We start from the raw sequence: 47,495 nt of genomic DNA, 5'->3' as shown, positions 1-47,495 counted from the left end.
ATCGGTTGAACCTTTCCCGGTCAGTAGCGGCCCGGGCGGTACCAGCAAGGGCTGTCGTGTAGTGCCGAGCCATGCTCGGCAGGGGCTTCACCGGCAATCCATGACGTTTGTAGGAGCGGCGTAAGCCGCGAAGCTGACTATCTGTCAGATCGCGGTAACTGCTGTCCGCATTGGATGCGCTGCTGGTGGTTCGCCTTCGGTAACGTCGGAAACATCTGTAGCTTCGCGGCTAACGCCGCTCCCACAGGGCTTGGCCCCGCGCCGCCGCTATCGCGCCACTGATCGCTGCCCGCGCCTGCGGGCTGTTGCGCCAGCAGCTGCTGCCCAGCATCGCCGATGCCTGGCTGACGATATCGCCGGGGTCGGCCTGGGCCAGCTGCGGCAGCGAATGAAAGCCCAACTGCTCCAGCCGTGCCACCACGGTGGCACCTACGCCTTTCACCGCCAACAACACCGCCCGCTCGTCTTCAGGGAACTGCTGCAGGCCCGTCATCGGGATCAGTGACTGCGTTCGATGGCGTAGCGAGCCAGGCCGCGCAGGGCGGCAACCGCTTCGGTTTCCGGCAGCCCGTCCAGGGCCTGCTCGGCGGCGTTGGCGTATTCCACGGCGCGCTTGCGGCTGTATTCCAGGCCGCCAGTGGCGTGGATGGCTGCCAATACTTCCGGCATCGCGCTGGCGTCACCGTCCTGCACGATCTCGCGCAGACGCTGGCGCACCGTTTCATCCGAATGCGCCATCGCGTGGATCAGCGGCAGGGTGGCCTTGCCTTCGGCCAGGTCATCGCCCAGGTTCTTGCCCAACTCATCGGCATTGGCCGAGTAATCCAGCACATCGTCGGCGATCTGGAAGGCATAGCCCAGGTGCATGCCGTAGTCGTAGAGCTTCTGCTGCACGATCTCGTCGGCACCGGTAGCCAGTGCGCCCAGGCGGGTGCCGGCGGCGAACAGCACTGCGGTCTTGCGCTCGATCACGCGCAGGTAGGCGGCTTCGTCGGTGTCCGGGTTATGTACGTGCAGCAGCTGCAGCACCTCGCCCTCGGCGATGCGGTTGGTGGTGTCGGCCAGAATCTGCATCACCGCCATGCGCTCCAGCTCGACCATCAGCTGGAAGCTGCGCGAGTACAGGAAGTCACCGACCAGCACGCTGGGGGCGTTGCCCCACAAGGCGTTGGCGGTGCTGCGGCCACGGCGCAGGTCGGATTCGTCGACCACATCGTCGTGCAGCAGGGTGGAGGTGTGGATGAACTCGATGATCGCCGCCAGCTGGTGGTGTTCCGGGCCGGCGCCACCGACCGCATGGCCGGCCAGCATCACCAGCATCGGCCGCAGGCGCTTGCCGCCCGCCGAGACGATGTGATCGGCGATCTGGTTGATCAGCACCACGTCCGAGGACAGACGGCGGCGGATCAGGGCATCAACGGCAGCCATGTCCGCTGCGGCAAGGGTCTGGATGGCAGGCAGGCCCAGCGCGGGGCGGATATGTTCAGCGATGCTCATAGGAAGACTTCAGGGGGTACCCGGGGATTATAGGCGGAGTCGGCGTAGGCGGCCCGTCGGGGCCGAAAACCGAGCAGAACCGGGCCTTTGCGCAGTGAATACGTATGCAAGCAACACCGTCGGCAAAGCGCCGACGCTAAGCTGGCTGGCATACATTTCGCGGCCCTGAAACAGGGCGCTGAAGCCCGTAGGGGGGCGCTCGATGTCGAAAACTCCATGGTGGCGCGGTGCCGTCATCTACCAGATTTACCCACGCAGCTACCTGGACACCAATGGCGACGGCGTCGGCGACCTGCCGGGCATCATCGAGCGCCTGGACTACGTGGCCTCGTTGGGCGTGGATGCGATCTGGGTGTCGCCGTTCTTCAAGTCGCCGATGGCCGACTTTGGTTACGACATTGCCGATTACCGCGATGTGGACCCGATGTTCGGCAACCTGGCCGACTTCGACCGTTTGCTGGCCAAGGCGCATGCGCTGGGCCTGAAGGTGATGATCGACCAGGTGTTCAGCCATACCTCGGTGGAGCACGCCTGGTTCAAGGAAAGCCGCGAGAGCCGCGACAATCCCAAGGCCGATTGGTATGTGTGGGCCGATGCGCGTGCTGACGGCAGCCCGCCGAACAATTGGCTGTCGATCTTCGGTGGCGTGGCATGGCAGTGGGAGCCACGGCGTCGACAGTATTTCCTGCATAACTTCCTGGCTTCGCAGCCGGACCTGGATTTCCATAATCCAGCGGTGCAGCAGGCAACGCTGGACTATGTGAAGTTCTGGCTTGATCGTGGCGTGGATGGCTTCCGTCTGGATTCGATCAACTTCTGCTTCCACGACGCACAGCTGCGCGACAACCCGCCCAAGCCGGAAAGCGAGCGTATTGGCCGCGGTTTCAGCCCGGATAATCCGTACGCCTTCCAGTACCACTATTACAACAACACCCGGCCCGAGAACATCGGCTTCCTCGAGCGCCTGCGTGGCTTGCTGGACCAGTACCCGGAAGCGGTGACGCTGGGCGAAATCTCCTCGGAGGATTCGCTGGCCACTACCGCCGAGTACACCGCGCCGGGTCGCCTGCACATGGGCTATAGCTTCGAGCTGCTGGTGGACGATTACAGTGCGGCTTACATCCGTGGCACGGTCGAGCGGTTGGAAGCGGCAATGGGCGAGGCCTGGCCGTGCTGGGCGGTGTCCAATCACGATGTGCAGCGTGCGGTGACCCGTTGGGGCGGGCATCCTGCCAAGCCGTCGCTGGCCAAGATGCTGGCCGCGCTGGTGTGCTCGCTGCGCGGTTCGGTGTGTATCTACCAGGGCGAAGAGTTGGGCCTGGGCGAGGCGGATGTTCCGTTCGAAGCGCTGCAGGATCCTTACGGCATCACCTTCTGGCCGAACTTCAAGGGCCGCGATGGATGTCGGACGCCGATGCCGTGGACCGATGGAGCGTTGGCTGGGTTCACCACAGGCAAACCCTGGTTGCCGATTCCGGCTGAGCATCGGGCGCTTTCGGTGCAGGCGCAGGAAGTGGATGGCGATTCGGTGTTGCATTCGTTCCGCAGCTTCATGAGCTGGCGCAAGGTGCACCCGGCTTTGGTCGGAGGGTCGATTCGTTTCCTTGATAGCGCCGAGCCTGTGTTGCTGTTTGAACGTCAGGCCGGGGATGAAACCTTGTTGTTGGCGTTCAATCTGTCAGGCGAGACGGTTCGGCATGGTTTGCCGACGGGTGAATGGCTGGCGTTGGACGTGCCGGGCCCGGTGGCTGGTGCTGTCGACGCTGGTGAGCTGGTATTGCCTGGGCACGCGGTGTACTGCGCGCGTCGCAGCTGAGTTTTTGTTGTTCTCTCTTTTGTGCAGGCGGAGATAGCATCTCCGCCTTTTTTTTTGATTTTGCTTTTGATTTTGATTTTGCTTTGGGTTGGGGCTTTGGCGTTGGGCTTGGGTTTGGGGTTTGGGGTTTGGGGTTTGGGGTTTGGCTTTGACTTTGACTTTGACTTTGACTTTGATTTGGACTTGGACTTGGATTAAGCCCCTCTCCCGTTTACGGGAGAGGGGTTGGGGTGAGGGCGCTTTTAAAGCAAGCCAAAGCCAAAGCCAAAGCTCCCCCCATCCGCCCTCCGGGCACCTTCCCCCGCAAGCGGGAGAAGGGAAGTGCCAAACAGCCAGAGCCAAATCCAAAGCCGAAGCCAAAGCCAGAGCCAAAGCCAGAGTCAAAGCCAGAGCCAGAGCCAGAGCCAAAGCCAGAGCCAAAGCCAGAGCCAAAGCCAGAGCCAAAGCCAAAGCCAAAGCCAAAGCCAAAGCCATTACCGCCTGCTTAGAAATGAGGGCATAACTTCCAACGCCCCAGCCCCAGCCCCCCAAGCGGCAATCACAAAAAACTTCAGCATTCTCTTAGCAGCAAGCCACGCACAACGCTGCCCTGACAAAACAAAAAAGCCCGCTGCCAAAGCAGCGGGCCTTCAATTTGCGCCTGACCAGAACCAATCAGAACTTGTAGTTCACACCCACCTGGTAGGTGCGGCCCCATTCCACGGTTTCCAGCGGACGATCCTTGCTGCCGGCATAGGTTTCGTACTTGGAGTTGGTCAGGTTGCTGGCCTGCAGGAACAGGCTCAGGCCGCTGAGCGCGTTGCCGTCGGCGAAGCTGTAGCCCACCTGCGCGTCCAGTACGTTCTCGCCCTTCACATAACGCAGGGTGCGGGCGCCGTTGAAGTTGCCGATCTCACCGATGAAGTCCGAACGCTTGCGCTGGTTCAAACGCACTTCAAAGCCGCTGTTCTCGTAGTAAGCGGTGAAGTTGTAAACGCGCTTGGACAGGCCCGGCAGCATGATCGGTTCGCTGCCAACGCTGGAGGTGGTGCCCGGATCCGGTTTGATCATGATGTCGCTGTCGTTGAAGCTCGCGCTGGCCACCACGCCGAAGCCGCGCAGGGCGTCGGAGAACAGATCCAACGGCAACGAGGCGGTCAGTTCAGCGCCGCGCAGGCTGCCACCGGTGCCGTTGAACGGTGCGGTGTAGTAGCCGGTCATCTGTGCCGGTGCCTGCAGCTGGGCTGCATTGGTGTCGACCTTCATCCACTCCGCCACCTGGTCGGTGAAATCGTAGCCGTCACGCTTCTCGGTGTAGATGTAGCTCTTCAGGTCCTTGTAGAACACCGCAGCAGCCACGTAAGCCTTGTTGCCGAAGTACTTTTCCCAGGACAGGTCGATGGCGTTCGCAACCCACGGGCGCAGATGCGGGTTACCGCCGCTGGCGCCGGGCTTGCCCAGCGTGGTGTCCATGCCGAATTCCATCGAGGCGCGAAGCTCATCCACGCGCGGGCGCGCTACCTGGCGGGCCAGGGCGAAACGCAAGGTGTTCTCCGCCGGCAGCTCGAACGCCAGGTTCAGGCTGGGCAGGAAGTCCAGGTACTTCTCGCCTTCATCGATCGGCACAACTTCATTGCCCACGCCCTGTGAGCTGTCCCAGTAATTGGAACGCGAGGATTGGTCGGCGTACTGGGCCTGGATGCCGACGTTGCCGCGTACTGGGATCGAGCCGATCTGGGTGCTGATGTTGGCGCGCAGGAAGGTGGTGGTGATCTTCTCATCCACCGTCCATTGCTTCGGAATCAGGTAGCTTTCGGTGGTAGTCGGGTTGAACAGCATGTAGCGGCCAACCGCTGCCGGTACGTTCCAGGCGGGGATGTAGCCCGCGCCGGCAAAGCCCAGGTTGACCGGCTTGTACTGCAGGTCAGCGCCGATGCTGGTGATGCCCTGGGCACCGAGGTTGATGTTGCCTTCGGCCTGGGTCTTGTTCTTGCTGCGGTCGGCGTAGTTGACGCCAATGTCGAAGTCGGAGAACCAAGTGAAGCCTTCCGGTACCGGGAAGGTGGCAGCCAGCTTGAAGCCCTTCAGCTCGTCGTCAACATGCGGGGTCTTGCCGTAACCCGAACCATAGATGGTGTTGGTCAGGTAGAGCTTGCTGTAGTCCGAATAATCGAGGCCAGGCGTGAACTGCGGGAAGCTGCCGCCCGCGAAATTCAGCTTGACCGAATCCAGCATCGGCGCCGGCAGCAGCTGCAGGTTGTTTTCCAGGTTCAGCTCGTCACGCTCGGCCTTGGACCAGCTGACGTCGGCCACCACGCGCACTTCGCCGAAGGTGAATTCGTTGTTCCAGCCAACCGCCTTGATGGTGTCTTCGCGGTTGTTGTACATGCCGCGTACCAGCGGATAGACGTTGTGCGCCACGCCGCTGACGAAGCTACCATTGCCGTTGACCACCACGTCGGTGACGTTCAGGCGGTCATAGCCACCGTTGTAATCGCCAAGATGGATTTCCATCTGGTTGGCGGTGTCGTATTCCTTGGCCTTGGTGTAGAAGGTGTCCAGCGTGCTGGTCCAGCTGTTGTTGGGCCGGAACTGCAGGGTAGCCATCACGCCATCGCGCTTGGAATGCCCGGTGCGGCGCAGGGCCTTGATGCCGTCGGAGTAATAGGTGCCTTCAGCCACGCCGGGGCGCCAGTTGTCACCGATTGCCTGCCACGGCTCATACAGGCCGACCTGGTTTTCCTGCTTGGACATCTCCGAGTGGGAGATGCCAATGGCCAGGCCGATGGTGTTGTCGGCGAACTTGTCGACATAGCTGAAATTGAGGCGATTGCCATAAGGGTCTTCGCCGGCGGCTTCGCCCAGCGAGTTCTTCTGGTAGCGGCCGCTGACGGCGATGACGCGCTCGTTGTAGCTGAGCGGGCGCACGGTCTGCAGGTCCAGTGTGCCGGACAAGCCCTGGCCAACCAGGCCGGCGTCCGGGGTCTTGTAAACGGTGACGCCGCTGATCAGTTCGGACGGGTACTGGTCGAACTCCACCGAGCGGTTGTCGCCGGTGCTGACCATCTCGCGGCCGTTGAGCAGGGTGGTGGCGAAGTCGGGCGACAGGCCGCGCACGCTGATCACCTGGGCGCGGCCAGCGACGCGCTGTGCAGCCAGGCCGGGCAGGCGGGCGATGGATTCGGCGATGCTGACGTCGGGCAACTTGCCGATGTCTTCGGCCGAGATGGCTTCCACGATCGAGGTCGAGTCGCGCTTGACCGAAATCGCGCTCTCGATGCCGCGACGGATGCCGGTAACGGTGACGGTATCCAGGTCGGTGGCCTGGGCCTTTGCTTTTGCAGTGGCTTCGTCGTCCACGCTCTGTGCGTGTGCGGCGGTTGCGCTCAGCGTGATGGCCGAAGCCAGTGCCACGCTCAGCAGGTTGCGCTTGGTGTTCAACATACTCCCCTCTCCCAGGTGATGTCGGTTGGTTGTTTTTTGCTCCCACGCATGTTGCGGGGGATGCGTCGCGGTTGTTTTTTTCGCTGCTTGCGACTGTCTCGCATGGTAATCAGCAGGCAAGCCCGTGGCGCTGGGCTGCATACGTATTCAATGGCGTGCAGGAGCGGCAGATAGGTCTGAAAACGCTTTCTGCGGTGGTTTTGGATGTCTGTACGGGGAGGGGCTGCGCGCACCTGCGCCGCTGCCCTCAAGCCATCATCTCCACTCGCGCGGGTAATGACGGCAGGGAAGCAAGGCCTGAAACGCCTTGCTTCCGCGCGACAGGGGCTTAATTCAGCGGTACAAACCGCACTGCAGCCCCGCCACCGGCGCCCAGCTGCAATTTGATCCGGTCGCCATTGCCCACTTCGCGCGTCTCGCGGACGAAGGCAAACGGTGCGGTTTGCCAGTTGGCGCCGTCGCCGTCGCGGTAGATTTCCGCGCGGTAGCGCTTGCCCGGGCCGAGGAAGCTCAGCGCCACCTCCAGCGCCTGCGGTGTCTCGCTGCCGACGCTGCCGACGAACCATTCCTCGCTACCGCGCGCTTTACGCGCAAACGTCACGTACTGGCCGATCTCGCCATTCAGCACATGGCTTTCTTCCCAGTCCACCGCCACATCCTTGATGAACTGGAAGGCGTCCGGGTGCTGCGCGTAATGTTCAGGCAGGTCGGCCACCATCTGCACCGGGCTGTACAGCACCACGTACAAGGCCAGCTGCTTGGCCAGGGTGCTGCGCAGAGCCAGCCCGTTGCGGCCCTTCAGGCTGACGATGCCGGGGGTGTAATCCATCGGCCCACCCAGCATGCGGGTGAACACAAGCGTGGCTTCATGGCCCGGCGGGTTGGGTGGGTTGCCCCAGGCGTTGAATTCCATGCCGCGCGCGCCTTCGCGCGATACCCAGTTGGGGTAGGTGCGGCGCAGGCCGGTGTCCTTGATCGGCTCGTGCGAGTTGATGGCGATGTGCTTGGCGGCGGCCTGCTGCAGCACGCGCAGGTTGTGGTTGCTCATCCACTGGCCTTCGTGCCATTCGCGGGTGATCGGGCCATCGGCCTGATCCTGGCGGTGGATGTCGCCGGCGTCACAGACATAGCCGGTCTTGATCACGTCCACGCCGTTGCGCGCGTACAGATCCAGCGCTGCCGGCAGCTGACGTTCGTAGTGGCTCACCGCGCACGCGGTTTCGTGGTGGCCGATCAGGTGCACGCCCTTGCCGGCGGCATAGCTGGCAAGTCCGGGCAGGTCGAAATCCGGGGTGGCGCGGGTGAAGTCGAAGGCCTCGCCGTTGGCGAACCAGTCACCGTCCCAGCCAACGTTCCAGCCTTCCACCAGCACGCCACGGAAACCATTGGCGGCGGCGAAGTCGATGTAGCGGCGGGTGTTTTCTGTGGTGGCGCCATGCTTGGGGCCGGTGGCCCAGGTTTCGGTTTCCAGGTGCAGCGACCACCACACGCCGGCATATTTGGCCGGCTTGAACCAGCTCACATCGCCAATCGCATTGGGCTCGTTGAGGTTGAGGATCAGGCTGGATTCGGCCAGATCACCGGCCTTTTCGCCGATGGTGATGGTGCGCCACGGGGTGTTGAAGGGCAGGGCGCGCACCACCGGTGCACCGCTGCTGGACGGGGTCAGCGTGGCGTGCAGGATGTCGCCGTCACCGCGGGCCAGGTTCATGCCGGCATAGTCGACCAGCGCGGCTTCATGGATGGAGATATGCAGGCCGTTGTCGCTGCGCAGGGTCAGCGGGGTCTGGGCGGTGCCAACTTCCTTCAGCGGCGTCTGGTGGTACAGGTATTCCTCGCGGTTCCATTCGAAGGCGGGGATCCACCACGCGGTAGCGGGGCGCGCCAGCGCGAATTCGGTCAGTTCGGCGTGGATCTGCGCCTGCTTCATGCCTGCCTGCTGCGGGAACTCGTAGCGGAAGCCGATGCCATCGTCGTAGACGCGGAACACCACATCAAAGCGGCGCTCGTAGTTGCGGCCCGCGCCCGGCTTCTCGGTGAAGCTGGCGCGCAGTTCGTTGTAATGGTTGCGGGTGAGGCGGCGCTCGCCCCAGGGCTGCTCCCAGGTTTCATCGAAGCTGCGCTGCGACTGCCCGGTCAGCGCGACATTGCGCTCCAGCCGGCCATCGCCCAGCAACATGCCCAGCCGCGACGGCGCAATCACCGCCTCGCCATTGCGCTCCACCCGGTACGAGGGGCGGCCTTCGTGCTGCGATTCGACGATCACCACCAGGTGTTTGTCGGGCGAGGTGACGCGCGCCAGATCGGCGGCGTGGGCCGGCAGGCAGCTGATCAACAGCAGCGCGAAGGCGGCTTTCAGCGACAGGCGGGCAGGGATGGGGCGTGTATCGGCCATGCGGGTCTCAACTCCGGGTTCTGGTCGGCGCGCCGGCCCTGCGGGGTGGCACGTGGCGCCACTATTCCCCGGCGCAGGCCGCCGTGGGCGTTATGCCGCATTGAATACGTATGCAACGGCGGTGCAGATCACAGGTGCGCCCTCTACCATGGCCGCAGCGCATCCGCGCCCAACCATCGCATCCGTGATTCCCGGAGGGGGGAAGCGCTTGATGAATAGCAAACCGCAGCTGTCGTTCTGGCAGATCTGGAACATGTGTTTCGGCTTCCTGGGTATCCAGTTCGGCTTCGCGCTGCAGAACGCCAATGCCAGCCGCATTTTTGAAACGCTGGGCGCGCCGATGGACGCGGTGCCGGGGCTGTGGATCGCCGCACCGCTAACCGGGTTGCTGGTGCAGCCGGTGATCGGCTACCTGTCCGACCGCACCTGGACGCGCTGGGGCCGGCGCAGGCCTTACTTCATGATCGGCGCGGTGCTGACCACGCTGGCGCTGCTGGTCATGCCGAATTCGCCGACGCTGTGGATCGCCGCCGGCACGCTCTGGGTGCTGGACGCATCGATCAACATCTCAATGGAACCGTTCCGCGCTTTCGTCGGTGATCAGCTTTCGCCCAGGCAGCGCCCGGCCGGGTTTTCGATGCAGAGCTTCTTCATCGGTGTAGGCGCGGTGGTGGCCAGCTTTCTGCCTTTCATCCTGGCCTACTTCGGTGTGGCCAACACCGCCGGCCCGGGTGAAGTGCCGGATACCGTGCGCTATGCGTTCTATTTCGGTGCCGTGGTGTTGCTGCTGGCGATGAGCTGGACGGTGTTCAGCACGCGCGAGTATTCACCGGCCGAGCTGGCCGGCTTTGACGACGCCGAGCCATCGCCGCTGCATGCCGCACAGCGTGTCGGTGGCCCGCCGCAGTGGCGCCAGATCGGTCTCTGGCTGGGCCTTGGCGTGGTACTGGCGGCCTTGATCGCGTGGCGGCAAGGCGACCGCATGCTCTATGTGCTGGCTGGCCTGTGTGCCAGCTACGGTCTGTTGCTGGCAGTGGCGCGGGTGCTGCCCGGCACGCATATGCTGGCCACCATCGTCGATGACCTGCGCAGCATGCCCGGCACGATGCGGCGCCTGGCCTGGGTGCAGTTCTTCTCGTGGTTCGCGCTGTTTGCGATGTGGATCTATACCACCGCAGCGGTAGCCGGCACCCATTTCGGCTCTACTGATACGCAGACCGCGGCCTACAACGAAGGCGCAAACTGGGTTGGTGTGCTGTTTGGTGCCTACAACGGTTTCGCCGCGGTGGCCGCGCTGATCATTCCACTGATGGTGCGCGCCATCGGCCTGCGCTGGAGCCATCTGATCAATCTGTGGCTGGGCGGGCTGGGGCTGATCTCGCTGATGCTGATCAAGGACCCTCAGTGGTTGCTGCTGTCGATGGTGGGCGTGGGTTTTGCCTGGGCATCGATCCTGTCCTTGCCCTATGCCCTGCTGTCGGACAGCGTGCCGGCGGCCAAGATGGGCGTGTACATGGGCATCTTCAATTTCTTCATCGTGATACCGCAGTTGGTCGCAGCCAGCGCGCTGGGCTTTGCCCTGCGCAACTGGTTGGGCGGTGACCCCATCCACGTGCTGGTGCTGGGTGGTTGCAGCCTGTTCGTGGCCGGGTTGTGTGTATTGCGGGTTCCGTCGCAACAGGAGGTGGTGTGATGCGTAGTCGTTTGGCAGCAGCGGTTGGTCTGGCCTTGGTGGCGGGTACGGCATTTGCCGGTAACCGGCCGGATTACATCGGCACCACCGAGCCGTTTGCCCGTGATGCGGTGTACTTCGTGGTCACTGACCGCTTCGTCAACGGCGACACCAGCAACGATCACCGCGACCAGGGTGGCGAGCACCCAACTTTCGATATTCCGGTGCCTTGCCCGGACAAGGTCGACGGCAACATCGGCTACCTAGGCGGCGACTTCAAGGGCGTGCTGGACAACGCCGACTACATCCGCAATCTCGGCTTTGGCGCGGTGTGGATCACGCCCATCATCGACAACCCCGACCAGGCCTTCACCGGCAGCAAGCCGATCAGCTGCACCAGTACGCTGACCGATCGTGGCAAGACCGGTTACCACGGTTACTGGGGCATCAACTTCTACAAGCTGGACGAGCACCTGCCCAGCGCCGACCTGGATTTCGCCGGGCTGACCAAGGGCTTGCACGACGCCAAGCTGAAGGTGGTGCTGGATATCGTCGGCAACCACGGCTCACCGGCCTGGACCATGCCCAAGCGCCAGCTGCAGTTCGGGCAGATTTTCGACAAGGACGGCAAGCTGATCGCCGACCACCAGAACCTGGCGCCGGACAAGCTCGACCCGAAGCACAACCCGCTGCACGCGTTCTACAACAACATCGGCCCGGTCGATGGCAGCAAGGGTTCGATCTTTGACGGCAACCTGGCCGAGCTCTCGGATTTCAACGAGCACAACCCGGCGGTGATGGATTACCTGGTTGGCGCCTACCTGCAGTGGACGGCGCAGGGCGTGGATGCTCTGCGCATCGATACCATCGGTTGGTTGCCGCATCCGTGGTGGCATGAATTCGTGCAGCGCATCCGCGCCGAGCACCCGGGCATGTTCATGTTCGGCGAAGCCTTCGACTACGACGCGGCCAAGATTGCCGAACACACCTGGCCGTCGAACGCGAACGTCAGCGTGCTCGATTTCCCGCTGCGCGGTGCCATGTCCTCGGTATTCGGCAAAGAGCAGAAGGGTTTTGAAGCACTGGCCGAGCCGCTGCATCTGAGTGGCGGCCCGTATGCGAATCCCTACGCGTTGATGAGCTTCTACGACAACCACGACATGGCGCGTCTGGATGCCAGCGACGCCGGCTTCATCGACGCGCACAACTGGTTGTTCACTGCACGCGGTATTCCGGTGCTTTATTACGGCTCGGAAACCGGCTTCATGCGCGGCCGTGCCGAGCATGCGGGCAACCGTGCGTACTTCGGTCAGCAGCGTGTGGATGCTGCAGGGCAGAGCCCGATCTTCGCGCCCCTGCAGCGCATCGCCAAGCTGCGCGAAGCGACGCCTGCGTTGCAGCGCGGCCTGCAGGTCAACGAGCGCTTGCTGGGCGATGAAGCGGTGTTCTACCGCGTGCTGCAGCAGGGCGATACCGCACAGACGGTATTGGTGCTGTTGAACAAGAGCGATGCGGCACGCACGTTCGAGGTGAGCCGTTACCTGCAGGCCGGGCAGTGGCGCGATGTGCTGGATGGCGGCAACGTAAAGGTGAAGAACGCACTGAAGGCCGAGGTGCCGGCGCATGGCGTCAAGGTGTTCGTGCTGGATGCGCAGGTGAATCAGAGCGAGCTGCAGGCGCAGCTGGATGCGGCGATGGCGGACCAGATCGCGCGGGATAAGCGATTGGCGCAGTAAAGCCTGCTTAAGCCCCTCTCCCGCGTGCGGGAGAGGGGGTGGGGTGAGGGCAGCTTCAGCTTCGCGCCAAAAGCCACCCCTCCCCAACCCTCCCCTTTGCTACGCAAAAGGGAGGGAGCCAAGCCCCCTCCCTTTGCCGCAGGCAAGGGGAGGGTTGGGGAGGGGTAGAGCTCTTGCTTCTGCTCGTGCCTCTGCATCAGCCTCTGCCTCTGCCCCAGCCCCAGCCCCAGCCCCAGCCTCCAGCTCCCGCCTTTGCGACTCCACCAGCCCCACCCGCTACAATCCGCCCCCAGGCATTCCCGGCGGCACCCCATGAACCAGCTCCCCCCGCAGACCCCCATCGAAATCCTGTTGCAGACCGCAATGGACGGCAAGCTGCCGATCCGCGCCTTCATGCAGGCCTTCGTGGCGTCCGAGGTGGTGCTGCTGACCGGCAGCCTGGTCACGCCCGACGGCAGCGGCTTTGATCCACTGCTGTTCGACAAACAGGGCGTGCTGCACGTGGCGGTGTTCACCGATATGGCGCGGGTTGGCTTTCATCAGCAACAGGCCCCGCACAACATCCGCATGCTGATGCTGGAGGTGCTGCGGCGCGTGCCGGGCGGCTACGGCGTGGTGATCAATCCCGGCACGCCGCTGGGCTTTGAAATCGCACCATCGGGCGTGGGCGAAATTCTCAAGGATTTCACCTGATAGAGCCGCTGCCCCAGCTACGCGAGCAAACGTAGCCCGGGTAAGCGCAGCGCACCCGGGGCTTGTGCCTGATCGCGCAAGTGGTTGCCGGCTTCAATTTGATCGTCCTGCTTTTCCCGGGTGTGCTTTGCTTGCCCGGGCAACAAGGCGTGCCGCATTCCCGCTTGGCTCAGCCCCGTCGCGAAGATTCGCGCACCACCAGCTTCACCGGAATGGTGAGCCCGTCCACAGCTTCACCGGCAATCAGCCCCAGCAGCTTGTCGACCAGCAGCTGGCCGGCCTGCTTGGTGTCCTGCTGCACCGTGGTCAGCGCCGGTGATACCGAGGCTGCCAGCGGAATATCATCAAAACCGGTCACCGCGATGTCCTGTGGCACCTGCAGGCCGCGTTCGCGCAGGGCGCGCAGGGCACCGATGGCGATCAGGTCGCTGGCCGCGCAGATCGCATCAAACGCCATGCCTTGGTCCAGCAGCGCCAGACAGGCGGCATGGCCGGATTCCTCGGTGGTGATGGCGTCGTGCTGCAGGCCGGCATCCGCTGCCAGTCCCCGGTCCCGCAGTGCCTGCGCGTGGCCGCGATAGCGCTCTTCGAACTCCGGGTAATGGCTTGAGGCATGGCCAAGGAAGGCGATGCGCCGGCAGCCCTGCTCAAGCAGATGCGCGGTGATGTCGTAGCCACCCTGGAAGTTGTCGCTGCCTACCGACACCCCCGGTTGGCCGGGCAGGGCGGCGCCCCAGCGCACGAAGTGGGTGCCTTGCTCGACCAGCCGCTGCAGACGCTCCACCGACTCGTGGTAATCGCCATAACCCAGCAGGATGATGCCGTCGGCCTTGTTGCTGTCCTCGAAATCGGCGTGCCAGTCGCTGGACAACTGCTGGAAGGACACCAGCAGATCGCGACCATGCAAGGCGCAGGCGCGGGTGATCGAGCCCAGCATCGAGTGGAAGAACGGGTTGATCAGCGAGTCATCGGTGGTCGGGTCCTCGAAGAACAGCAGGGCCAGGGTGCCCGAGCGCTGGCAGCGCAGGCTGGAGGCGTTCTTGTCGACCTTGTAGTTCAGCTGCCTGGCGATATCCAGGATGCGCTGGCGGGTCTCGGCGTTGACCATCGGGCTGCCGCGCAGCGCTCGCGACACGGTGGGCTGCGAAACGCCCGCCATGTGTGCGATATCCAATGAGGTGGCTTTGCCCTTGATGACCATCATGCCTGGTGATGTGAAGACGTCAGGCATCATGCCATGGGCCATGCGGGACCGGGATGGGCGGCACCGCTGGCAGGTCCCGGCCTGGCCCGGGCAGAGCGTGGGCTGGGGGCCGCTTCAGCTGCTCCGGGGCGAGCGCAAGCCTTACGTGCCAAGGCATCTGCGGATTGACTGATATCTGCCGCAGGAACGATATAATACGTGGGCTATTGCCCGCATCCGGCGGGTGGACCCCAACGGAAGAGTAGGAACCTATGGCCCGCGGCATCAATAAAGTCATCCTCGTCGGCAATCTCGGCAACGACCCGGACACCAAGTACACCCAGGCCGGCATGGCGATCACCCGCATCAGCCTGGCCACCACCAGCGTGCGCAAGGACAAGGACGGCAACCAGCAGGAGCGCACCGAATGGCACCGCGTGGTGTTCTTCGGCAAGCTCGGCGAGATCGCCGGCGAATACCTGCGCAAGGGCAGCTCGGTCTATGTCGAAGGCGAACTGCGCTACGACAAGTACACCGGCCAGGACGGTGTTGAGAAGTACACCACCGATATCGTCGCCAACGAAATGCAGATGCTCGGCGGCCGTGGTGAAGGCGGCGGTGGTGGTGGCGGCATGGGCGGCGATCGTCCGCAGCGCCAGTCGGCCCCGCGCCAGCAGCAGGGCGGCGGCCAGGGCGGTTACGGCAACCAGGATCAGGGCGGCGGCGGTGGCGGTGGCTACGGCGGCGGTCAGCGCCAGCAGCAGCGCCAGGCACCCCCGCAGCAGCAGTCGGCTCCGCCGATGGACGACTTTGCCGACGACGATATTCCGTTCTGATAATCGTCTTGCGCGTTTGTTTGCCAAAGGCCATGCACTGCATGGCCTTTTTTTATGCAATGCCCGAAGAAGACATTCGGCATTACAGGTGGCTATGACCACATGTCAATTGGATCTGGTCCGAAAATACATTTCCTTATTTGTGACCAAATCGAATCTGCGGGTTTGCTAAAATAACTGGCAGAGTTGTGCTTACAGGGGGCAGGCGCAATCAGGGCGGACGGGAGGTTTCCGGTTCTGGTTGTGCAGCCGATGTTTTTCGGAATGGTGCGCAGGCCCCAATCATTCCGCGCGGCCGCTGGCCGCAATTGCTCAAGGACGGTTGGTTCATATGCAAGGCAAAGGAATGCGGGTGCGTGGCGCGTTGATGACGCGTGCGCGGTTGTTGGTGGTTGCATGTGCAGCCGTGCTCGGAACTGGCGCCGCACAGGCGCAGACAGCAGACGTAAACGCGCAGGAACTGCTGCGGCAACAAGAGCGCGAGCGCGTCTTGCGTGAGCAGCAGGAAGCGCAGCCAGATGCGCGTCTGCAAGCCACGCCGGAAGAAAACATCGGACGCCTGCCCGTTGATGAAGCGCCTTGCTTCGTCATCAACCACATCACCCTGGACGGCGAAGAGGCTGATCGCTTCCGCTGGGCCTTGAAGGCCGCCGATCCCAAGGACGATCCTGTTACCGGTCGCTGTCTGGGTACGGCCGGCGTCGATATCGTGATGAAGCGCGTGCAGAACGCGATCATCGCCCGTGGCTATGTCACCACCCGTATCCTCGCCGCGCCGCAGGATCTGAAAAGCGGGGCCCTGCAGCTGACCGTGGTGCCGGGCCGGATCCATGCAATTCGTTTTGCCGACAGCGCGCAGTCGGCTCCTGCGTTGTGGAATGCGATGCCGGCGGCACCTGGCGACCTGTTGAACCTGCGTGACATCGAACAGGCGTTGGAGAATTTCCAGCGTGTGCCAACCGCGTCCGTGGATATCCAGATTGCTCCGCCGGCCGAAGGGGCCGATGCCAAGCCGGGTGAAAGCGATCTGCTTATCAGCTGGAAGCAGCGCTCCAAGGTCCGCGCAAACCTGACCCTGGACGATTCCGGCAGCCAGTCCACCGGCAAGCTGCAGGCCGGCGCTACTGTGTCCTTGGACAACCTGGCCGGTTTGAACGACCTGTTCTATCTCAACGCCGGCAAGTCGGTGTTCAACGGCAGTGGCCGCGACACCGAGAGCTGGGCCGCGCACTACAGCGTGCCGGTCGGCAAGTGGCTGGTGGGCGTCAACGCCAGCAAGTACGACTACAGCCAGTCCGTTGCCGGTGCCTACGAAACCTATGTGTACAGCGGCGCCAGCCGCAACGCGGAAGTGCGCCTGACCCGCATGCTGTTCCGCAACGCCAGCTTCAAGACCAGTGGCTATGCACGGGCCTGGTACCGCGATTCGAACAACTTCATCGACGACACCGAGATCGAAGTGCAGCGCCGGCGCATGGCAGGCTGGGAGTTGGGGCTGGCGCACAAGCACTTCTTCGGCAACAACACGCTGGATGCCGGGCTCGCCTACCGGCGAGGTACCGCAGCATTCGGTGCCTTGCCTGCACCGGAGGAGGCCTTCAGCGAAGGCACCGCGCGTGGCCGCATCATCACCGCTGATGCGCAGCTGATGCTGCCTTTCAAACTCGGCAAGCAGCCCGTGCGTTACACCGGCAGCTGGCGTGCGCAGTGGAACCGTTCCCTGCTGGTGCCGCAGGACCGTTTCTCCATCGGCGGCCGCTACACCGTGCGCGGTTTTGACGGCGAAATGTCCCTGAGTGGCGAACGCGGCTGGGTACTGCGCAACGAACTGGGCTTTGCGCTCGGCGGTGGGCAGGAGGCCTATCTGGGCGCGGACTACGGCCATGTCGGTGGCCCGGCCACGCGCTGGCAGATGGGTGACTACCTGGCGGGCGCGGCCGTCGGCCTGCGCGGCGGCGTTGCCCACGCGCAATGGGACGTCTTTGTCGGCAGCCCGCTGCACAAACCGGCGGGTTTCCCAACTGCATACACGACGTTCGGCTTCAGCCTGAGCGCCTCGTTCTGATATCCGGCGGTCACCTCGGCCGCCTACAAATGGAATCTGCTGCCGTTATCCGTACCGGAAAGGCAGCAGATCAAACATCCAAGCATCGAAAGGAAGCAATGCCATGAATCGTGTCTACCGTCTGGTCTATAACCGTACCCTGGGTGTGTGGCAGGTGGCGTCGGAACTGGTGAAGGCAGCGAAGGGCGGCCGCAGCAGCGGCACCGGCCTGTCCACGGCGGCATTGCATCCGATGAGCTTTGGCCTGTGGTTGTTGATGGGCTGGGTGGGGCTGGTACAGCCGGTGACCGCACAGCAGGCACCTACCGCCCAGGCCGGCCGCATCGTTGCCGATCCCGGCGCGCCGGACCGGCAGCGCCCGACGGTGGTGACCTCGGCCAACGGCACGCCGCAGGTAAATATCACTACGCCCAGTGCGGCCGGTGTGTCGCGTAATACGTATAGCCAGTTCGATGTAGGCAGCGACGGCGCCATCCTCAACAATTCGCGCGGCAACGTGCAGACCCAGCTTGGCGGCTGGGTGCAGGGTAATCCCTGGCTGGCCAAGGGCACCGCGCGGGTCATCCTCAATGAGGTCAACAGTGCCAACCCCAGCCAGTTGCGTGGCTATGTGGAAGTAGCCGGTGACCGCGCCCAGGTGGTGATCGCCAACCCAGCCGGCATTTCGGTGGACGGTGGCGGCTTCCTCAATGCCAGCCGCGTCACCCTGACTACCGGTACGGCCATCGTCAACGCCGGCGTTCTGGATGGTTATCGCGTCGATGGCGGCGCGGTGCGGATCAGCGGCGCGGGTCTGGATGCGACCGACAGCGACTACACCGACATCATCAGCCGCTCGCTGGAAGTGAATGCCGGCATCTGGGCACAGCAGTTGCACGCCAGCCTTGGCAGCAACGTGGTCAGCGCCGACCACAGCCAGGTGAACGCAAAGACCGCCAGCGGCAATGCGCCGGTGTTCGCATTGGACGTGGGCGCACTGGGCGGCATGTACGCCAACAAGATCTGGCTGGTCGGCAACGAACACGGCGTCGGCATGCGCAACGCCGGCAAGATCGGTGCGCAGGCCGGTGAGCTGGTGGTTACGGCCGAGGGCAGGCTTGAAAACAGCGGCTCATTGCAGTCACAGCAGGATACGAAGCTCTCCGCCGCCGGCGGCGTTGCCAACAGGGGCACCGTGAGTGCAGCACGCGAAGCCATCATCAGTACCGCTGCGGATCTGGACAATAGCGGCGGCACCCTCAATGCGCGACGTATCGAGGTCAATGCGGATGCCCTGCGCAATCAAGGCGGCGCCATCGAACAGGTTGGCGCACAGCAGCTCAATCTTTCGGCCGGAACCCTCAGCAATCGCAACGATGGCCGCATTGGCGTGGTGGAGGCCGCTACCTCAGGTGGCGGTACCGGCGGCAGCACGGGTGGTGGCTCCGAAGGTGGCAATGGCGGCGGCACCGTGGGCGGTGGTGGCCCAGCTCCAGGCGAAGGCGGCGGTGGTACGGGCGGCACGGTCACGCCGCCTGTTACGCCGCTGGCGGCCGGCGCACTCAACATCGGCAACACGTTGAACAATGATGGCGGCCGGATCGACGCGCTGGGCGCTGTGGACATCCGTGCGCGCGCAGGCCTGGACAATAGTGGCGGCAAACTGGGTGTAGCCACGCTGCAGCTGGAGGGCGGCGACCTGCGCAACATCGGCGGCAATCTGGCGGTACATGATGCTGACCTGCGTGCTGCCACCGTGGACAACAGCCAAGGGCAGTTGAACGTTGCCGGCAGTTTCAAACTCTCCGCCGACGCGTTGATGAATCGCGGCGGCAGCATCGCGCATGGCGGCGTTGATGCAGGCATATGGACGGTTGCCGGTGCATTGGACAACAGCGGCGGCACGCTGGCCAGCAATGCCAGCACGTTGCGCTTGAACGCCGCTTCGTTGGCCAACGAAAAGGGAACAATCAGTCACGCCGGTACGCAGGGCCTTTGGTTGACCACGGGCAATGTGGCTGGCCAGGGTGGCAGCATTGTCAGCAGTGGCATGATCACTCTCGCAGCAGGGGCGGTTGATCACCGCAATGCCACGCTCAATGCCACGCAGATTGCGCTGGACGCCGCTGCATTTGATAACCGGGCCGGTACGGTGGTTGCCACCGGCTCACAGGCCAATGTCCTGAACGTCCAGACGACGTTGGACAATAGTGAAGGCACTTTGGCGAGCAACGGTGACTTGACCATCACTGCCGCCGAGCTCGGTAACGCCGGCGGCACCGTGCAGCACGCAGGCGAGGGCACGTTGGCAATCAACGCCGTCCAACTCAGCGGGCACGGCGGTAGCCTGGTCAGCAACGGCAGCCTCAACATCGCCGGGCAAACCACGGATCTGCGCGATGGCAACACTTCCGCGCAGCGCATCGCCATCAAGACCGGAGAGCTGATCACCGCCGGCGGCCAGATGGCTGCCACCAGCACCGATGCCCTGAACCTGCAGGTGCAGAACCGCTTGGACAATACCGGCGGCACCATCGGCAGCAATGGCGCGGTTGCGCTGAGTGCAGCCAATTTCATCAACAACCAAGGCAAGCTGATTGCTGCCGGCAATGCCGCATCAAGCATCCGTATCGCGCAATCGCTGGAGAACCGCGGCGGTACGGTGTCCAGCAACGGCGCATTGCAGATTGACGCGGGCCAGCTGCACAACGTGGGTGGCTCGGTGGTGGTTGCCGAAGGCGCCGACCTACGGGTGAAGGTGGATGCGCTGCTGGACAATAGCGGCGGCGGGCGACTGGCAGCCGGGGGTGACATGCGTTTGGAGGCTGCCCGCCTGGACAACCGCAGCGGCTCGATCGAGCACGCCGGTGAGGGAGAGCTCCGCGTTGAGGTTGCCGAGCTGTTGGGCGCTGGTGGAAGCATTGTCGGCAATGGCAGCCTGACATTGGAAGGCGATGCGGTCGATCTGCAGGGCGCCACCACGCAAGCGCGGAAGCTGAAGCTCAAGGCGAACGCACTCACCACCGCTGACGGCACCTTGGTGTCCACCGGTAGTGACGCGCTGCAGCTGCAGGTGCGCGATGGCTTGAACAATGACGGCGGCGTTATTGCAGCCAACGGTGGCCTGGAGCTCAGCGCAGGCGCGCTGTCCAATCGCGAAGGAAAGCTGAGTTCAGCGGGTACATCGGCGAGCAATATTGAGGTGGCAGGTCAACTCGACAACACCTCGGGCAACATCTCCAGTAACGCCGATATGCTGGACCTGAGCGCAGGCAGTCTGGTGAACACGCAAGGTGTGATCAGTCATGCAGGTGCCCAAGGTTTGCAGCTGAGCACCGGCAGGCTGGACGGCCAGAAGGGAACCATTGCCACGGGTGGCGCGCTCACGCTCACCGCCGGTGTGGTGGACCATCGCGCCGCAACGCTGAACGCCAATCAGCTCACGTTGAATGCAGTGGATTTCGACAACCGCGGTGGCACGGTGGTCATGACCGGCGACCAGTCCAATACGCTGGATGTGCAGGGCGTACTGGACAATGGCGATGGCGGCACGCTTGCCAGCAACAGCGACTTGACGATTCGTGCAGCAAGTTTCGGCAATGCGGCAGGTACCGTGCAGCACGCCGGCACCGGCACGCTGGCCATTACTGCCGCCACGCTCGCCGGCCAGGCCGGCAGCCTGCTCAGCAATGGCAGCCTGAACATCAGCGGGCAGGTGACGGACCTGCGTGATGGCACGACTTCGGCGCAGCGTATCAATGTGCAGACCGGTGATCTGACCACGGCGGGTGGGCAGCTGGTGTCAACCGGTGCCGATGCGCTGCTGCTGCAGGTCCGCAACCGGTTGGACAACAGCGGTGGCAGCATTGGCAGCAACGGCGCGGTTGATCTGCGCGCGGCAACATTCCTGAACAACCAAGGCAAGTTGCAGGGTGCTGGTGCGGCGGCAAGCGCTATTGCGGTTGCCGGTGCAATGGAGAACCGCGGCGGCATCGTGGTGACGGCAGGGGACGCCGATGTGCATGCGGCAAGCCTGGATAACCGAGGCGGCAGCCTGCATGTGGCAGGTACCTCCACGCTCGAACTGACAGTTGATGGCTTGCTGGACAACCGCGAAAAAGGCATGGTCTCCAGCGGCGGCGATGCAGTGGTGGCAGCCGGCGGATTGAACAACAATCAAGGCACCGTAGCCGCAGGCCAAGCGTTGGCGCTCACCGTACAGACGGGGATCGACAACAGTGGCGGCATTGTTCAGGCGGGTACGGACTTGCAGCTGACCAGCAGTGGCCTCAGCAATGCGGGCGGTACGGTACTGGGCGGCAAGGCCGCCATCGACACCCGTGGGCAACTGCTCGACAACAACGGCGGCACGATAGCCAGCCTGGAAGCTGGGCTCACCATCAACAGCGGAATGCTGCAGAACAATGCTGGCTTGATTCAATCCGCGGCGGCGCTGGTTGTGGATACAGCAGGCAACGCCTTGCTCAACCTCAACTCCGGCAGTGCTGGCATCGTGAGTGCCGGCACCCTGGATATCCGCAGCGGTGCCTTGGACAACCGCAACGGTGTCGTGTTCGCGCAAGCCAATGCACAGCTGGATGCGAGCAGCATCGACAACAGCCAGGGCGGCTCCTTGGTGAGTGCGGCGGATTTGGCCGTGCGCACGCAATCGCTGGCAAACGCCGGCGGTGTGGCCAAGGCGGGCAACAATGCCACCCTCAATGTGCAGAACACGCTGGACAACCAAGCGGGCCTGGTTGCCGCCAACGGTACGCTGGTACTAAACGCTGGCAGCGTAGATAACCGAAGCACCGCTGTAGCGGACCAGGCCCTCGGCCTGCAGGCGGGCACGATGCAGCTGACGACGCAGTCGCTGGACAATCGTCAGGGCCAGGTCATTGCCGATGGCAACGCAACGCTGACACTCACGGCGGGTCTGAACAACGCTGGCGGCCAGGTATCTACCGGCAACCGCCTGGATATCAGTGCAGATACCGTGCTCAATACCGCCGGCACGCTGGTATCGGGCGGCGATCAAAGCTTGGCCGCTCGCAATCTCAGTGGCGATGGCAAGGTGTTGGCACAAGGCGACGCGACCCTTGTGCTGGGCGAGAGCTTCACCAATACCGGGGAGCTGGTGGCAAATGGCGCGCTCAGCCTCACCACTGCGGGGGATGTGAACAACCACGGCAAAATCCAGGGCGGCGCGGTGGCAGTGCGCGCAGCCAACATCAGCAATGCCGTCGAAGGTGAGATCAGCAGCCTTGGGCTGACCCAGCTGTCGGCCGATGGCAAGGTGGTCAACCGTGGCCTGATTGATGGTGGAACCACGCACATTGTGGTGGATACGCTGGAGAACACCGGTAGCGGCCGAATCTACGGCGACCACGTTGCCATCCAGGCCAGGGAGCTGCTCAACCGCGCCGAGACCCTGGCGGGCGTGGCGACATCGGCAACCATCGCTGCGCGTGACCGGCTCGATCTTGGCGCCGGTCATCTGATCAACAGCGACCAAAGCCTGATTTACAGCGGAGGTGATGCTGCCATCGGCCAGGTGCTGGATGTAAACCGGCTGGCGACAGGAACCGCCCAGCAGGTAGACAACATCAGCTCCATCATCGAGGTGGGCGGTAACCTGGATATCAACGCGCTGGCGGTCAACAACATCCGCCAGAACGTCGTCGTGGAGCAGGTGAAGACGGTCAATGCTCCTGTGCGCCTGGATCAGCCAAGCTGGTTCAAGAACGGCAGCAACGGCAACTCCGACTACAAGACCACCAGCAACTACGTCGCGCACGAGATCTACTATCTAAGCCCCGACGATATTCTGGAAGACACCCCTTACATCACCCCGGACGGCTATGTCGTGCGCCGCGCAGTGCTGCGCGTGAATGCGCAGACAACTGCCTATCTGTTTGGCCGTGGCGGCTTGTACGGTGCCAGAGGCGGGCGGTCGCGCTTGGTGATGAGCGATGGCACGGTGACGATTTATTACACCGGCCGACAGGATGGCCAAGCCAATCCCGACCTTGTGACCACAGGTGCGGATGATCCCTTCCGCGAACTCATTCCCTCCGAGCCGGGGGCGCCTGCATTCAGGTACGAAGAGGACAACCTCACCTATTCCAGCAACTACGGCACGTGTACCACCAACTGTGTCCAGCTGACTGCGCTGTACCAGTACACCGACCCTGATCACATGCTGATCGAGATGCGGCGTGATCCAAACAATACCTCTGGCAACGAGCAGTACCGTATTGCCACCCACAGCATTGTTGAAGATGTGGTGAGTTCAGCCGGGGCCGATGCGACCATCAATGCCGGCGGCAATATGCGCATCGATACCGATGCGTTGTTGAACCAGTATGGCCGCATTGCGGCGGGCGGGAATCTCGATATCGTGGGTATCAACCGCGATACCGCCAGCGTGCAGAACATAGGCTTGTCGCTCTACCGCACGCATTCGTTCAACAACACGTCCTACACCTATCGGGGCGCTTCCAGTTCCTGGAAAAACTCCGATATCTCCGAGAAGGTGGGGGAACTTGGCGGCGTACTTTCTGCGGGTGGCACGCTCAGCGTGGACGTTGGTGACCTGAGCAACCTCAACAATGGCCGCGATGCGCCAAATGTCCAGGATGGCGCTGGGCTTGCCAATTTGAATGCCCAAGGGCCGGGTGCGGGCGCAGTGGGACCGGGCGCTGGCCAGGTGCAGGGGCCTGGCGTCGTGAAGGGGCAGGTTGTCGCGGACGCGAATGCCAACGGCCCGGATGCCGCACAAGCCGGCAACGCCAGCACAGTCAATACACAGGGCACAACCGGCCTGGGCGGCACCACCGCGGTGCGCGCCATCGGCGATGGCGCCGATACCATCGTGACTACCGCCATCGATGGCAAGGCACCCACCGGAAGCCTGTTCAAGGTGGACGCCAATCGCGGCCAGCACCTGGTGGAAACCGATCCGCGTTTTGCGGATTACCGCAACTGGCTGAGCTCTGACCACCTGCTCGCGCAGATGGGCTTTGACCCGGTCACCACGCAGAAGCGCCTGGGCGATGGCTTCTACGAGCAGAAGCTGGTGCGTGAGCAGATTGGCGAACTCACCGGTCGTCGTTTCCTTGATGGCTATGCCAGTGATGAGGATCAGTACCGTGCCCTGCTGGAAGCCGGGGCTACCGTCGCCAGCGGCTGGGGCCTGCGCCCGGGCATCGCGCTGACCGCCGAGCAGATGGCGCAGTTGACCAGCGACATCGTCTGGCTGGTTGAGCAGACCATCACCCTCGCCGATGGCTCAACCACCACCGCGCTGGTGCCGCAGGTTTATCTGCGCGTGCAGCCGGGTGACCTCGCCAACAACGGTGCGCTGCTGGCTGGTGCCAACGTTGACCTGAAGCTGCGCGGCGACTTCGTCAATGAAGGCGATGTGGCTGGTCGAAAGCTGGTGTCCATCGACGCAGGCAACATCCGCAATCTTGCTGGTGCCAATATCAGTGGCCAGCAGGTAGGGCTGCAGGCCAAGCAGAACATCGACATCATCGGCAGCAAGGTGACCGCTACCGATGCACTCAGCGTCAAGGCGGGTGGCGATATCACTGTTGCCAGCACCACACGCAGCTGGGAGAGCGGTGGCACTCACGCGCAAAGCAGCACCAGCATCGACCGCGTAGCCGGGCTGTACGTCACCAGTCCCAGCGGTATCGGTGCACTCACCGTCAATGCCGGGGGCGATGTCACCCTGACCGGTGCCCAGGTGGTAAACGCCGGCACGAACGGCGCAACCGTGCTGGCGGCCGGTGGCAACCTCAACCTGGACACCATCGCGCAGAAACAAAGCCTGGATTTCACCGCCGACAGCCGCAACTACCTGCGCACCAGCCAAACCACGCATGTTGGCAGCACCGTAAGCGGCGCCGGCAACGTGGTGTTGCAGGCCGGCAACGACGTCAACCTGACCGCCGCAAACGTCAGCGCCGGCAATGCGATGGCTGTGCAGGCCGGGCGGGATATCAACAGCAGCGTTGCTGTGGATGTCAGCACCTTCGACACCGGATATGCAGGCAAGAAGTCCTCGCGTGCGGTATCAGCCAGTGACGAAACCGTGCAGGGTACGCAGATTACTGCTGGCGGTGACATTGCGATGCAGGCAGGGCGCGACGTCACGCTGCAGGCAACAACCGTTGCCAGCGATGACGGAGGCATCGGTGTTTCTGCTGGCCGCGACGTCAACCTGACTGCGGCGCAGGAAGAGCACGACCTGACCATCGACGAGCAGCGCAAGAAGAAGGGCTTCCTCAAGACCAAGACCACCACCACTCACGATGAGTGGCATGACAGCATTGCAGTTACCACCACGTTGAGCGGTGAGACCGTCACCGTGGCAGCCGGCCGTGACCTGACCTCGCAGGGGGCGCAGATTGCGGGTACGGGGGATGTGGTGCTGGCAGCAGGGCGTGACCTTACGCTCGGTACGGCAGAAAGCACCTCAACCGAGGTGCACGACAAGACCGTGACCAAGTCTGGTCTGTTTGGTAGCGGGGGCATCGGTTTCACTGTAGGTAAGCAGCGCACCGATAGGCTGATACCACCGGGGTAAGCCACACAGGCAGCACGGTAGGCAGCCTGGGCGGCGACGTGACTCTGTTGGCAGGTAATGCACTGAAGATTGAAGGCAGCGATGTGATCGCCCTGCAGGGGGATATCACCGGCAAGGCCAAGTCCATCTCCATCACCGAGGTGCACGACACAACTACGGCGGAGCAACAGACCCGATTCAAGCAGGCGGGTTTGACGGTTGCAGTCAGTGCGCCGGCCCTGAGCTTGCTGGAAACGGCCAATGACCTGAACAAAGCCGCGAAGCAATCCGGCGGTGACGGCCGTATGCAGGCACTGGCAGCGGGGACAGCGGCGCTCAACGCCTACAACTCGGCCGGTGCCATGGGGCAGCTTGCGGATGGTCTTGCCAGCGGCAACCCGGCAGACATGGCCAAGGGGGCGAACGTCAGCATCTCGGCCACCATTGGTGCCAGCAAGAGCTCAAGCCAGAGCACGCAGAGCAGTAGCCAAGCCAAGGGCTCCAGCCTGCAGGCAGGTGGTGATGTCAGCTTGATCGCAACCGGCGGTGGCGAAGACAGCAATATCCTGATTCGCGGGAGCGACATTACCGCCGGCAAGGATGTGCTGCTTGCTGCTGACAACAACATCACGCTTGAAGCAGCCCAGAACACCGCCGAACAACACAGCAGCAGCAAGAGCAGTAGCTGGGCGCTGGGCGTGGCTGCCAGCTATGGTAGCGATGGTGGCGCCATAGGCGTAACCGCAAGTGCCAGTGCATCGCGAGGCAATGCCGATGGTAAGGATGTCACCCAGCGCAACACGCATGTAAGCGCTGGCAATACCGCCACTGTTATCAGCGGCGGTGACACCACGTTGAAGGGCGCACAGCTGTCGGCAGATAGAGTGGTGGCCAATGTCGGCGGTGATCTGAACATCGAGAGCCTGCAGGACACCAGTACCTATGACAGCAAGAACAAGAGCATGGGCGCCAGCGTTACCGTCGGTGCAGGGTTCAGCGGCAGTGCCAGCTATAGCAGCAGCAAGGTCGATGGCGACTACGCCAGCGTTACCGAGCAGAGCGGCATCCAGACCGGCGCAGGCGGTTTCGATATCACTGTTGCGGGCAATACCGATTTGAAGGGTGCGGTGATTGCCAGTTCGCAGGAAGCAATCGATGCGGGTTTGAATCGGCTGCAGACCGGCACGCTGACGTCCTCGGATATCGAGAACCACAGCCAGTACAGCGCCAAGAGCGTCAGCCTTTCAGGCGGCTACAGCGTTGCTGGCGAAGGTGGTGGAGCCGAGAGCAGCCCGAGCACCACCAACAACGGCAGCAACTGGTCGTGGCAGAACTACAACACAGGCGCGCAAGGCGCAGCCGCCGGTTACGGCAGTGAGAAAGGAAAGGAGAGCTCGACCACCGCCAGTGGTATCAGTGGCGGGACGGTAGTCATCACAGATCAGGCGGGCCAGCAGGCACTGACCAGCAAGACCGCAGAAGAAGCGCTTGCCGCGTTGAACCGTGAAGTGCTCACCGGTGATGATGCCAATGGCCTAGCCAAGGCCTGGGACGGTCAGAAGCTGCAGCAGCAGGTGGAAGCGCAGGCGCAGATCACGGCGATGTTCGGGCAGCAGGCTAGTAAGGCGGTTGGCGACTATGCACAGAAGCAGATGGAGCTTGCTGCGGAGAAGCGCCAGGAGGCCGCAACGGCGACTGATCCCGCTGAGAGGGACGCGTTGAACGCTTTGGCCGATCAACTGAATAGTCAGTGGGGCGAAAGCGGAAGTTTGCGCGTGCTCGCACATACCGTGATTGGCGGTCTCACCGGTGGTGTTGGTGGTGCGGCAGGTGCAGCCGCTGGTACGTTGACCGCGCCCAAGGTAGCCGAGGTATTACGCGAAGCAGGGGTGACCGGGCCGTTGGCTGATGTGCTGACAGGGGTAGCTTCAACAGCAGCTGGTGCTGCTGCTGGGGGCGTAACAGGAGCTGCCGCAGGTATTAATGAGGTTTCCAACAACTACTTGAAGCATCAGCAGATTGCGGACCTGCAGTCGGAGCTTGGAAGATGCAATTTTGACGAGAATTGCCTGGATCGTGTAAGTAAAAAATATTTGGACATATCGAGGAGCAATGATGTTGAACTGGCATATTCATGCGCGCAGAGTCCGACTGGCAGTGCTTGTCAGGATGGCATTAGGGAGGCGATGAACTATGTGGGTGATAAATCTTGGAAGTCGTACACCTCCATGCCACTAGGCATAGATAGGGAGGTGGCCCTCCAGAGCATTTATCAGTTGAACGGTGATGTTGATAGCTCGCGAAAGCTGGTTTTGGATCTCGTATTCGGCGATAGTCAGATCTATGGGGCTATAAATGATATTGATGCAAGATCGGATTTTTTTGGTGCCATGTATTCGCATACCAATGCGGTTTGGTTTGAGGCCGCTGAAAGTCAGTCGAGAAATAACCTGAGCGGGGCAAAGTTCGATGCCGCTATGATGGTTAATCGGTGGTTAGGTGCAGGTGAGGTGATGGGGGAGTGGAGATCCGCCGCGGGCAATAGGATTATGGAAAGCGGTTTAGCTAATTTTAGAGATATTTACTATGATTCGACCCTGAGTCCGATTGGATGGAGTATTAAGCAGCTAGTGAATGAGCAGAGGGATGCTCTGCTGCAGGGGATTCACGAAAAATTTGTTCCAAAAATGGCTGTTGGGACCAAGCTTGGTATGGAGGTTGTCGGTGGGGTTAAAGATGTGTTGAGTCCCGATGAGCGCGTAAAGACCGGGTGCAGAAATATGGGGATGGAGGATTCTTGTGATAAGTAACTTGTATTCTTATATTGGAGTACACCCGTGATCATGGGGGGCATTGGTTGGGAGATATTTTTAATACTCTTCCAGGTGTTGCTTTGCTTTGTCGGTATTGCCGCGATTCTGATGGCTTTGTTGGTGAGGGATGACAGTATTAGATGGCTTGGAAGGTTTCTTTTTTATTCCTATTCAATACTGTGTGTTGCACAGGTCAGTTTGCTGATTCGTGTTGTCTACCGTTTTATTGGTCGAGGGTGGATTCAGGTGGGTTTTTCCTTATGGCTAATGTGCGGAGTTCTGTGTGCCGTTGTTGGTATTTTTATGTATTTTAAGGAATGTAAAGGCGCTGTATATAACACTAGGCTTTATCTGCTTCTTTTTGCCATTTTTGCGTTAGTTCCTTGGTCGATTGTGGTGGTGGGGACCTATTTGAAAAGATATCTTGATTAGCCCCATCACTCAATGATGAAAGTTGCTTGCCACGCCCAAAGCCGCTCTGGACAAGACTTGCAGCGGATCACCGCCGTTGCCAGTCGCGGCAACATTTGCTCCAGATGAAATCGGCGATTGAACCGATAGGCGGCTTCGGCCAGATAACGCCGCGGGTACTTGGCTGGACGCACTGCGTGGTAGTGTCGACTCCCCGTATTTCAATGCCAGGCAAAATTAGAGGTTTCCGGTTCGTGGTATTGGCGGAATTCCGCGGGCGTCAGCCCGCCGAGGCTGTCGTGCGGTATCTCGGTGTTGTAATCGGCCAGCCACTGCCCCGCTTGTTAGCGTACTTCTCCGAGATTGTGGAAGACGTGCATATCCAGCACGCCACGTCAGAACCGGACCCAGAAGTTATCAAGGAGTATTGATATGTCTAAGCGGAGGATGAGAGAAAGGGAGAGGCGTCTTTTAGGATATCTGTTGGATGTCAATAGTAACCTCCCTTCGCGCGTGATGTCGTCACTTAAGGACGGCCTTGATGATTCGTTGGTTCAGGAATTTGGATCGGGGTTGACTCTTTCGTTCTCCAGGGGGCGCGGAGAGTCAAGTCGACTCCCTGTGGAGCTGGTTGCGGTTGATGAAGGTGTTCCCGTTCTCATTTATGCGATCGCAGTATTGGAAGGGGAGAAATGGCGCCTTGATGAGTTTGTTGTAGATCGATTGGATGGGGAGGATCTATCTGATTACGCTGTCGAGCTGGCCAATTTAATGATAGTTGAGAATGGAGTTATGAAAGATGGCGCGGACCTGAGGGGTGTTTATGTTGTTGGGTAACTTGAATTTGACCGAATAGCATGTTTGTGCACGCTTATTGGGCGTGGTTGAATGGTTTAAAGCTAGGTATCCCAGTGTCACAGTAAATATATTTGACAGCAAGGATTTCATGCTTCGTCCAGCTAGTAATGGAAGGTCGTTTAACTAAATTTGAAATTCGCTAACGGTTTTTAGATGGTTATTGCAATTATCGTAGAGCGAAGCTTGGTCCTGCAAATTCCGTCGCTGCTGGCAAGAGTCAGAAACTTTTGGATTTCCATGGGGGTGACATGCATTAGTTTGCTAGTGAAGTCTGGTTTACATCTAATAAATTTGCACGGAAGCGATTGGGTAAATCAGAATCGCTTCAGGTCACTGACCTTGATGCCGATGGGGAAAATCTTTGCAAGGGTTTAAGGTGCAATAATGCTGAAGAATCTATATATCTTGGCTTGGTCGGTATGCTGCCTAAGCTGGGCGGCAGTTCTTCTTAGCTTTCGGATGAGTTTTGGTTTTCTTGGGTGCGACGGTCGGATCGCCATTGTCGCAGCCGTATGTAGATTGGTGGATCCATTTATAGTCCAATATTTCGTTATTGCTGGCATTTCTTTGCCTGTTCTAACACTGGTCTTTCTCGTGCGAATGCTCGTCCGTCGGAAATGGTGGGCATTGGAGCTGTTTCTGTTTTTTTGCGCGTGGACGCTGTTTGCATGTGTCGTGCCCCATATTCCTACGTCATAGGATATTGCCACTGACGGTCGACCTTGGAGCTGGCCGCATGTTTGTTATTAAAGCCAAAGCCACCTGAATCAGCACGCGAGCACCGCACACGCAGCCGCTTGCTGCTATGCATGCCGTCCTACTGCAACACCAACATCGCTTCACCCAGCAAAAATCAAGCCGCCGGATCTTCCTCACTTCCATCCTCCGCGTATCTGGCAAAGCGACGGAAGCCCGGTCCGTGCATGGGCTCGCGGCCTGGGCAGGGCCAGCCGCCGAACTCGGTCTGCTGGAAGTCGAGTTTGGCCTGGCGCAGCTCGGCGATCGTATTGGTGACATAGACCGTTGAGCGGATCGCGGGCTCCTGCAGTGGTACGCCTTGCATCAGGATCAGCGTGTTTTCCTTGGCGCCACGGTTCTCCAGCAATAGCGCTTGTTGCGCGACCACCCTGACGCGGTGGTTGCCGCCAACATCCTGCTCGGCGACAAACATGCCGCGTCCGGCAAGGGTGTAGAGGGTGCGTTGGTTGGCCGGTAGCAGCGCCGGGGGTAGGGTGAGGCGGGCGCCGGGCTGCAGTGTGATCACCCAGATGGCAAGCTCCGAATCCGGATTGGCGGCCCAGGTGCTTTGCGTGGGCGCCAGCGATTGGATGAGCGCAAGCCCCGGCGCTTCCATCGGCTGGTAGGCGCCGGCGATGATGGTGACATCCGCACCGTCATGCAAGTGATGAGGAATTTTCTCCGCCCACATCATCCGGTATTCCGGTGCGACGTATTTGCTGCGGCCCGGCATGTTCAGCCAGATCTGGAACAGTTCGAATTCGTTGACGCGGTCGTCATGCAGCAGCGGAAACATCTCCGCGTGCTGGATGCCGCCGCCGGCAGTCATCCATTGCACATCGCCGGGACCATAGCGGCCGCTGTTTCCCAGCGAGTCGGCATGGTCCACATAGCCTTTGCGCAGGATCGATACGGTTTCCATGCCCAGATGCGGGTGGCTTGGGAAGCCGGGCAGTCCGTCCTTGCCGAAGTACAGGCTGAAGCCATCGGCGTTTGCGAAATCGTTGCCCCGCCTATGGCCTTGCAGATGCTCCGCATCGAGTTTCTGTGCAGTGTTGCCGGGCGGGTAATGATCGATCTGTGGTGAGCAGAGCAGGAAGGGATCAATGGTCGCCCAAGGCCAGCTCAGTTCGATGGACTCAAGGATGGGATTGCCTTCGATTGGATGAATGGTTTCCATGTGGCCTCGACAGTTGGCAGGGCGAGTTGAGTGGCGTTCGGCTCTTAGCGCTGTGTGGACTTCAGTTGGCCAGCACTGCACGGTGGGAATGAAGTGGCTCTGGCGCAGGCGCAATGGTTCTGCCCGCAATGCATCACTGCGTGTGTTGGCGGCGACCAGGTTTGTTGTGGCATGGCACGGCGCGCTTGGTAGAGGAACTACAGTCTATGACGCTGCCGATCCCATTCCCGGCAAACACTTTCCCACGCTGTAGCAATTGGTGGGCACAGTTTGCCGGCCTCCAACGTACAGCTCAGTTGCGCGATGAAGCGTTGATGCGCGGCACCGTTGCAACTGTTCGGACAAGCGCTTCATCTGCGCTCACCCCTGCGTTGCACCCCGGTTTCCTGCGTGCCCGGGGATGGGCACGGGGCAGTGGCAACACTTGGCTACGGACGGCTAGAATCGCCCAACGCGGGCCGGACGCCCGTTCAAAGGGGCACGATGCGGATGATGAAGCTTGGGATGGCGTTGCTGCTGTCCTGTTGTTCGGCCAGCAGCTGGGCTGCTGTGGATCTGGGGCAGTTCGTTCGCAAGGATGAGTTCAACGACATCAAGCTATCGCCCTCGGGCAAATATTACGCGGCGACCGTGCCGCTTGAAGACAAGACCGCTCTTGTAATCTTCACTCGCGATGGCAACAAACAGTCCGGCACCTTCGTGCCAGGGCGCAATGCGCATGTGAACAGTTTTGACTGGGTGAACGACGAGCGGATACTGATTGGGCTCGCCGAGAAATTCGGCCTGTTGGATCAACCGCGCTTGACCGGTGAGCTGTACGCCATCAATGCCGATGGCGGGCAGGCAGAGTTGCTGGTGGGGTTCCGCGTGCAGGGTAATGGGCCGGGTACGCGTATCCAGCCCAAGAAGGTCGAAAGCATCGCGGCATTTCTGGTGGATCCGCTGCCGGCTGAAGACCGCAACATAGTGGTCGCTACCTGGCCATTGGGTTCGATGGAGCCATTCACCCGTGCGGAGAAACTGGACGTCAACAGCGGCCGCCGGACCATGGCAGCGACGGCACCAGTGCGCAATGCCAGCTTTGCTACGGACAACACCGGCGAGGTGCGGCTGGCGGTGGGCTCGGGCATGGACAACGTCAGCAAGCTGTATTACCGCGACGCTGCAGGTGCCGAATGGCGGTTGATCAACGACCAGAATGCGTTTGGTCGCATTGAGGAACCCCTGGGGTTCTCGGCAGACAACAGTGTGGCGTATCTCCGGGTGCGTGGTGACGGGCAGGGGCCGGACAGCATCGTGGCGTGGAACCCGGCCACCAATGCGCGCACCACTGTGCTGCGCGACGACGCCGCCGACCCGTGGTCCATCATCTACCGCAACGGCACCAACGTGCCTGTCGGTTCGCTGGTGATGGATGGGCGCCACCGCAGCGTGTTTTTCGATGAGGCGGCACCTGAAGTGCGTTTGTACCGCAGCCTGGAAGCGGCGTTTCCCGGGCAGTCGGTGCGTATTACGTCCAGCACCAGGGACGGCCAGCTATTGATGGTGAAAGTGTGGTCTGGCAGCAATCCGGGCGATTTCTATCTGTACGATCCTGCCGCGAAGAAACTGGCGTTCGTGGTGGCCAGCGGTAGCTGGATCGATCCGGACGCCGCTGCGGTGGTGGAGCCGTTCCAGTTCACGGCGCGCGATGGATTGAAGATCCACGGTTACCTGACCAAACCGCGCGGTGTCAGTGGCGCGCGGCCGATGGTGCTGATGCCGCACGGCGGCCCCTACGGCATCTATGACCAGTGGCATTACGACCGCGACGCGCAGATGTTGGCGGCGGCGGGCTATACGGTGATGCAGGTGAACTATCGAGGCTCGGGCAATCACGGCTGGGCGTTCCGTCGTGCGGGTGCGCAGCAATGGGGCGGAACAATGCAGGACGATCTCAGCGACGCCACCCGCTGGGCAATCCGCGAAGGTCAGGCTGATGCAGCCAAAGTCTGCATTTACGGTGCCAGCTATGGTGCCTATGCCGCCTTGATGGGCGCGGCCAAGGAGCCGTCGCTGTACCGTTGTGCGGCCGGTTACGTCGGTGTGTATGACCTGCCGATGATGCAGCGTGGGGATGTGCGCACCGCGCGCAGCCTGGGCAATTGGTCCAAGGATTGGGTGGGCGAGGATCCTGCCGCACTGGCTGCAGCTTCACCCAATCGTTTTGCCGAGCGCATCAATATTCCGGTGTTTCTCGCCGCTGGTGGCGAGGATGAGATCGCGCCGATCGAGCACACCCGGATGATGGAAGCCGGGTTGAAGAAGGCCGGCGTGCCGGTGGAGTCGCTGTACTTCAGTACCGAAGGGCATGGCTTTTATACCGAGCCGCACCAGCGCGAGTATTACGGCAGGCTGTTGAGCTTTCTGTCGCAGCATCTGGGTGGTGAGAAGGCCAAGTAGCTGCTTCGGAGTGACCTGCGGAGAAGGGCTGACGCTCGTCTCCGCATGACGTCATCAGGCTGCGCTGCCAGGCCTGCAGTTGCGTTGTGCGGGCACGCGCCGCATTGGAAATCTACCCGGCTGCGTGAAAGCACGCGGCCAAAGTCGCAGCTGTTGCTCAGCCTGCTGCTGTGATTGAGGGCGTGCTGCGCAGACGTTCGCTGAGCGTCGGTTCCTTGGCCAGGCGCTCGGCCATAAAGCCGATGAAGGCGGTCAGCTTGGGCGGTAAATGCCGCGTCGGCGCATACAGCACCCAGGCCTGCCCGCCGTAGTTACTGTGAAATTTCCAGTCGGGCAGGACCTGCACGATGCGGCCCTGCTGCAGTGCTTCCTTGGCGGTGAAGTAGGGCAGACTGCCGATGCCCAGGTGGTTGAGCACGGCGTCCAGTCGTGCGCCGGTGTGGTTGACCGCATAGCGGCCGCGCACGGTGACGCTAGCCATCTTGCCTTGGCGCTGCAGTTTCCAGCGGGCGTCGCCGGGCTCCTCGCCCAGATAGATGCAGTCGTGTTCGCGAAGATCCTGCGGCTGCACGGGGTTTCCCCGTGTTGCTAGGTACTGCGGTGATGCACACAACAGATGATCGATGCTGATCAGCGGGCGGCCCATCAGCCCCGGCGCGGGGTGATCGGAAATGCGTATGGCCAGATCGATCTCGTCATCAATCAGATCCAGCTGCCGGTCTTCAAAGCGCAGCAGCAGATCGACCTTGGGGTAGCGCGCCAGAAAATCGGCTACGTGCGGGTGAATCAAGGCTCGTCCGACGGCTTTGGGCACGCTGACGCGCACCAGCCCCTGCGGCTCTGGACTGAGCTGGTGCGAGATCGACATCACCGATTGTGCGGCACTGGAAACGTCGCTGCAGCGCTGGAAGACCTGCTGGCCCAGATCACTCAGCCGCAGCTTGCGTGTGGAGCGCTGCAGCAGGCGGATGCCCAGCGCCTTCTCCAGGCGTGCAACCGAGCGGCTGGTAGCCGAAGGCGTGGCACCGAGCTGGCGTGCGGCTTCGGAGAAACTGCCGGTTTCCACCACCTTTACGAAGGTGACCATGTCGGCCATCAGGCCGATGGTGCTATTTGTGCTCATGGCGCAAAAATGATTTGGTTTTTCGGGTGATTCCGCGAGTCTGATCCGCGCAATAGACTTTTTCCAGCCGGAAGTGCGCTGTGGCACGCCAATGGGTGCTGGCGGTGGGCGCAGTGCGCAACGGCCAGCTTTCCCCGTCGGATCTGGTTCGGGACAAGGCCGGGTACTGAGCGGCGTGCACGCCAAGCCGGACAACGCGCCCACAAGCCCCTCCCGCTACAACAACCAATGCATCCTGGAACGCTGCCGTGACTGCCTACTACCCTGAATTCATTTCCCTGGCGCTTATCCACCTGTTGGCGGTCATTGCGCCAGGGCCGGACTTCGCCGTCACGGTGCAGCAAAGCGTGCGCAAGGGGCGGCTGGCCGGCATCTGGGTAGCCATCGGCATTGGCGCCGGCATCTCGGTCCATGTGCTGTACACCTTGCTGGGCGTTGGTGCGTTGTTGCATGCCCATCCGTCGTTGATGGCAGTGGCCAAGATCGCTGGCGCGGCGTATCTGCTCTACCTGGTATTTGCTTTCCTGCGCAGCGCCAGGCGGGAAACGCCGGTTGTCGAAGTGGAGCAGGGCGCGGTAGCCGATGGCAGCGCGTGGCGGTCGTTTGCGTTGGGCTTCATGACCAATGCCACCAATCCGAAAGCGACGCTGTTCTTCCTGGCGATATTCACCACGGTGGTCAGTGCGACCACACCGCTGAAGATCCAGGCGCTTTACGGCGCGTGGATGTGCTTCGTCAATGCGGCCTGGTTTGTGCTGGTCAGCCTGGTCTTCGCCCAGCCCGGTGTGCGGCAGAAGTTCCTGCGCATGGGTGGGCGGCTGGAGGCGTTCATGGCGTTGGTGTTTCTGGGCTTTGCGCTGCGGCTGTTGTGGGATGTGGGTAGAACGTGGTTGGGAGTTGCTTCTGGTTGAGCTGGGCTTGCGCTCAGGCCTCGGAGCAACGAGCACAGCGGTAGGACGGAGCCATGTTCCGCTGCGGCATTGCCGGTGACGCCGCTGCCGAGCATGGCTCGGCACTACAAGGCAGTGGCGTGGTTGTGGCGGTACGCGAGGTCAGCGCACGCCGTGCATCATCCGCTTCAGCAGCGGCGAGGCGATAAGCGCTACCACCGCGCAACCCAGGCCAATCCACATCAGCAGCCAGAACAGGTGTTCGTAGCGGCCAGCGGCTTCGGCGATATTCATCACTTCGCCTTCTGGCACATCGATGGCGGCCAGCTTGCCGAACAACGCTGCGAGGGTTTCGGAGAACGCGGTGGCAAGGAACCAGGTGCCCATCATCAGGCTGACCACGCGCGGTGCGGCCAGCTGGGTGACGGCTGACAGGCCGACCGGCGACAGGCACATCTCGCCAATTTCCAGGATCAGATAGGCCAGTACCAGCCACCACACGCTGGCCATCTGCCCGGTCGCGCCCACCTGTTGGGCGGCCAGGGCCAAGGGCACGAACGACAGCGCGCCAAATACCAGACCGAACGAGGATTTCAATGGTTTGGACGGGTCGAGGCTGCGCTTGTCCAGCCATGCCCACAGTGCGGCGAACAAGGGCGCAAGCAACACTAGGAACAGCGCGCCCAGATAGGTCAGGGAGCCGGCGGTCTGCGGCAACACCAGGCAGTCGCGGATCAGCATCACCAGCATTGCGGCAACGATGACGGCGAACAGCAGGCGCGGCGCGTTCGAGGAAGGATCGCGGTCAGACAGGCGCGCGGCCACTACAAAGCCCAGCGGCGCCAGCAGCAGCGAGACGATGGACCACGGCAGTGGCGTGCCATCGCGGATGACCAGTGATGGCACCAGATCCTTGGTCAGCAGGCGGTCGGTGAAGGTGACCCAGGAGCCATAGGTCTGCTCGTATAAGGTGAAGAACACCAGCGCCATGAAGATCAGCACCATCAGCGCGATCATCTGCTGGCGCTGTTCTGCTGTGCATTGCGTGCCGGTGAACCAGGCAAACCACAGCAGCACGCCGCCCAGCACCACGATCATCAGCATCAGCGCCAGGCTGATCTCGCCGCCCAGGGCAAAGGCGCCATTGGCGGCGGCCCACATCAGCGCGGCCACCGGAACGACACCCACGATGGCCACGGCATAGATCAACCATTCGCGCGGCATGCCAAGCACGCGCTCGCGCAGGCTGGCCGGTTGCGCCGGCTCGGCATGGCCTTGCAGGTATTTCTGACCCCACAGGAACATCGCCAGGCCGACCAGCATGCCGATGCCGGCCGCGCCGAAGCCGTATTTCCAACCATAGGCCTCACCAAGGAAGCCGCAGACCAGCGAGGCGAACAGCGCACCGAGGTTGATGCCGGCATAGAACAGCGAGAAACCCGAGTCGCGGCGCGGGTCGTTTTCCGGATAGAGCTTGCCGACGATGGTGGAGATATTGGGCTTGAGGAAGCCAACGCCCATGATGATCAGCGCCAGCGACAGGTAGGTGACCGACAGCGCGGCCTCGTCGCGGACCACTTCGCCGGCCACCCGCTGTGCGGCATGGCCTTCAAACGCCATGCCGGCATGGCCGAGCACCAGCAGGATGCCGCCGAACACCACCGCCTTGCGCATGCCCAGCCAGCGGTCGGCCAGCAGCCCACCAAATACCGGTATGCAATAGACCAGCCCGCCATAGGCACCAAGCAGGTCCAGCCCGGCCTTGTCGCCGAACAGGTGGTACTTGGTGAGGTACAGCAGCAGCAGGGCCTTCATGCCATAGAAGGAAAAGCGCTCCCACATCTCGGTGAAGAAGCAGACGTAGACGCCCTTGGGGTGGCCGAGGAAGTCGTCGGTGCGAGCGCTGTGCAGGGCGGTTGCGGTCATCGATGGTGCCGGCAGGGACAGCGGCCGAGTATAGGACCGCTGCCCCGGTGCTGCGTGCTCAGAGGTAGCGCAGCCAGGCCAGGTCGCGGCGGCGTGCCTTGAAGCGGGCAAAAGCGCGGGTGGCGGGATAGAGCAGCACGGCCAGCGCGACACTGATCAGCAGCAATGCCGATACCGATTCAACCGCGAAGTAAGGGCCGTGGTTCGCACCCCAATACGCCATCGCGGCCACATACAACAGCTTCAGCACATACAGATGCAGCAGGTAGAAGAACATCGGCGCCGCGCCTATCCATGCCAGCGGCTGCAGCCGAGCTGCGACGCGGGGCTGTTCATAAAGGCGCAGCAGTAACATGCCGATACCCAGCGTCAGCAGCAGGAACAGCAGTGAAGGTGGGTACTTGGTGACATTGAGCAGGCTCATCAGCGTCAACTGGACGTCGGCAAAGCGCAGCCAGGGATGGTCACCGTAGACATTGGCGGCACGCAGCAACGCGAAGCCAGCCAGCATCGCCAACCCAGCGTGCAGCAACCAGCGCTGGCGCTGCGGCGCCGGGCGATTGCTGGCGTACCAAGGGCCCAGCACATAGCCCAAAGCGATCACGCCGATCCATGGCAACACCGGATAGGAGGTGCGCAGCCGCAGGCTGTCGCCCAGTTCGATCCAGTCGCGCTGGTGCAGGATTTTCCACAGCGTGGCCAGCACGCCATTGCCTTGTGCTTGCAGCGGATCAAGCAGGTTGTGGCCGGCGATGATCACTGCCAGCGCCAGCAGAAGCTTGCGCGGCAGCCACAGCAGGCCGGCCAGCGCGATCATGCTCAGGCCGATGGCCCAGATCACCTGCAGATAGAGCGTGCTCGGCGGGAACTGGAAGGTCCAGGCGAAGTTGACCAGGGTCAGCTCCAGTACCACCAGGAACAGCCCCCGTTTGAGCAGGAAGGCGGCGGTGGCGCGACGCGGATCTGACTGGCGTTGGCCATACAGCCATGCCGACAGGCCGGTGAGCAGCACAAACACCGGGGCGCATAGATGGGCCAGCACGCGGAAGCTGAACAGCGCCGGAGAAACCGAGGTCACGTCCATCGGATCGCTGACCTGATGCTGCAGGTAGAAGGTCTCGCGGACATGGTCGATCAGCATCAGCAGCATCACGGTGCCGCGCAGCTGGTCGATGGAGGTCAGGCGGGTTGTGGGGGCAGGGGGCATGCGTGGATGTCTTACGGAAAGATATAACATAACATTTGAGCTGGGTACGGGCGACTTTGCCGATATGGCCTGCAACAAGTGCGGATTCGTGGAATTGCGGGCATGCGGGGCTTTGGCCCGGCGTTCAGGCTGGACTTGCCGTTAAGCGGGCGTTAGCGTGGCGAAGGTTTTTTTGCCATTCAAGGGCTTTCCATGAACAACGCTGCGCCTGCGCAGCTCACATTCCGCGCGGTGGTTCTTGCCATCGTGCTGGCTGTGGTGCTGTCTGCCGCCAATGCTTACCTGGGCCTGTTCGCAGGCTTGACCATCGCGACCGCCATTCCGGCGGCCGTCGTCTCGATGGGCGTGCTGCGCCTGCTCGGTGGCGGCACCATTCTTGAAAACAACATCGTCCAGACCGGTGCCTCGGCCGGTTCATCGATTGCCGCCGGCGTGATCTTCACGATCCCGGCGCTGGTGATCATGGGCTATTGGCCGGACTTCAAGTACTGGTGGGTGCTGGGTATCGCCGGCCTGGGCGGCCTGCTGGGCGTGCTGTTCTCGGTGCCGCTGCGGCGCTCGATGATCGTCGAAGATCCGCTGCCCTTCCCGGAAGGCAAGGCCGCGGCCGAAGTGCTGAAGGCCGGTGAAAACCCCGGCCCGGGCATGAAGATCCTCGGTATTTCGGCGGCCATCGGCGGCCTGGTCAAGCTGGCTGCGGCCTCGGGCCTGCGCATCTTCCCGGATGCCTGGGCACAGTCGGCGTATATCGGCAGCTCCAAGATCACCGCCTTCATCGGTACCAACCTGTCGCCGGCGCTGCTGGGCGTGGGTTACATCGTTGGTTTGAACGTCGGCATCGTGGTGGTGTCCGGCTCGATCCTGTCCTGGCACATCGCCATTCCGCTGTACCAGGCGTTCTTCCTGGGCGGCAACCCGGACCTGGCGGCATCGCTGGCCAATGCCGGCTCGGCCGAATCGGCCTTCGCCATCTGGGGCTCGCAGATCCGTTACCTGGGCGTCGGCGCGATGCTGATCGGCGGCGTCTGGACCCTGTTCTCGCTGCGCAAGTCGCTGTTCAACGGCGTCAAGAGCGGTTTTGCCGCAGCCCGCAAGAGCAGCGGCCCGGCCCTGGCCGAGACCGAGCGCGACCTGCCGATGAAGTGGATGCTGATCGCCCTGATCGCCTTCACTCTGCCGTTGCTGGGCCTGTACCAGGCCATCGTCGGCCAGTGGCATGTGTCGATTCCGATGACCATCATCATGATCGTCGCCGGCTTCCTGTTCGTGTCGGTATCGGCCTACCTGGCCGGTTTGATTGGTTCGTCCAACAACCCGGTCTCGGGTATCACCATTTCCACCATCCTGTTCGCCTCGGTGGTGCTGGTGCTGCTGCTGGGCAAGGACGGCCTGATTCCGGTTGGCGTGGGCGGTGCACCGCTGGGTGCGGTGGCCGCGATCATGATCGGTGCGGTGGTCTGCTGTGCGGCCGCTGTCGGCGGTGACAACCTGCAGGACCTCAAGGCCGGTTACCTGGTCGGCGCGACCCCGTGGAAGCAGCAGCTGATGCTGGGCATCGGCGCGTTCTCCTGTGCCCTGATCATGGCGCCGGTGCTGAACCTGCTGGCCCATGCCTACGGCATCGGCGCACCGACCGCCGAGCACCCGAACTCGCTGGCGGCACCGCAGGCCAACCTGATGGCCTCGGTTGCACGTGGCCTGTTCGGCGGCGAACTGCCGTGGGGGATGATCGCGCTGGGCGCTGGTGTTGGCGCAGTGATCATTGCCATCGATGAGTGGCTGAAGAAGACCGGCAAGCGCTTCCGCGTGCCGGTGCTGGCTGCTGCCATCGGTATCTACCTGCCGCTGGAACTGATGGTGCCGATCTTCCTGGGTGGCCTGCTGGCCCACCTGGTCGAGCGTTTCCACAAGCTGCGTGCCGACGACGAAGAAGGCCGTGACCGTGTGCACCGCCCGGGCGTGCTGTTCGCTGCCGGCTTGATCACCGGTGAGGCGCTGATGGGTATCGCCATTGCGGTGCCGATCGTGGTCAGCGGGCAGGGCGATGTGTTGGCACTGCCGCTGGGTGGTTTTGCTGACACCTGGGCGAGCTTGTCGGCCTGGGTTGGCCTGTTCGTGCTGTTCCTGGTTGGCCTGATGATGTACCGCATCGGCAAGAAGGGCGAGCCGGCGGCGAAGGCTTAAGGGCTGACTGACAGCTTTTGACTGCAATCCCTTCTCCCGCTTGCGGGGGAAGGTGCCCGAAGGGCGGATGGGGGGAGTTTTTGATCTTGACTTGGCTGGTGGCTTAGAGCTTCAGAGCCAAAGCAAAAGCAAAAGCACCCTTCCCCAACCCTCCCCTTGGCCTGCGGCCAAAGGGAGGGGGTTAAAGCCCAAGCCAGAGCGCCCTCACCCCAACCCCTCTCCCGCTTCGCAGGAGAGGGGCTTAGGCAGAAGCGAGGCAAAGCAACACCAACAAAGCCGCCCTTGGGCGGCTTTGCTGTTTTCGGCGGTTGCCCAGCCATGACTTCAAGCCTTTGCAGCCGGATGCCCTGGCCGCCTACCATCGGGGTTTGCCTTTGCCTGGGAGTTGCCCATGAAGCTTCGTCACGCCCTGTTGCCGCTATGCCTGCTGGCCGCCTTGCCGTCACTGGCCAGTGCGCGCGGTTTTGAAGTCCGCGACATGGTCAAGCTGGACCGTGCGTCCGCACCGCTGCTCAGCGGCAATGGCGCGCAGGTGGTGTTCGCCAAGCGCATTGTCGATGCCGACCTCAAGGCCAGCAGCAGCCTGTGGATCCGCGACCTGCGTACCCGCGACATGGCACCGCCGAAGCAGCTCACCCCGGCCGGCTGGAACGTCAACTCGGCCTCGATCGAAGGCCAGAACGTCTACTTCCTCAGCGCCAAGAACGGCAGCCAGCAGCTGTACGTGATGCCGCTGGCGGGGGGCGAGCCGCGCCAGCTCACCGATTTCGCACTCGACGTGGACAGCTACCGGGTTTCGCCGCAGGGCGACCGCGTGCTGTTCAGCACCGGCGTGTTCCAGGACTGCGGTTCGGACCTGGCCTGCACCAGCAAGCGTCTGGAGAAGGACAAGGCCGACAAGAGCAGCGGTCAGGTCTACGACAGCATGTTCGTCCGCCATTGGGATACCTGGGCTGACGGCCGCCGCAACACCTTGTTCGTGGCACCGCTGCCGGCTTCTGGCGCGGCTGCGGTGAAGGGTGCTTCGGCGATCAGCGCCACGCTGGCCGGTGACGCACCGTCCAAGCCGTTCGGCGGCAACGAAGACTTCGCCTGGGCACCGGATGGCAAGACCGTCGTGGCCAGCATCCGCGTGCAGGGCAGCCAGGAGCCGTGGTCGACCAACTTCGATCTGTACAAGCTCGATGCTGCCGGCAAGCAGGCACCGGTCAACCTGACCGCAGCCAACCCTGCTTGGGACGCCGGCCCGGTGTTCAGCGCCGACGGCAAGACCCTGTTCTACCGCGCGATGAAGCGCCCGGGTTTCGAGGCTGACCGCTTCGGCCTGATGGCGATGGACGTGGCCAGCGGCAAGGTCAAGGAAATCGCCGCGCAGTGGGACCGTTCCGCCGATGGCATCACCTTGTCGGCCGATGGCCAGACCATCTACACCACCGCCCAGGACATGGGCGAACACCCGCTGTTCGCGGTCAGCGTTGCCAATGGCGAGCCGACCAAGCTGGTGGGCGAGGGCAGCATTTCCTCCTTCGATATCGCCGGTGACGCGTTGGCCTTCACCCGCAACTCGCTGAAGAGTGGCGACCAGGTGTTCACCAGCAGCACCGCTGCCGGCGCACCGCAGCGCGCCATCACCCAGAGCGCTGGCGAAATGCTGGACGGCGTGAACTTCGGTGACTTCGAGCAGTTCTCGTTCAAGGGCTGGAACGACGAGACCGTGCACGGTTACGTGGTCAAGCCGCACAACTACCAGGAAGGCAAGAAGTACCCGGTGGCGTTCCTGATCCACGGCGGCCCGCAGGGCAGCTTCGGCAATGGCTGGAGCTATCGCTGGAACCCGCAGACCTACGCAGGCCAGGGCTATGCGGTGGTGATGATCGATTTCCACGGTTCCACCGGTTACGGCCAGGCCTTCACCGATGCAATCAGCCAGCATTGGGGCGACCGCCCGCTGGAAGACCTGCAGAAGGGTTGGGCCGCGGCGCAGCAGAACTACAGCTTCCTCAATGGCGACAAGGCCTGTGCGCTGGGCGCCAGCTACGGCGGCTTCATGGTCAACTGGATCGCTGGCAACTGGAACGAGCCGTGGAAGTGCCTGGTGAACCACGACGGTGTGTTCGATCAGCGTGCCATGGGCTATGCCACCGAAGAACTGTGGTTCACCGAGTGGGAACAGGGCGGTACGCCGTACGACGTGCCGCAGAACTACGAGAAGTTCAACCCGGTCAACCACGTCGGCAACTGGAAGAAGCCGATGCTGGTGGTGCAGGGCCAGCTGGATTACCGCATCCCGGTGGAGCAGGGCCTGGCCACATTCACCGCGCTGCAGCGCCAGGGTATCGAGTCCAAGTTCCTGTACTTCCCGGACGAAAACCATTGGGTGCTGAAGCCGCACAACAGCGTGCAGTGGCATGACACGGTCAATGGCTGGTTGAAGCAGCACATCGGCCAGTAAGCGGATGGAAAGGGGCGTGCCGGTGGCGCGCCCCTTTTTTCAAGGTGACGGCGTTGTTCGCGGGGCCATCACTGCAGCAGTCGCCAAGGAGAGGGTGCGATGGGAATGTTCAGCATCTGGTATTTGTTGATTCTGCTGTTTGTGTCCGCGCTTGCGGCCAGTGTGGTCGGCCTGATTGTCTGGCTGGCGGTGCGTGCCTCGCGTGCTCCCGGCAACCCGGTTGCCACGGCGCAACAACGCCTGCGGCAGCTGGAAGAACTCAAGGCCCAGGGCCTGATCACCGACGAAGAATGCGCACGGCAACGTGCGGCGGTGGTGACCCGGCTTTGATGCCTGCCGGCGGCGTGGTGCTCCGGCAAGCAGGCGTGTTGTATCCCAGGCCGGGAAGGCCGGGGAAAGGTGCAGGACGCGCCATCGTATCCAGTCCTGCGCAATTGCTGTCTCCCTAACGGTGCGGTGCGGCTGCAGGTTTCATTCTTGGGCAAGGGGGCTTGCCCGCATACGCACAACAAGGGGATAGACGATGACGGCAGCCGCAACAGGCGCACTCATCAGCAATGACATCATCGTGTTCGGCCTGATTGCCGCCACGCTCGGCGTTATTTTCTGGACATCCGGCAGCAGCAACCGGCTGCTGAAGAAGTTCTACAGCTTCGTGCCTGCGTTGCTGCTGTGTTACTTCATTCCCGGTGTGTACAACACCTTCGGTCTGATCGACGGCGAAACCACCAAGCTCTACAACCCGATCGCGCGCGATGTATTCCTGCCGGCCGCCTTGGTGCTGCTGACGCTGTCCATCGACCTGAAAGGCATTCTCGGCCTGGGCTGGAAGATGCTGGCCATGTACGTGGCGGCGGTGCTGAGCATCATGCTCGGGGCGGTGGTCGCGTTCCAGCTGATGGCCTGGCTGCATCCGGAAACCGTTGCCGGTGCAACCTGGGGCGGCATGGCGGCACTGGCTGGTAGCTGGATCGGCGGCGGCGCGAATATGCTGGCGATGAAGGAGATCTTTGAAGTTGATGCCACCACCTTCGGCCAGTTTGCGGTGGTGGATGTTGGCGTGGGTTACGTGTGGATGGCGGTGCTGATTTTCTTCGCCTCACGTGCACCGGCCATGGACAAGCGCAGTGGCGCCGACACGCGCGCGCTGGATGATCTGCGCGATCGCGTGGCCAGCTACCAGGCCCAGCATGCGCGCATCCCGGCGCTGGGCGACATGATGGTGATGGCCGGTGTGGCATTTGGTGCGGTGGCCTTGTCGCATGGTCTGGCTGCGCCGTTGGCGGACTGGTTTGCGGCCCATGTCAGCTGGTCCAGCGCGGTGAGCATGGATAAGCCCTTTGTCTGGGTGGTGCTGCTGGCCACCTTCATCGGCCTAGGCCTGAGTTTCACCCGCGCGCGTGAGCTGGAAGGCGTGGGCGCATCGAAGTGGGGGTCGATGTTCCTGTACTTCCTGATCGCCTGCATCGGCATGCAGATGGACCTGCTGGCGCTGCTGGAAAAGCCGTGGCTGTTCGCGCTGGGGGTGATCTGGATCGGCGTGCATATCGTGCTGCTGTGGCTGGCCGGCCGCCTGCTGCGGGTGCCGTTCTTCTACTTCGCCATCGCCTCGCAGAGCAATATCGGTGGCCCGGCCTCGGCGCCGGTGCTGGCTACGGCGTTCCATCCTGCGCTGGCGCCGGTAGGTGTACTGCTGGGTACCCTGGGTTATGCGGTGGGTACCGGTGCGGCGTATGTGGTGGGGATTACCTTGAGGGCGATGGCTGGGGCTGGGTGAGTTCTGGTGCGCGCTTCGCGCGCTCCCCTCTCCCCAACCCCTCTCCCGCGAGGGGAGAGGGGCTCAAATCATGGCGAGCGCCAGCAACGTCAGCAATTGCAGCTTCAAAGCCCCTCTCCCCTTTGCGGGAGAGGGGTTGGGGAGAGGGGGAGCGCGTAGCGCTGCTTTCCCCAAGCAAGACCCGCATCCACCACCATGCTAGGCTCCACCCTCCCACGCCACGTCACCAACGTGGCGTTTTTATTTCCCTTCGATCGACAGGAACAGGCCTTATGCCGACCGAACCCAGTACCGCCCTCATCACCAATGACATCGTCGGCCTCGGCCTGATTGCTGCCACATTGGCCCTGATCTTCTGGTTGGCCAGTGGCCCGACCCCGCTTTGGAAGAAGGTCTTCAGCTGGGTGCCCGCCCTGTTGCTGTGCTATTTCATCCCCGCCATCTACAACACCACCGGTCTGATCGACGGCCACAGCACCAAGCTCTACAACCCGATCGCACGCGATGTGCTGCTGCCGGCGGCCTTGGTCCTGCTCACGCTGTCCATCGACCTGAAGGGCATTGCAAAGCTGGGCCCCAAACTGCTGATCATGTTCGTCACCGGTACCGTCGGCATCGTGCTGGGCGCGGCGGTGTCGTTCCAGGTGATGAAGTTCATCCACCCGGAAACCGTGGCCGGTGATACCTGGGCCGGCATGGCCGCCTTGGCCGGCAGCTGGATCGGCGGTGGCGCCAACATGGCCGCCATGCGCGAGACCTTCAACGTCGATGCGACAACCTTTGGTCAGATCGCCGTGGTCGATGTGGCCTGCGCCAGTTTGTGGATGGCGGTGCTGCTTTGGCTGGCTGGCCGTTCGCAGTCGATTGATACCAAAAGCGGTGCCGACACTTCGGCTATTGATGACATGAAGCGTCGCATCGCCGAATACGAAGCCAAAAGCGCGCGCAACCCCAGCCTGACCGACCTGATGGTGATCGTGGGTGTGGGCCTGGGCATCGTTGGTCTTGCCCATGCACTGGCCACGCCGCTGGCCGGCTGGTTCGGGCAGAACGTGAGCTGGGCGAGCAAGGCGTCGCTGGATTCTTCATTCGTGTGGGTGGTGATGCTGTCCACGCTTGCTGGCCTGCTGTTGAGTTTCACCCGCGCGCGCAACCTGGAAGCGGCCGGTGCATCGAAGATCGGCACCTTGTTCCTGTATTTCCTGATTGCCTGCATCGGCATGCAGATGGATCTGCTGTCGCTGGCCGACCGTCCGTGGCTGTTCCTGCTGGGCGTGATCTGGATGGGCGTGCATATCGGCCTGCTGTACATCGTGGGTCGTTTGCTGAAGGCGCCGTTGTTCTTCTTCGCCATTGGTTCGCAGGGCAATATCGGCGCGGCCGCATCGGCACCGGTGGTGGCGGCGGCATTCCATCCCACGCTTGCGCCGGTGGGTGTGCTGCTCGGCACGGTGGGTTATGCCACCGGCACGGTGATCGCCTACATGACCGGCCTGATGCTGAAGTGGATGGCTGGCGCCTGAGGGAACGCTGCCGCGGCTACGGTGTCTTGTAGGGGCAGCGCGAGCCGCGAAGCCGACGAGCATTGTAGTGCCGAGCCATGCTCGGCAGCGTTACCGGCAAAGCC

26 protein-coding genes and 2 pseudogenes are annotated in these 47,495 nt (G+C 62.3%); 17 read left to right on the top strand and 11 right to left on the bottom strand.

The genetic code is table 11. The features are described from left to right. Positions 1-229 precede the first annotated feature (229 nt). Together ABE493_RS13865 and ABE493_RS13860 are read right to left on the bottom strand one after the other, a co-directional pair. On the bottom strand, positions 230-493 hold the full coding sequence (locus ABE493_RS13865; RefSeq protein WP_346499497.1) for a helix-hairpin-helix domain-containing protein: 264 nt from the start codon (positions 491-493) through the stop codon (positions 230-232). A 5-nt stretch (positions 494-498) separates the two neighbouring features. After that, a complete protein-coding gene (locus ABE493_RS13860) occupies positions 499-1,497 on the bottom strand; it encodes a polyprenyl synthetase family protein (protein ID WP_346499496.1) in 999 nt (332 codons plus the stop codon). 202 nt (positions 1,498-1,699) lie between these two features. Here ABE493_RS13860 and ABE493_RS13855 point away from each other — a divergent pair, with 202 nt between their 5' ends. Then, the gene (locus ABE493_RS13855; RefSeq protein ID WP_346499495.1) at positions 1,700-3,313 is read left to right on the top strand and encodes an alpha-glucosidase; all 1,614 of its coding nucleotides are present in this window, start codon (positions 1,700-1,702) and stop codon (positions 3,311-3,313) included. A gap of 654 nt (positions 3,314-3,967) precedes the next feature. Here the strand turns inward: ABE493_RS13855 and ABE493_RS13850 are convergent. Together ABE493_RS13850 and ABE493_RS13845 are read right to left on the bottom strand one after the other, a co-directional pair. Then, on the bottom strand, positions 3,968-6,736 hold the full coding sequence (locus tag ABE493_RS13850; protein ID WP_346499494.1) for a TonB-dependent receptor: 2,769 nt from the start codon (positions 6,734-6,736) through the stop codon (positions 3,968-3,970). 328 nt (positions 6,737-7,064) lie between these two features. Further along, positions 7,065-9,131: a glycoside hydrolase family 97 protein gene (locus tag ABE493_RS13845; protein ID WP_346499493.1), complete on the bottom strand. Its 2,067-nt coding sequence runs from the start codon at positions 9,129-9,131 to the stop codon at positions 7,065-7,067. A gap of 211 nt (positions 9,132-9,342) precedes the next feature. Between ABE493_RS13845 and ABE493_RS13840 the strand changes: the two genes are divergently transcribed. The 3 genes from ABE493_RS13840 to ABE493_RS13830 all read left to right on the top strand — a co-directional run bounded on the left by ABE493_RS13840 (position 9,343) and on the right by ABE493_RS13830 (position 13,232). Further along, on the top strand, positions 9,343-10,824 hold the full coding sequence (locus ABE493_RS13840) for an MFS transporter (RefSeq protein ID WP_346499492.1): 1,482 nt from the start codon (positions 9,343-9,345) through the stop codon (positions 10,822-10,824). After that, on the top strand, positions 10,824-12,539 hold the full coding sequence (locus tag ABE493_RS13835) for an alpha-amylase family glycosyl hydrolase (RefSeq protein ID WP_346499491.1): 1,716 nt from the start codon (positions 10,824-10,826) through the stop codon (positions 12,537-12,539). Before ABE493_RS13840 ends, ABE493_RS13835 begins: the two co-directional genes overlap by 1 nt. A gap of 312 nt (positions 12,540-12,851) precedes the next feature. Then, the gene (locus ABE493_RS13830) at positions 12,852-13,232 is read left to right on the top strand and encodes an SseB family protein (RefSeq protein WP_346499490.1); all 381 of its coding nucleotides are present in this window, start codon (positions 12,852-12,854) and stop codon (positions 13,230-13,232) included. Between the two features lie 169 nt (positions 13,233-13,401). Here the strand turns inward: ABE493_RS13830 and ABE493_RS13825 are convergent, their stop codons facing one another. After that, positions 13,402-14,433, bottom strand: coding sequence for a LacI family DNA-binding transcriptional regulator (locus ABE493_RS13825; RefSeq protein ID WP_346499499.1), 1,032 nt, complete (start codon positions 14,431-14,433; stop codon positions 13,402-13,404). A 254-nt stretch (positions 14,434-14,687) separates the two neighbouring features. Here ABE493_RS13825 and ABE493_RS13820 point away from each other — a divergent pair, with 254 nt between their 5' ends. The 5 genes from ABE493_RS13820 to ABE493_RS13800 all read left to right on the top strand — a co-directional run bounded on the left by ABE493_RS13820 (position 14,688) and on the right by ABE493_RS13800 (position 29,112). After that, positions 14,688-15,251: a single-stranded DNA-binding protein gene (locus ABE493_RS13820; RefSeq protein ID WP_346499489.1), complete on the top strand. Its 564-nt coding sequence runs from the start codon at positions 14,688-14,690 to the stop codon at positions 15,249-15,251. Positions 15,252-15,582: 331 nt separating this feature from the next. After that, positions 15,583-17,316, top strand: a complete 1,734-nt coding sequence (locus tag ABE493_RS13815; protein ID WP_346499488.1) for a ShlB/FhaC/HecB family hemolysin secretion/activation protein — start codon at positions 15,583-15,585, stop codon at positions 17,314-17,316. 103 nt (positions 17,317-17,419) lie between these two features. Continuing rightward, positions 17,420-25,888: a filamentous hemagglutinin N-terminal domain-containing protein gene (locus tag ABE493_RS13810; RefSeq protein WP_346499487.1), complete on the top strand. Its 8,469-nt coding sequence runs from the start codon at positions 17,420-17,422 to the stop codon at positions 25,886-25,888. Positions 25,889-25,926: 38 nt separating this feature from the next. After that, entirely contained in the window at positions 25,927-28,677 is a 2,751-nt protein-coding gene (locus ABE493_RS13805; RefSeq protein ID WP_346499486.1) for a hemagglutinin repeat-containing protein, read from the top strand. Between the two features lie 27 nt (positions 28,678-28,704). Next, the gene (locus tag ABE493_RS13800) at positions 28,705-29,112 is read left to right on the top strand and encodes a hypothetical protein (RefSeq protein ID WP_346499485.1); all 408 of its coding nucleotides are present in this window, start codon (positions 28,705-28,707) and stop codon (positions 29,110-29,112) included. Between the two features lie 9 nt (positions 29,113-29,121). Here ABE493_RS13800 and ABE493_RS13795 read toward each other — a convergent pair. Both ABE493_RS13795 and ABE493_RS13790 read right to left on the bottom strand, forming a co-directional pair. Continuing rightward, positions 29,122-29,294 (bottom strand): annotated as a pseudogene (locus tag ABE493_RS13795) (IS1595 family transposase); the annotation flags it as partial. An 18-nt stretch (positions 29,295-29,312) separates the two neighbouring features. Further along, positions 29,313-29,486: pseudogene (locus tag ABE493_RS13790) on the bottom strand (integrase core domain-containing protein); the annotation flags it as partial. Positions 29,487-29,574: 88 nt separating this feature from the next. On the opposite strand from ABE493_RS13790, the gene ABE493_RS13785 reads away from it, so the two are divergent. Next, positions 29,575-29,928 carry a hypothetical protein gene (locus tag ABE493_RS13785; RefSeq protein ID WP_346499484.1) on the top strand — a complete coding sequence of 118 codons (354 nt, stop codon included), beginning with the start codon at positions 29,575-29,577 and terminating at the stop codon, positions 29,926-29,928. 874 nt (positions 29,929-30,802) lie between these two features. Here the strand turns inward: ABE493_RS13785 and ABE493_RS13780 are convergent. Next, on the bottom strand, positions 30,803-31,867 hold the full coding sequence (locus tag ABE493_RS13780; protein WP_346499483.1) for a pirin family protein: 1,065 nt from the start codon (positions 31,865-31,867) through the stop codon (positions 30,803-30,805). 483 nt (positions 31,868-32,350) lie between these two features. Here ABE493_RS13780 and ABE493_RS13775 point away from each other — a divergent pair, with 483 nt between their 5' ends. Next, complete coding sequence (locus ABE493_RS13775; protein ID WP_430980785.1) at positions 32,351-34,309, top strand: alpha/beta hydrolase family protein; 1,959 nt, start codon at positions 32,351-32,353, stop codon at positions 34,307-34,309. Between the two features lie 157 nt (positions 34,310-34,466). On the opposite strand, the gene ABE493_RS13770 is transcribed toward ABE493_RS13775, so the two are convergent. Continuing rightward, the gene (locus ABE493_RS13770) at positions 34,467-35,432 is read right to left on the bottom strand and encodes a LysR family transcriptional regulator (protein WP_346499482.1); all 966 of its coding nucleotides are present in this window, start codon (positions 35,430-35,432) and stop codon (positions 34,467-34,469) included. Between the two features lie 248 nt (positions 35,433-35,680). Here ABE493_RS13770 and ABE493_RS13765 point away from each other — a divergent pair, with 248 nt between their 5' ends. Next, positions 35,681-36,343, top strand: a complete 663-nt coding sequence (locus tag ABE493_RS13765; RefSeq protein WP_346499481.1) for a LysE family translocator — start codon at positions 35,681-35,683, stop codon at positions 36,341-36,343. 141 nt (positions 36,344-36,484) lie between these two features. Here ABE493_RS13765 and ABE493_RS13760 read toward each other — a convergent pair whose 3' ends face one another. Next, positions 36,485-38,248: a peptide MFS transporter gene (locus ABE493_RS13760; protein ID WP_346499480.1), complete on the bottom strand. Its 1,764-nt coding sequence runs from the start codon at positions 38,246-38,248 to the stop codon at positions 36,485-36,487. Positions 38,249-38,306: 58 nt separating this feature from the next. Continuing rightward, positions 38,307-39,455 carry a DUF1624 domain-containing protein gene (locus tag ABE493_RS13755; RefSeq protein ID WP_346499479.1) on the bottom strand — a complete coding sequence of 383 codons (1,149 nt, stop codon included), beginning with the start codon at positions 39,453-39,455 and terminating at the stop codon, positions 38,307-38,309. A 192-nt stretch (positions 39,456-39,647) separates the two neighbouring features. Here ABE493_RS13755 and ABE493_RS13750 point away from each other — a divergent pair, with 192 nt between their 5' ends. The 5 genes from ABE493_RS13750 to ABE493_RS13730 all read left to right on the top strand — a co-directional run bounded on the left by ABE493_RS13750 (position 39,648) and on the right by ABE493_RS13730 (position 47,391). Continuing rightward, positions 39,648-41,639: an OPT family oligopeptide transporter gene (locus tag ABE493_RS13750; RefSeq protein WP_346499478.1), complete on the top strand. Its 1,992-nt coding sequence runs from the start codon at positions 39,648-39,650 to the stop codon at positions 41,637-41,639. 391 nt (positions 41,640-42,030) lie between these two features. After that, positions 42,031-44,091 (top strand): S9 family peptidase, encoded by a 2,061-nt coding sequence (locus ABE493_RS13745; RefSeq protein ID WP_346499477.1) that lies wholly within the window; start codon positions 42,031-42,033, stop codon positions 44,089-44,091. Positions 44,092-44,190: 99 nt separating this feature from the next. Then, positions 44,191-44,421, top strand: a complete 231-nt coding sequence (locus tag ABE493_RS13740; protein ID WP_346499476.1) for an SHOCT domain-containing protein — start codon at positions 44,191-44,193, stop codon at positions 44,419-44,421. A gap of 193 nt (positions 44,422-44,614) precedes the next feature. Beyond that, a complete protein-coding gene (locus tag ABE493_RS13735) occupies positions 44,615-45,868 on the top strand; it encodes a DUF819 domain-containing protein (protein ID WP_346499475.1) in 1,254 nt (417 codons plus the stop codon). A 272-nt stretch (positions 45,869-46,140) separates the two neighbouring features. Beyond that, positions 46,141-47,391: a DUF819 domain-containing protein gene (locus ABE493_RS13730; protein ID WP_346499474.1), complete on the top strand. Its 1,251-nt coding sequence runs from the start codon at positions 46,141-46,143 to the stop codon at positions 47,389-47,391. Positions 47,392-47,495 lie beyond the last annotated feature (104 nt).

Origin of the sequence: Stenotrophomonas terrae (genome assembly GCF_039674165.1) — a bacterium.
Lineage (GTDB): Bacteria > Pseudomonadota > Gammaproteobacteria > Xanthomonadales > Xanthomonadaceae > Stenotrophomonas > Stenotrophomonas terrae_A.
Note: the sequence above shows the minus strand (reverse complement) of the source record. Positions and strands in the feature narration are given on the sequence as shown.

Bases quoted from the DNA above. Each gene is read 5' to 3' on its own strand.
- ABE493_RS13865 (WP_346499497.1), bottom strand. From the start codon at position 493: ATGACGGGCCTGCAGCAGTTCCCTGAAGACGAGCGGGCGGTGTTGTTG.
- ABE493_RS13860 (WP_346499496.1), bottom strand. From the start codon at position 1,497: ATGAGCATCGCTGAACATATCCGCCCCGCGCTGGGCCTGCCTGCCATC.
- ABE493_RS13855 (WP_346499495.1), top strand. From the start codon at position 1,700: ATGTCGAAAACTCCATGGTGGCGCGGTGCCGTCATCTACCAGATTTAC.
- ABE493_RS13850 (WP_346499494.1), bottom strand. From the start codon at position 6,736: ATGTTGAACACCAAGCGCAACCTGCTGAGCGTGGCACTGGCTTCGGCC.
- ABE493_RS13845 (WP_346499493.1), bottom strand. From the start codon at position 9,131: ATGGCCGATACACGCCCCATCCCTGCCCGCCTGTCGCTGAAAGCCGCC.
- ABE493_RS13840 (WP_346499492.1), top strand. From the start codon at position 9,343: ATGAATAGCAAACCGCAGCTGTCGTTCTGGCAGATCTGGAACATGTGT.
- ABE493_RS13835 (WP_346499491.1), top strand. From the start codon at position 10,824: ATGCGTAGTCGTTTGGCAGCAGCGGTTGGTCTGGCCTTGGTGGCGGGT.
- ABE493_RS13830 (WP_346499490.1), top strand. From the start codon at position 12,852: ATGAACCAGCTCCCCCCGCAGACCCCCATCGAAATCCTGTTGCAGACC.
- ABE493_RS13825 (WP_346499499.1), bottom strand. From the start codon at position 14,433: ATGGTCATCAAGGGCAAAGCCACCTCATTGGATATCGCACACATGGCG.
- ABE493_RS13820 (WP_346499489.1), top strand. From the start codon at position 14,688: ATGGCCCGCGGCATCAATAAAGTCATCCTCGTCGGCAATCTCGGCAAC.
- ABE493_RS13815 (WP_346499488.1), top strand. From the start codon at position 15,583: ATGCAAGGCAAAGGAATGCGGGTGCGTGGCGCGTTGATGACGCGTGCG.
- ABE493_RS13810 (WP_346499487.1), top strand. From the start codon at position 17,420: ATGAATCGTGTCTACCGTCTGGTCTATAACCGTACCCTGGGTGTGTGG.
- ABE493_RS13780 (WP_346499483.1), bottom strand. From the start codon at position 31,867: ATGGAAACCATTCATCCAATCGAAGGCAATCCCATCCTTGAGTCCATC.
- ABE493_RS13775 (WP_430980785.1), top strand. From the start codon at position 32,351: ATGCGGATGATGAAGCTTGGGATGGCGTTGCTGCTGTCCTGTTGTTCG.
- ABE493_RS13770 (WP_346499482.1), bottom strand. From the start codon at position 35,432: ATGAGCACAAATAGCACCATCGGCCTGATGGCCGACATGGTCACCTTC.
- ABE493_RS13760 (WP_346499480.1), bottom strand. From the start codon at position 38,248: ATGACCGCAACCGCCCTGCACAGCGCTCGCACCGACGACTTCCTCGGC.
- ABE493_RS13755 (WP_346499479.1), bottom strand. From the start codon at position 39,455: ATGCCCCCTGCCCCCACAACCCGCCTGACCTCCATCGACCAGCTGCGC.
- ABE493_RS13750 (WP_346499478.1), top strand. From the start codon at position 39,648: ATGAACAACGCTGCGCCTGCGCAGCTCACATTCCGCGCGGTGGTTCTT.
- ABE493_RS13745 (WP_346499477.1), top strand. From the start codon at position 42,031: ATGAAGCTTCGTCACGCCCTGTTGCCGCTATGCCTGCTGGCCGCCTTG.
- ABE493_RS13740 (WP_346499476.1), top strand. From the start codon at position 44,191: ATGGGAATGTTCAGCATCTGGTATTTGTTGATTCTGCTGTTTGTGTCC.
- ABE493_RS13735 (WP_346499475.1), top strand. From the start codon at position 44,615: ATGACGGCAGCCGCAACAGGCGCACTCATCAGCAATGACATCATCGTG.
- ABE493_RS13730 (WP_346499474.1), top strand. From the start codon at position 46,141: ATGCCGACCGAACCCAGTACCGCCCTCATCACCAATGACATCGTCGGC.